Source organism: Trichocoleus sp. FACHB-6 (assembly GCF_014695815.1).
Classification (GTDB): Bacteria; Cyanobacteriota; Cyanobacteriia; order Cyanobacteriales; family FACHB-T130; genus Funiculus; species Funiculus sociatus.
Genome location: NZ_JACJOY010000047.1, coordinates 1 through 52,229, shown reverse-complemented (window position 1 = coordinate 52,229; position 52,229 = coordinate 1). Strand labels below are relative to the sequence as shown.

The 52,229-nt window shown below is 45.1% G+C and carries 51 protein-coding genes and 1 pseudogene; 27 read left to right on the top strand and 25 right to left on the bottom strand.

The genetic code is table 11. The features are described from left to right. A pseudogene (locus H6F66_RS29270) lies at positions 1 to 74 on the bottom strand (IS1 family transposase); the annotation flags it as partial. 138 nt (positions 75 to 212) lie between these two features. Between H6F66_RS29270 and H6F66_RS08805 the strand changes: the two are divergent. Continuing rightward, positions 213 to 1,958, top strand: coding sequence for a hypothetical protein (locus tag H6F66_RS08805; RefSeq protein WP_190420302.1), 1,746 nt, complete (start codon positions 213 to 215; stop codon positions 1,956 to 1,958). Next, positions 1,958 to 2,083, top strand: coding sequence for a hypothetical protein (locus H6F66_RS28845; protein ID WP_277873853.1), 126 nt, complete (start codon positions 1,958 to 1,960; stop codon positions 2,081 to 2,083). Before H6F66_RS08805 ends, H6F66_RS28845 begins: the two co-directional genes overlap by 1 nt. Positions 2,084 to 2,240: 157 nt before the next feature. On the opposite strand, the gene H6F66_RS08800 is transcribed toward H6F66_RS28845, so the two are convergent. The 3 genes from H6F66_RS08800 to H6F66_RS08790 form a co-directional block, all read right to left on the bottom strand. Then, positions 2,241 to 3,098 (bottom strand): tetratricopeptide repeat protein, encoded by an 858-nt coding sequence (locus tag H6F66_RS08800; RefSeq protein ID WP_190420300.1) that lies wholly within the window; start codon positions 3,096 to 3,098, stop codon positions 2,241 to 2,243. A 191-nt stretch (positions 3,099 to 3,289) separates the two neighbouring features. Beyond that, positions 3,290 to 5,263, bottom strand: coding sequence for an acetate--CoA ligase (gene acs, locus H6F66_RS08795; protein ID WP_190420298.1), 1,974 nt, complete (start codon positions 5,261 to 5,263; stop codon positions 3,290 to 3,292). Between the two features lie 131 nt (positions 5,264 to 5,394). Beyond that, positions 5,395 to 7,068 carry an alpha/beta hydrolase gene (locus H6F66_RS08790; protein WP_190420296.1) on the bottom strand — a complete coding sequence of 558 codons (1,674 nt, stop codon included), beginning with the start codon at positions 7,066 to 7,068 and terminating at the stop codon, positions 5,395 to 5,397. Here H6F66_RS08790 and H6F66_RS08785 point away from each other — a divergent pair. Beyond that, positions 7,055 to 7,201 (top strand): hypothetical protein, encoded by a 147-nt coding sequence (locus H6F66_RS08785; protein WP_190420294.1) that lies wholly within the window; start codon positions 7,055 to 7,057, stop codon positions 7,199 to 7,201. The genes H6F66_RS08790 and H6F66_RS08785 overlap by 14 nt on opposite strands. 197 nt (positions 7,202 to 7,398) lie before the next feature. On the opposite strand, the gene H6F66_RS08780 is transcribed toward H6F66_RS08785, so the two are convergent. Continuing rightward, positions 7,399 to 8,889 carry a pentapeptide repeat-containing protein gene (locus H6F66_RS08780; RefSeq protein WP_242019083.1) on the bottom strand — a complete coding sequence of 497 codons (1,491 nt, stop codon included), beginning with the start codon at positions 8,887 to 8,889 and terminating at the stop codon, positions 7,399 to 7,401. 75 nt (positions 8,890 to 8,964) lie between these two features. Between H6F66_RS08780 and H6F66_RS08775 the strand changes: the two genes are divergently transcribed. Beyond that, complete coding sequence (locus tag H6F66_RS08775; protein WP_190420292.1) at positions 8,965 to 9,150, top strand: hypothetical protein; 186 nt, start codon at positions 8,965 to 8,967, stop codon at positions 9,148 to 9,150. Positions 9,151 to 9,328: 178 nt separating this feature from the next. On the opposite strand, the gene H6F66_RS08770 is transcribed toward H6F66_RS08775, so the two are convergent. Both H6F66_RS08770 and H6F66_RS08765 read right to left on the bottom strand, forming a co-directional pair. Next, positions 9,329 to 9,490 (bottom strand): hypothetical protein, encoded by a 162-nt coding sequence (locus tag H6F66_RS08770; protein ID WP_190420290.1) that lies wholly within the window; start codon positions 9,488 to 9,490, stop codon positions 9,329 to 9,331. Then, the gene (locus H6F66_RS08765) at positions 9,468 to 10,223 is read right to left on the bottom strand and encodes a Uma2 family endonuclease (protein WP_190420316.1); all 756 of its coding nucleotides are present in this window, start codon (positions 10,221 to 10,223) and stop codon (positions 9,468 to 9,470) included. Before H6F66_RS08765 ends, H6F66_RS08770 begins: the two co-directional genes overlap by 23 nt. Positions 10,224 to 10,347: 124 nt before the next feature. Between H6F66_RS08765 and H6F66_RS08760 the strand changes: the two genes are divergently transcribed. Next, positions 10,348 to 11,637 carry an FGGY-family carbohydrate kinase gene (locus H6F66_RS08760; protein ID WP_190420288.1) on the top strand — a complete coding sequence of 430 codons (1,290 nt, stop codon included), beginning with the start codon at positions 10,348 to 10,350 and terminating at the stop codon, positions 11,635 to 11,637. A gap of 142 nt (positions 11,638 to 11,779) precedes the next feature. On the opposite strand, the gene pcrA is transcribed toward H6F66_RS08760, so the two are convergent. After that, on the bottom strand, positions 11,780 to 14,101 hold the full coding sequence (gene pcrA, locus H6F66_RS08755) for a DNA helicase PcrA (RefSeq protein ID WP_190420286.1): 2,322 nt from the start codon (positions 14,099 to 14,101) through the stop codon (positions 11,780 to 11,782). Between the two features lie 241 nt (positions 14,102 to 14,342). Between pcrA and H6F66_RS08750 the strand changes: the two genes are divergently transcribed. Continuing rightward, the gene (locus H6F66_RS08750; protein WP_190420314.1) at positions 14,343 to 15,071 is read left to right on the top strand and encodes a winged helix-turn-helix domain-containing protein; all 729 of its coding nucleotides are present in this window, start codon (positions 14,343 to 14,345) and stop codon (positions 15,069 to 15,071) included. A gap of 84 nt (positions 15,072 to 15,155) precedes the next feature. On the opposite strand, the gene H6F66_RS08745 is transcribed toward H6F66_RS08750, so the two are convergent. Then, entirely contained in the window at positions 15,156 to 15,995 is an 840-nt protein-coding gene (locus H6F66_RS08745; RefSeq protein WP_190420284.1) for a fatty acid desaturase, read from the bottom strand. Between the two features lie 188 nt (positions 15,996 to 16,183). Here H6F66_RS08745 and H6F66_RS08740 point away from each other — a divergent pair, with 188 nt between their 5' ends. From H6F66_RS08740 to msrA, 3 genes are all read left to right on the top strand, one after another. Next, on the top strand, positions 16,184 to 17,410 hold the full coding sequence (locus H6F66_RS08740; protein WP_190420282.1) for a TetR/AcrR family transcriptional regulator: 1,227 nt from the start codon (positions 16,184 to 16,186) through the stop codon (positions 17,408 to 17,410). Between the two features lie 176 nt (positions 17,411 to 17,586). After that, positions 17,587 to 19,332 carry a pseudouridine synthase gene (locus H6F66_RS08735; RefSeq protein ID WP_190420280.1) on the top strand — a complete coding sequence of 582 codons (1,746 nt, stop codon included), beginning with the start codon at positions 17,587 to 17,589 and terminating at the stop codon, positions 19,330 to 19,332. A gap of 436 nt (positions 19,333 to 19,768) precedes the next feature. Then, positions 19,769 to 20,248, top strand: a complete 480-nt coding sequence (msrA, locus tag H6F66_RS08730; RefSeq protein WP_190420278.1) for a peptide-methionine (S)-S-oxide reductase MsrA — start codon at positions 19,769 to 19,771, stop codon at positions 20,246 to 20,248. Positions 20,249 to 20,469: 221 nt separating this feature from the next. On the opposite strand, the gene H6F66_RS08725 is transcribed toward msrA, so the two are convergent. After that, positions 20,470 to 21,492 carry a spore photoproduct lyase family protein gene (locus H6F66_RS08725; RefSeq protein WP_190420312.1) on the bottom strand — a complete coding sequence of 341 codons (1,023 nt, stop codon included), beginning with the start codon at positions 21,490 to 21,492 and terminating at the stop codon, positions 20,470 to 20,472. Positions 21,493 to 21,725: 233 nt separating this feature from the next. Between H6F66_RS08725 and H6F66_RS08720 the strand changes: the two genes are divergently transcribed. The 3 genes from H6F66_RS08720 to H6F66_RS08710 all read left to right on the top strand — a co-directional run bounded on the left by H6F66_RS08720 (position 21,726) and on the right by H6F66_RS08710 (position 24,008). Beyond that, on the top strand, positions 21,726 to 21,881 hold the full coding sequence (locus H6F66_RS08720) for a hypothetical protein (protein WP_190420276.1): 156 nt from the start codon (positions 21,726 to 21,728) through the stop codon (positions 21,879 to 21,881). 34 nt (positions 21,882 to 21,915) lie between these two features. Continuing rightward, entirely contained in the window at positions 21,916 to 22,968 is a 1,053-nt protein-coding gene (locus H6F66_RS08715; RefSeq protein ID WP_190420274.1) for a J domain-containing protein, read from the top strand. A 299-nt stretch (positions 22,969 to 23,267) separates the two neighbouring features. After that, positions 23,268 to 24,008 (top strand): SIMPL domain-containing protein, encoded by a 741-nt coding sequence (locus tag H6F66_RS08710; RefSeq protein ID WP_190420272.1) that lies wholly within the window; start codon positions 23,268 to 23,270, stop codon positions 24,006 to 24,008. A gap of 68 nt (positions 24,009 to 24,076) precedes the next feature. Here H6F66_RS08710 and H6F66_RS08705 read toward each other — a convergent pair whose 3' ends face one another. The 4 genes from H6F66_RS08705 to H6F66_RS08690 form a co-directional block, all read right to left on the bottom strand. Continuing rightward, positions 24,077 to 24,460: a YkvA family protein gene (locus tag H6F66_RS08705; protein WP_190420270.1), complete on the bottom strand. Its 384-nt coding sequence runs from the start codon at positions 24,458 to 24,460 to the stop codon at positions 24,077 to 24,079. Positions 24,461 to 24,602: 142 nt separating this feature from the next. After that, positions 24,603 to 25,862 (bottom strand): methionine adenosyltransferase, encoded by a 1,260-nt coding sequence (gene metK, locus H6F66_RS08700; protein ID WP_190420268.1) that lies wholly within the window; start codon positions 25,860 to 25,862, stop codon positions 24,603 to 24,605. 239 nt (positions 25,863 to 26,101) lie between these two features. Next, on the bottom strand, positions 26,102 to 26,311 hold the full coding sequence (locus H6F66_RS08695) for a hypothetical protein (RefSeq protein ID WP_190420266.1): 210 nt from the start codon (positions 26,309 to 26,311) through the stop codon (positions 26,102 to 26,104). After that, complete coding sequence (locus H6F66_RS08690) at positions 26,271 to 26,441, bottom strand: hypothetical protein (protein WP_190420264.1); 171 nt, start codon at positions 26,439 to 26,441, stop codon at positions 26,271 to 26,273. Before H6F66_RS08690 ends, H6F66_RS08695 begins: the two co-directional genes overlap by 41 nt. A gap of 539 nt (positions 26,442 to 26,980) precedes the next feature. On the opposite strand from H6F66_RS08690, the gene H6F66_RS08685 reads away from it, so the two are divergent. Then, positions 26,981 to 27,685, top strand: a complete 705-nt coding sequence (locus tag H6F66_RS08685) for a Uma2 family endonuclease (protein WP_190420310.1) — start codon at positions 26,981 to 26,983, stop codon at positions 27,683 to 27,685. Between the two features lie 53 nt (positions 27,686 to 27,738). Here H6F66_RS08685 and H6F66_RS08680 read toward each other — a convergent pair whose 3' ends face one another. The 6 genes from H6F66_RS08680 to psbB form a co-directional block, all read right to left on the bottom strand. Then, complete coding sequence (locus H6F66_RS08680) at positions 27,739 to 28,482, bottom strand: HAD family hydrolase (protein WP_190420262.1); 744 nt, start codon at positions 28,480 to 28,482, stop codon at positions 27,739 to 27,741. 126 nt (positions 28,483 to 28,608) lie between these two features. Continuing rightward, complete coding sequence (locus H6F66_RS08675; protein ID WP_190420260.1) at positions 28,609 to 29,769, bottom strand: S1 RNA-binding domain-containing protein; 1,161 nt, start codon at positions 29,767 to 29,769, stop codon at positions 28,609 to 28,611. 416 nt (positions 29,770 to 30,185) lie between these two features. After that, positions 30,186 to 31,019 carry a S1 RNA-binding domain-containing protein gene (locus H6F66_RS08670; RefSeq protein ID WP_199295052.1) on the bottom strand — a complete coding sequence of 278 codons (834 nt, stop codon included), beginning with the start codon at positions 31,017 to 31,019 and terminating at the stop codon, positions 30,186 to 30,188. A gap of 94 nt (positions 31,020 to 31,113) precedes the next feature. Then, complete coding sequence (nrdR, locus tag H6F66_RS08665) at positions 31,114 to 31,677, bottom strand: transcriptional regulator NrdR (protein ID WP_190420258.1); 564 nt, start codon at positions 31,675 to 31,677, stop codon at positions 31,114 to 31,116. Between the two features lie 205 nt (positions 31,678 to 31,882). Then, complete coding sequence (locus tag H6F66_RS08660; protein ID WP_190420256.1) at positions 31,883 to 31,978, bottom strand: photosystem II reaction center protein T; 96 nt, start codon at positions 31,976 to 31,978, stop codon at positions 31,883 to 31,885. A gap of 115 nt (positions 31,979 to 32,093) precedes the next feature. Further along, positions 32,094 to 33,623 carry a photosystem II chlorophyll-binding protein CP47 gene (gene psbB, locus H6F66_RS08655; RefSeq protein ID WP_190420254.1) on the bottom strand — a complete coding sequence of 510 codons (1,530 nt, stop codon included), beginning with the start codon at positions 33,621 to 33,623 and terminating at the stop codon, positions 32,094 to 32,096. Positions 33,624 to 33,676: 53 nt separating this feature from the next. On the opposite strand from psbB, the gene H6F66_RS08650 reads away from it, so the two are divergent. Then, positions 33,677 to 33,931, top strand: coding sequence for a hypothetical protein (locus H6F66_RS08650; RefSeq protein ID WP_190420252.1), 255 nt, complete (start codon positions 33,677 to 33,679; stop codon positions 33,929 to 33,931). Positions 33,932 to 34,054: 123 nt separating this feature from the next. Here H6F66_RS08650 and H6F66_RS08645 read toward each other — a convergent pair whose 3' ends face one another. Both H6F66_RS08645 and H6F66_RS08640 read right to left on the bottom strand, forming a co-directional pair. Beyond that, positions 34,055 to 34,360 carry a hypothetical protein gene (locus H6F66_RS08645; protein WP_190420250.1) on the bottom strand — a complete coding sequence of 102 codons (306 nt, stop codon included), beginning with the start codon at positions 34,358 to 34,360 and terminating at the stop codon, positions 34,055 to 34,057. 447 nt (positions 34,361 to 34,807) lie between these two features. Then, on the bottom strand, positions 34,808 to 35,695 hold the full coding sequence (locus H6F66_RS08640) for a hypothetical protein (RefSeq protein WP_190420248.1): 888 nt from the start codon (positions 35,693 to 35,695) through the stop codon (positions 34,808 to 34,810). 276 nt (positions 35,696 to 35,971) lie between these two features. Here H6F66_RS08640 and mnmG point away from each other — a divergent pair, with 276 nt between their 5' ends. The 6 genes from mnmG to H6F66_RS08610 all read left to right on the top strand — a co-directional run bounded on the left by mnmG (position 35,972) and on the right by H6F66_RS08610 (position 42,917). Continuing rightward, positions 35,972 to 37,888 (top strand): tRNA uridine-5-carboxymethylaminomethyl(34) synthesis enzyme MnmG, encoded by a 1,917-nt coding sequence (gene mnmG / locus H6F66_RS08635; RefSeq protein ID WP_190420246.1) that lies wholly within the window; start codon positions 35,972 to 35,974, stop codon positions 37,886 to 37,888. A 330-nt stretch (positions 37,889 to 38,218) separates the two neighbouring features. Continuing rightward, positions 38,219 to 39,526 carry a hypothetical protein gene (locus tag H6F66_RS08630; protein WP_190420244.1) on the top strand — a complete coding sequence of 436 codons (1,308 nt, stop codon included), beginning with the start codon at positions 38,219 to 38,221 and terminating at the stop codon, positions 39,524 to 39,526. A gap of 118 nt (positions 39,527 to 39,644) precedes the next feature. Beyond that, on the top strand, positions 39,645 to 40,226 hold the full coding sequence (locus tag H6F66_RS08625; RefSeq protein WP_190420306.1) for a TIGR04376 family protein: 582 nt from the start codon (positions 39,645 to 39,647) through the stop codon (positions 40,224 to 40,226). Positions 40,227 to 40,273: 47 nt separating this feature from the next. Continuing rightward, positions 40,274 to 41,029: a prolipoprotein diacylglyceryl transferase family protein gene (locus tag H6F66_RS08620; protein ID WP_190420242.1), complete on the top strand. Its 756-nt coding sequence runs from the start codon at positions 40,274 to 40,276 to the stop codon at positions 41,027 to 41,029. A 73-nt stretch (positions 41,030 to 41,102) separates the two neighbouring features. Next, complete coding sequence (locus tag H6F66_RS08615) at positions 41,103 to 42,521, top strand: radical SAM protein (protein WP_190420240.1); 1,419 nt, start codon at positions 41,103 to 41,105, stop codon at positions 42,519 to 42,521. A 78-nt stretch (positions 42,522 to 42,599) separates the two neighbouring features. After that, a complete protein-coding gene (locus H6F66_RS08610; RefSeq protein ID WP_190420238.1) occupies positions 42,600 to 42,917 on the top strand; it encodes a hypothetical protein in 318 nt (105 codons plus the stop codon). Positions 42,918 to 42,945: 28 nt separating this feature from the next. On the opposite strand, the gene H6F66_RS08605 is transcribed toward H6F66_RS08610, so the two are convergent. The 3 genes from H6F66_RS08605 to H6F66_RS08595 all read right to left on the bottom strand — a co-directional run bounded on the left by H6F66_RS08605 (position 42,946) and on the right by H6F66_RS08595 (position 44,336). Then, on the bottom strand, positions 42,946 to 43,278 hold the full coding sequence (locus tag H6F66_RS08605; RefSeq protein WP_190420236.1) for a hypothetical protein: 333 nt from the start codon (positions 43,276 to 43,278) through the stop codon (positions 42,946 to 42,948). 246 nt (positions 43,279 to 43,524) lie between these two features. After that, entirely contained in the window at positions 43,525 to 43,983 is a 459-nt protein-coding gene (locus H6F66_RS08600; protein ID WP_190420234.1) for a hypothetical protein, read from the bottom strand. Next, the gene (locus tag H6F66_RS08595) at positions 43,980 to 44,336 is read right to left on the bottom strand and encodes a hypothetical protein (RefSeq protein WP_190420232.1); all 357 of its coding nucleotides are present in this window, start codon (positions 44,334 to 44,336) and stop codon (positions 43,980 to 43,982) included. The genes H6F66_RS08600 and H6F66_RS08595 overlap by 4 nt, the downstream gene beginning before the upstream one ends. A 431-nt stretch (positions 44,337 to 44,767) precedes the next feature. Between H6F66_RS08595 and H6F66_RS08590 the strand changes: the two genes are divergently transcribed. The 7 genes from H6F66_RS08590 to H6F66_RS08560 form a co-directional block, all read left to right on the top strand. Next, positions 44,768 to 47,665 carry a zinc-dependent metalloprotease gene (locus H6F66_RS08590; protein WP_199295051.1) on the top strand — a complete coding sequence of 966 codons (2,898 nt, stop codon included), beginning with the start codon at positions 44,768 to 44,770 and terminating at the stop codon, positions 47,663 to 47,665. A gap of 355 nt (positions 47,666 to 48,020) precedes the next feature. Further along, complete coding sequence (locus tag H6F66_RS08585; protein WP_190420230.1) at positions 48,021 to 48,833, top strand: hypothetical protein; 813 nt, start codon at positions 48,021 to 48,023, stop codon at positions 48,831 to 48,833. Between the two features lie 395 nt (positions 48,834 to 49,228). Then, a complete protein-coding gene (locus H6F66_RS08580) occupies positions 49,229 to 50,197 on the top strand; it encodes an ATP-binding protein (RefSeq protein WP_190420228.1) in 969 nt (322 codons plus the stop codon). Positions 50,198 to 50,480: 283 nt separating this feature from the next. Beyond that, positions 50,481 to 50,945, top strand: a complete 465-nt coding sequence (locus H6F66_RS08575; RefSeq protein WP_190420226.1) for a DUF29 domain-containing protein — start codon at positions 50,481 to 50,483, stop codon at positions 50,943 to 50,945. A 168-nt stretch (positions 50,946 to 51,113) separates the two neighbouring features. Next, a complete protein-coding gene (locus tag H6F66_RS08570; RefSeq protein ID WP_190420225.1) occupies positions 51,114 to 51,662 on the top strand; it encodes a transposase in 549 nt (182 codons plus the stop codon). A gap of 164 nt (positions 51,663 to 51,826) precedes the next feature. Beyond that, on the top strand, positions 51,827 to 52,021 hold the full coding sequence (locus H6F66_RS08565; RefSeq protein ID WP_190420223.1) for a hypothetical protein: 195 nt from the start codon (positions 51,827 to 51,829) through the stop codon (positions 52,019 to 52,021). Between the two features lie 53 nt (positions 52,022 to 52,074). Next, positions 52,075 to 52,229, top strand: a 155-nt coding sequence (locus tag H6F66_RS08560) for an IS1 family transposase (RefSeq protein ID WP_190420221.1), incomplete at its 3' end; no start/stop codon positions are given.

Below are 52,229 nucleotides of genomic sequence, written 5' to 3'. Positions count from 1 at the left end.
CAGATGTAATTTTGCTTACCCCTTCTCTTGCCGTTCTTACGGATGTGAGTGGATTGACAGTCTGGGCATTGCATCAAAACCAACCCTAATTCATCCCTCCATTATGCAACGCCCTTGTGTCGATCCCTGGTGGTGGAAAAGATGGAGAGCCGCTTGTTATCACCTATGGCGAGATGAACACCTTGGCGGACTATTACGGAAATCTCGACACGATGAAAACCGCCGATCCCAAAGTCCGTTGGACACTCATTCAAAGTGTTCGTCAAGAAACCTTCTTCCGGTTAAAGGATATTTATAACCAGTTAAAAGGCAGCCTCACAGACACAGAAAAGACAGATAAAAATGTGCAGGATGCTGAGACGATGATGGAAAACAACGAACGTGTAAATCCAAAAGTGAAGGACAAATTAAACTACAAATTTAAGGACGCAATTTTGCAAGATTACATCAGTGGTGTGCCTGGACAGATCAATTTGCTGACGGTTACTGGTTCAGGTGCTAAAGGCAATACAAATGAATATGGCGCAACCTTGGCACGAAATGCTTGTCACTTTGTACCTGAAAGTTGGCACGCTTGGGCAGGCTATCACCAACAAGCAAGGGAAGCTGCTAAAAAAGCGTGGGACTTCCAGCAAAGCGCTGAAACAGCCAAAGAAGCAGCTGCGACAATCTATGGAGTGTTGTCAAGTAGTGGTGAGGAGCAAACAGATTCTCAAGCGGAATATCACAAGAACATAGAAGAGGCAGAAAAAGCTGAACAAGCTGCTAAAGAAGCTGCGAATGAAGCACTGCTCAACAATGGTTTTGGGGATCACTATCTGCAAGATTCTTATGCTGCGGGTCACATGATCAACAAAACACAAATTATGCAATGGTTTGTTCAATGGCTTGACACTCAGTCGTGGACAATGGATTTTGCTTCAGCCGAAACATGGCATAAAATTCAACAAATTGCTTATAAACAGCCAGGTTTAGCAGCTTCAATCTACGATAAGAGCCAAGTGCAGGGAGCTGATGCGACTCAAACAACGAATCGAGCGAAAAACCCTCAAGCAGTCGAGGATATTAAAAAAGACGATTGGAAAGTTAGATTTGATGCTCTAGGCTTGCAGGTTCCAGCATCGCTTCAAACTCCCGGTAGCCCTGAAAGAACATTGATGGAATGGTGGCAAACACACGCTATGTCGAATACAGCGGCACTTGAACAAACTCAGGCAAGCCTGCTTAGCAATAGTCCTCTTAAAGACGCAACTAACCTAAACAGTGCGCTTACAAACTTAGTGAACGATAGGATTGTAAGGTTTGACAAAAAGACATTTGGGGCAGATAAATATATACTTCCCACCGAGTATATGCCGAAGGATCAAGAGAAGTTCAAGTCTGCACTGGCAGCAAGTAAGGGCGATGCAACTACGCCTGGCGATGATACACAATATCAACGTATGGCTGCCGCAGTCACCTATCAAGACTATCTTGAATTCCTGAACAATGCTTACCTCCAGAAATCAACAAACGCTCTGCATAATGTATTCTGTGAAAATGGTATAAAAGTTTACGATGGAGCGAGTAATCAGTTATTTAGGGTTTATGGTGATGATGCAATGTTTAACAAGGACAGTGCCATTGGAGTGAAACACTCAGGTGAGACGGCAAATATGTCACGGGATGCGATTCGCAACATCATTAAGCTTGGAAATGATGGCGGTATAACAACTCAGAATATCCTTACCCGTCTTCCTAATTCCGTGCAACCAGATGGAGCGTCCGCGCCTGTTGACATTGCAACTTGGCATCATCCTACAAGGCAAGACCAACTGAAGGCTTATTGTGAAAAAACTGTGTTTCCTTCAATGGGCATTGCAGACAAATTTGTTGCCCTGAAGGGTAGCGCGTCGAGTGGTATGTCAAACTTCATTAGCAAAGACAAAGAAAAAGTACATGGTTCGGAGGCTTTCTGATGAAATCCTGCGTTGTCTGCGGTGGAGGCGATCGCGCAAATCGAAAGTTAGCTGTAAGCGATCGCCTCCTATCGATTACGCTTCTTCTCGGAGTTTATCCAACACGCCCCGATCCTCTAACGTAGAGGTGTCGCCGGAGACTTCTTGACCGGAAGCGAGATTCCGCAATAACCGCCGCATAATCTTACCGGAGTGAGTTGTGAGTAAGGAATCAGTGAAGCGAATTTCACCGGGACGGGCGATCGCGCTCCTTAAATTCTAATTCAGCGTTGCGCTACTCTACTATCCACTCATCCGCTGCAAAAGCGAATCGACTTGGTTAACTTCGTAAGGCTGACGCTGTTGTGTATATAGTTTTTTGGCTTTTTCTAGGGAAGCGATCGCATCTTCCCGCTTACCTTGTTGCCACAGCGCTTGTCCCAGATTTTTTAGCGCATCAGCATAGTCAGGATTAATCGAAAGCGCCTGCTGATACTCTGCAATGGCTTCTTCCCATCGACCTTGGGTTGCTCTGACAACTCCAATAGCCTTATGAGCCACAGCATGACGAGGATTGAGGCGAATCGCTTGCTGATATATAATTACGGCTGCTTCTGATTTGCCTTGACGATAAAGTTCATTCCCTGACTGGTAATACTGACTAGCGTCATTTGGGTGCATTTCTATGAGTTTGCTAAAGACTACCTCTGCCTCAGACAATTTGTTGGCACTGTAGAGGTTACTCCATTGCTGCATTAGCTGCCGCACTTCTTCTGCCCGTTTTCGTGCTTGTTCCTCTCGCTGTCTTTGTCTCGCCTCTTCTCTCGCCTTTTGTTCCTGCCGCAATCTCTCACAATCTTGCTGTTCTAGATCCGTGCGCGGTCTGTATCGGCGCTCTCGCTCTCCCCCTCCTCCTATCTTTATAACTAGCTTGATGTCGTCACCAGTTCGGCAGGGTCTTGGAGGACGGTGATCAATAGTCCCGTCCTTGAAGACAGGAGGGTGAGGGTTAGAGAAAACTGATTGATCTATTGTTGTATCGCCTGGTAATATCGGTTCAGCCAACACTATAGGGGATATGCCGATTCCCGCAAGGATGCCTAGACTGATGCAGGTAAGCGGTTGAATAAATGCTGGCTTCAAGTGGCTTTTTAGCTTCATAAAAATCTATGCCAAAATAGTCCACCTTAAAGATAGTTTAATTGTAAAGTAGGCAATGTCTACCAACACTTTTTTTAACGCAAAGGTACGCAGTAAGGGCGGGTTTAAAATCCGCCCTTACCCCAAAGGTTCGCCAAGGAAATTCTCGGCAAAACTCTGCGTTTACCTTGACGTACCTTTGCGTTAAAAAATTACCCTTCTTCTCGGAGTTTATCCAACACGCCACGATCCTCTAGAGTAGAGGTGTCGCCGGAGACTTCTTGACCAGAAGCAAGATTCCGCAACAGTCGCCGCATAATCTTACCGGAGCGAGTTTTGGGTAAGGAGTCGGTGAAGCGAATTTCGCCGGGACGCGCGATCGCGCCGATCTCCGCGACAACGTGTTTTTTGAGTTCTTTACTCAGTTCCTCACTGGGGCTATACGTACCCTCTAAAGTAACAAAGGCTACTACTTCTTCCCCTTTGAGTTCATCCGGCTTACCCACTACCGCAGCTTCCGCAACGGCAGGGTGAGAAACTAAAGCGGATTCCACTTCCATTGTACCTAAGCGGTGTCCGGACACATTTAGCACATCGTCCACCCGTCCCATCACCCAGAAGTAACCATCCTCATCGCGTCTGGCACCATCTCCAGCAAAGTAGACGTACTGCCCATCTTTCGGGGGAATGTGTTCCCAGTAGGTGCGACGGAAGCGATCGGGGTCGCCGTAGACGGTTCGCATCATCCCAGGCCAAGGATGCTTAATTACTAGATAGCCGCCTTCGTTGTTGGGAACTGTGTTGCCTTCCAAATCCACGACATCAGCAAGGATTCCTGGGAAGGGAAGAGTCGCAGAACCAGGTTTGGTGGGAATTGCCCCAGGTAGGGGCGTAATCATAATGCCAGCAGTCTCAGTTTGCCACCAGGTATCGACAATCGGACACTTTTCACCACCAATAACGCGGTGATACCACATCCACGCTTCCGGGTTAATGGGTTCGCCTACCGTTCCCAGCAATCGCAGCGAAGAGAGATTTCTGGCGTTGGGTAAGTCTTCACCCATCTTGATGAAAGCGCGAATTGCAGTTGGTGCGGTATAAAAAACGTTGACACCGTGCTTTTCAATCACATCCCAAAAACAACCGGGATTTGAGGCACGCGGCGCACCTTCGTACATTACGGTGGTGGCACCGTTGGACAAGGGGCCATACACAATGTAGCTGTGTCCGGTAATCCAGCCTACGTCAGCGGTACACCAATAGACATCGGTATCTTGAAGGTCAAAGATCCACTTGGTGGTCATGTGGGTGTAGAGGTTATAACCAGCAGTGGTATGCACAACGCCTTTTGGTTTGCCGGTGCTGCCGCTGGTGTAGAGGATGAACAGCAAATCTTCGCTATCCATCGGTTCGGCGGGGCAATCGGCTGAAACAGTGGGCTGCATCTGATGCCACCAATGGTCTCGTCCTCCCACCTGCATATAAATTTCTTGTCCGGTGCGCTTGACAACTAGGACGTTTTGCACACTGGGGACAGCGCCATCGGCTAAAGCTTTATCAACTTGTTCCTTGAGGGGAACGATTGCATCTTTGCGCCAACCGCCGTCAGCGGTAATCACCACCTTGGCTTGTCCGTCGATTAAGCGATCGCGCAAAGCTTCGGCACTAAAACCGCCAAAAACGACGCTGTGGGCTGCACCAATTCTGGCACAAGCTAACATCGCGATCGCGGCTTCCGGAATCATCGGCATATAAATCCCGACGCGATCGCCTTTTTCTACCCCTAACTGTTTCAAAGCATTGGCAAATTGACAAACTTCCCGGTGCAACTGGGCATAAGTTAAAGTGCGCGAGTCCCCCGGTTCCCCTTCCCAAATCAAAGCGGCTTTGTTCTTGCGCCAAGTAGTTAAATGCCTATCCAAGCAGTTGTAGGAAATATTTGTTTTTCCCCCAACAAACCACTTAGCAAAAGGTGGTTGCCAATCTAACACAGTGTCCCATTTCTGGAACCAGTGCAACTCTTGATCTGCTAATTCTGCCCAAAACTTCTGCGGATCGGCTTTAGCGCGATCGCAAAGTTGCTGATACTCCTCTAAGCTCTTTATATGGGCTTTTTGTGAAAATTCAGCAGGCGGATTGAATAGGCGTTTTTCTTGCAGGATTGATTCTATCGTTGGCTGAGACATAGTTTTCGCAATTACTTCTCCAAACCATTCTGAACGCAGATTCGCCAGAAATAATTTTGAGTTTCATTAAGAAAAGCGAATCGTCTTCAGCCTAAGATAAGCGGATGGCAAAGGTGTTATCGGTGTCTTATTTACAGCCGCGCCCCAGTTACCTGTCCAAACGGCATTGGCTTACCATCTTCGGGAACATCATCAATTTCAATGCGGAAAGTGCCCTGGAAGCCACTTCCGCCGATCTCGAACTCCCAGCCACCGTCCTTTTTCTCCATCGGTTTGTCATCCGCCGAAAATCGCTCATCGGTGTGCAAGTATAGCGTCCCGTAAGGCTTCTCTTGGGTTGGCAGCAAGGCGCGGATATAGTATTGCTGGCGGAAAATCACGTTGTCTGAGAAACCGATACCAAACAGGTCGCGTTCGCCAACGTAAAAGTCTAACCGCATTACCATGTCTTTAGTGGTGATGCTCCTGTCCTTGATAATCGGTGTAGTGTCGAGGTAGCCTTCCCAGATTAGCTTGTTGTTATCTGCCCAAGGAAAGCCGAGTTTTTGATTTTCTTCCCGAAAGTCAATATTTTTGTCTTGAGGGTCAACCTCGCTAAAGGGGCCATAGCAGTTTTCCGCTTCTTTACTCTGATGGAAAAGGTCGAAGTCCACGCGACGCGGCTTGATGGAAACGCCCAGAAAAAATTCACTTTTCCCGAAGAAATCTTTACCACGGGTGACTTTCCCCTTCACAAAGCGCAAACGCGATCGCACATTTCCAAAAAAGAAGCGGGTTGCCACTTCAAACGCTTCTCGTGAAGTGATTAGCGAGTCGTCACCTCCGTGGCACTTGTGGACAAAGGTGCGTGGTGCGCCCGGAATTTGTGCCGCAGTTTGTTTGACTAAACCATCGCTGCGATTGTAGTTTGACCCATACTCACCCGCCGATGGGAATAAGCGGTTTAGTTTAGATGCGATCGCGCTGTCGTAGGTGCGGTAGTTCGTACCAACCACCGTTAGCAGTCGTTCTAGGGGAAAATATCTATGAAAATTAACGAAAGCCTCATTTTTTGCCCGGTTTTTTTGAAACTCAGGATTAAAATGCTCTATCTCTTCTTCCGCACTAATGTTGATCCAATTTTTGATAATTTGGAAAGAGATGCCTTGGTGCGGCGTGCCGAGAGTAACGACTTTGTTGATGTATTCTTCCGCTGATGAATCAGATTTCTTTATCCTGGGATAGGTGCGTTGAATTGCCTCGCGCACAATGAGTCCACCCATAGAATGGGCGATTATATTTACCTTTGTTTTGATGCTTTCTTTTTGCGCTGTAAGTTCCCGAATAAAGTCAATTAATCGAACCAAGGCTTCACCATATATGTTGAATTTCCGGTCATCTAAGTCGTAGTAACGGAAAACCCAAAGGGTATGTAAAGGGTCATTCATAGTTTCCAGCAGGTGTAGCGCCATGCCTGGATCGATAATGACTTTGTTGCCGGAAAAGTAGCCCAAATCTTTTAAACGCATGAATTTTTCCACGATATCCTTATCGGTGGAACGCTTAAGTTTCTCAGGCATCAACGGTTCATAGGAATAGGGTTTGCCATAGTACCCGACGACATTTGTAGCGTCTTGGTAGTTCCAGTTTGATTTTATGAACCGCAGAATTAGTCCTTCGTAGATGTAATTCTCACCTTGTTTTTGAGGGTAGACAGTACCGACGTTAAATCTCTGGTAGGTGTCTTTTTTCTCATCCGAAACATCGAGTCCGCCAAAACCTCGAATCAAAATTAGCGGTAGGGGACGGCGTGTGGGTTCAGACATTGTTACCTCTGCTGTGCATCGCAATTTATATAAAGCACTGTTATATACCAATTGGCGTATCAGCACTCCGGAATTGTTTGCAGATGTTAATAACAGCGATCGCTACTTCGGTAACAATTTTAATAATCCGTAATGAGTAATCAAAAGGAAAAAGTGAATAATTGTTTAAAAGAGCCTTTTGCTGCCTGCCTTTTTCTAGCGAAGCCATGCGCGTTAACGCTATAGCATATGACGAGTTATATAGCAGGCTTCGGTGCTCTCGAAAATTGAAATCGAGGCGATAAGCTAAGAGCTTTCGTTTCGCTACACACTTCTTTTTCACCAGCTATTTCAAGATATCGGCATTACCCATTCTTGAGTTGTACCATCAGGCATAGTTGCCCCTTGAAGCTGTGTTCTCAACATATCTGACGGGTGCAGTTTTGCTCCTTTTAAGTTCGCTCCACTAAAGGAAGCATCACACAAGTTGGCTCCACACAAATCGGCTTGGGCTAAGTTAGCTCCCCGAAGACAAGCATCACACAAATTTGTTTTGCGGAGATCAGCTTGAGTTAAGTTTGCGCCCTCAAGGGATGCTTGATAGAAGTTTGCTCCACGCAGATCCGCAGCAATTAAGTCGGCTGCATCTAATTTAGCACTATGCAGTCTTGCTCCTCTGAGGTTAACTCTACTCAGATTTGCATATTTCAAGTTAACTCCTTCTAAGCATAGATCGCTTAAATCTGCGTCCGCTAAGTTAGCCCCCGTAAAATCCCTTTCTCCAGCTTCATATCGCTTCACAAGTTCTTCAGCGTCTATAGCTGTAACTCGATTTTTTTTTAAAGAAGGGTTATCAGTTTCTAGATTTATATCAGATGTACCATTCGGGTTATTTTCCCGACTAATTACTTGCGGTTCTATCAATTCCAGCGATTGATGTTCTATTACTTCTTGACTTAATTCGGGGGGATTTTCAGTTTCCTGATTTATAGGTAAATTTTCAGTTTCCAGGTTTATATCGGATTCCCCATCCGAGGTATTTACCTGATTAATTAATCGCGTTTCTATCAACTCTGGCGATTGATGTTCTATTGCTTGTTGACTTAATTCGGGGGGATTTTCAGTTTCCGCATTTATATCGGATGCGCCATTCTGAATACTTTTTCCATTAATTAGTTGCGTTTCTATCAACTCCACTGGCAGATTTTTACTACCTGTAACTAGACTATTTTCTAGTGAAGAGTTGGAATCCGGATTAATTACTGGCGTTTGTGGGGAAGGGGGTAGTTGATTGAGGCGCTGATGCAGCTTGGCGATTCTTTGGGATAGTTGCGCGTTAGCGTTGCTTAAAGAAGTTATCGCATCCCGCAAACTTTCCTGCTGCTGTACCTGATTCTGCTCGTTAAACTGCTGGGTTAGAGTTGCCAATTGCTCTTTCATCGGTGCAATGGATTGCTCTAAGAAATCGAGCTGCGGTTGTAGATTCTGCATTGCCAAAACTAAATGCTCTATACCTTCAGTTTGCTGCGGATTTGGGGCATTTTGATTCAGGTTTTGCATTGCAATTTTTAATTCTTCAACCTGCTTCTCTATAAAGTCTTTTACTTTTGAAACTCTGGCGAGACTTTGGCGAGTCAGCCGATCTAACCGATAACGGTTATATATATTCAGTCCCATTAATGGAATCAGCGGTATAGCAGCCCAGATAATTTCATCAAAAATTAAGGCTACGAATGAGACGATTACAAAAAATACCAACAATCCCAATTCGACATTCTCTAGTAGATTGCGTTTGTGCCTTTTATGGCTAGGAGCCGATAAGAAGAAGTCCCTGATATTCATGTTCAGCTTAGTTAAGGGTATCTATCGGAAAGCAGCGCCAATGATGCTAAAGAACGAAAACGCGATTTGTATAATATGAAATTCTACCTCAATATGGATGGCGACACCTCTGACACACGGACTGTATTAATTAATTCAAATGGTACTATTCAATTCGAGACACGTTATCACTTTGAAGCGTCGCCGTCCGATTTCGCTGCCAGCTTAGGGCAAATTTACCAGAATTACGGCGGGAAGTACAAGCGATCGCATCCTCCATAACATTAGCCAAAACTTGCTAGACGCGATCGCTTTGCACAGTATTTCCGCTTGTTTAACCGATGAACAGCTCAGGAGCAACATGAAAGAAATCTCCTAGAACCTCAGCCTGTCTTCGGCTAATACTTCGTTTGCCATTGATAACTTCTGAAGTAACATCTGAAAATTCAAAATATACTTACTAAATCGAATTCTTTGAGCTACGCGCTTCCATTAAATGTTTGAGAGCCGTTTGAGGAGTTGAGGCGTTAAGTAGATAAGGTGGATGCGATCGCTCAGTCGTACTCGCAAACGTGAAGATGCGATCGCGCTCCACAACATTAACCAAGATCGTCCAAGTCAATATTTAACTCGCGCAGTTTCGCCGCCAGTCGTTCAGCACGCTCCTCTGCTAACCTAGCTCGTTCTTGGGCGGCCGCGGCTTCAGCTTGAGCGGTGGCGGCTTCTTGTTGGGCGGCCGCATTTTCCTCTTCGGGAGTGGGAATCATCTCTCCCGACTGTGTAAACCACCGTAACCAAATCCGGTTAACACCTTTATAAGTACCCTGCCACAAGCCAAAACTTAGCCCCAGTTCTGGAACTGGATACAGTCCCTCGTCATGTGGTGTCATAGGTTCGTAATGACCGCCAACCAAGTGAAACGGTTGCAACTCATTCGTGTAGCGACTGAAAATAATGTAATAAGGAACACGCAGAATTTGCTCGTAAACTTGCCATTTAGTCGGCGGTTTCCCTGGCTGTTGCACAGTCCGACCTAAATCTTCATCTTCTGTACTGGGGGACAATAACTCTACTATTACAAATGGGCTAACCAGTTCTTGCCATAATACATAACTCATTCGCAGGTCAAAACCTTCGTAGAGTCGGGAAACTCCTACAACGGCAAACCAATCTGGGCGTTTGTACCAGTTGGTGTGGTTAAGATTGTAGTAAATGTGTAAGTCAGTAGCAGTTAATATCTCGTCAAAGTCATAGTTAGATGGCTTGAAGGTATCATCTAAAATATCTGGCTGATAACCGTGATACTGATCTGGCAAACGCTCTTCCTCTGGATCTTCGCTTGGTAGATCGTACATCGTCGGCAATGTTTGCCGAGGCGAAAGGGGTGGATCTATTTGAGGGATTTGACGAGTGGTGTTAGTCACGACCAATATTTAATGCGTATATAGTACAGGATATCAAGCAGGATGAGAGCGGGTTATGAATCTCTACCTCGGCTTAGACTTCGGCACTTCTGGCGCACGGGCTATAGTAATTGACGCGGATGGTAATATCCATGCTGAGGCGCAATATCTTTTTGAAGCGGCGGCTGATTTAGCTGCAAGTTGGGAGAAGGCTTTATTTTCCCTGATTTCGCAAATTTCTGTGCAGGTACGAAGGGAAATAAAAGCGATCGCGCTCAACGGAACTTCTTCTACTGTAATCTTATGCGATCGCGCTGGCAATCCTGTTGTTGAACCTATCCTCTACAACGATGCGCGGGGGGTGGAAATGATGGAGAAGTTGAAGAAAATTGCCCCCCCAAATCACACAGTATTAAGCGCTACTTCCAGCCTGGCGAAACTTCTCTGGTATCTAAAAGCGCTCCCACCTGACCAAAGGGAAAACAGAAAAACTTATTTCTTGCATCAGGCGGATTGGTTGGCATTTTTGTTACATGGGAAACTAGGAATTAGCGATTATCACAATGCCTTGAAATTGGGTTACGATGTCGGAAACTTGTGTTATCCTGAATGGTTGGAAAATCTGCAATTACCAGTTTATCTTCCCAAAGTTCTTGCTCCTGATACACCTGTTGCTGAAATAAAACCTGAGATTGCTACTAACTTTGAATTCCCGAAAGATTGTGCGGTGTGTGCTGGCACAACGGATAGTATTGCGGCGTTTCTCGCCAGTGGTGCTAAGTCTCCTGGCGAAGCTAGTACCTCGCTAGGTTCTACTCTGGTGCTGAAGTTGTTGAGTCACACTCGTGTTGATGATGCGCGATACGGAATTTACAGTCATCGACTAGGAGATTTGTGGTTGGTTGGCGGTGCGTCTAATACTGGTGGTGCGGTGCTGCGAAAATTTTTTACTGATGCGGAGTTAGAAAGTCTTAGCTGTCAGATTGATGCGGAGAAAGAAAGTTTACTTGATTATTATCCGTTATTAAAAGAAGGCGATCGCTTCCCTATTAATGACCCCCATTTACCACCAAAACTAGAACCGCGTCCAGATAATCCAGTAGAATTTCTGCATGGTTTGTTGGAAAGCATTGCCCGAATTGAAGCACGGGGTTATCAATTATTACAACAGTTAGGTAGCACACAGTTGAGTGGAGTTTATACCGCTGGGGGTGGTGCGAAAAATTCTGTTTGGACTGCAATTCGTGCGCGTTATCTTCAGGTACCGATTGTTACACCGATTCATTCTGAAGCTGCTTATGGTAGTGCGCTTTTAGCTAGGGGTATAAATATGAACCGCCCAGGCGCGGAGGGCGCGGAGGAATGAACCGCGTTAGCGGATGTATATTTATAGCGTTTCTCGGTTGGGTGGAATATATTGCAGTTGTTTTGTTTTCGCAACGTTGGTAAAGACATGGCAATGCCATGTCCCTACAAATGTATTGCACCCAACCCTTGAATTGCTATAGCTACTCGACTCTTTGCAGTTTGGCAATTTTGGGATCGATGATTTTTTGCCCGACGCTTGGGAATTTGATTGCTACAGAGATTTTGTTTCCTTGTCCGAAAATGTGGGTGATGTTACCAACGCCAAAGGCTGAGTGAAGAACGCGATCGCCTACTTTCCAATTATGATTACCATTGGTTGTCGGCGTTTGGGATTTTGCCGGTGCGGTTGTGCGATTAACTTTTGTTATTCCACTTAGTAATTCTTTGGGCAACTCTTTGAGAAATTGCGAACTAACAGCAGGTTCGCGGGAACCCCATAGCCGACGTTCGCTGGCATGGGTGAGATACAATCTTTCTTGAGCGCGGGTGATGCCGACATAACACAAACGTCGTTCTTCTTCTAGTTGCGCTGGGTCGTTTAAGGTGCGCGTATGGGGTAGTAATCCCTGTTCCATTCCTACTAAAAAAACTACTGGGAATTCTAGCCCTTTGGCAGAGTGCAATGTCATCATAGAAAGGCGCGATTCTCCTTCTTTCAAATCATCTAAGTCAGAAGATAAGGAAGCATTTTGGAGGAAACTTTCTAATTTTGTGTCTTCATTTTCTTGTTCAAATTGTTGCACCGCGTTGAAAAGTTCTTGGACGTTTTCTAATCGGTTTTGCGCTTCATCGGTGCCTTGGGTTTTCAAATCCTGAATATAACCAGAATCTTCCATTATTCCCTGAACAATTTCAGATGCTGGTAGGATTTCTAGTTGGTTCTGCCAGTGGCAAATCATTTCGACAAAACGTGCGATCGCTTTGGCAGCACGTCCAGCTAATGTGTTAACTGAAGTCTCATCCTTGAGGATTTCCCACATCGACACGCCTAACTCTTGGGAAACGCCTGAGATCGCATCTAATGTAGCTTTGCCTATCCCCCGTCGTGGTGTATTAATCACTCGCTGCAAACTAACTGTATCCGCAGGGTTGACAATTAGCCGCAAATATGCAACTGCATCTTTAATTTCTTTCCGGTCGTAGAACTTCAAACCACCGACTATTGTATAAGGTACACCGCCGCGCACCAAGCATTCTTCAAAAGCGCGAGATTGAGCGTTGGTGCGATAAAGTATGGCAAAGCTACCCCAATTTAATTCGGGATTTTGGTGTTCTAGATGGCGAATTTGAGTAACGACAAATTCGGCTTCGGCAATTTCATTGTCGCCTTTGTAACAAAAAATAAGTTCGCCAGCGCCACGTGTTGCTTTCAACACTTTGTCAATGCGCTGAGTATTATTTTCAATCAGTTGATTAGCCGCTTGCAGAATATTTTCTCTGGAACGATAGTTTTCTTCCAGTTTTACCATTGTCCGGGTGTCGTCATCTGGCAAGCCGTCGCCAAAGTTATCCTGAAATTCCAGCAGAATTGTGAAATCTGCCATGCGGAAACTATAAATGGATTGATCCGCATCGCCAACTACAAAAACCGAGCGATCGCGCCAACTCCATTCGCTTTTTTCTGTCTTTCCATCTGTCACTAACAACCGAATCAAATCGTACTGAATTCGGTTAGTATCTTGATATTCATCTACTAGAATATGATGAAACTTGCGGTGCCAGTAACCCAATACTTGCTCGTTTTGCTCAAACAATTTGACTGGAACCATAATCAAATCGTCAAAATCTAGGGCGTTATTTTCTGCAAGTTTATCTTGGTAGAGACTATAAACTTGAGCAATCGTCCGCCCGCGAAAATTCGGTTGTTCAGCGGCAAACTCTTGAGGGGAAAACCCCTGATTTTTGGCGTTGCTGATGGTATAGCGCACCGAACGCGGTTCAAACTTTTTCTCATCCAAGTTTAGTTGTTTGGTGACAATCTCTTTTACCAAACTTTGAGAATCGGAATCGTCAAAAATAGAAAAGTTTCGCGTCCACTTGCGTCCTTTCTCATCCTGATATTTCTCAATATCAAAGCGGAGAATTCGGGAAAAAAGACTGTGAAAGGTACCAATCCACAAATCTTTGATGTAAAGTTTGTAAACACGCGATCGCAACCGGGTTTGTTCATCCGCAGGTAACGCTGACAACGGCTTACCGTATTGCTTCTCCGCTAACTGCGCGGCGAACAGCTTTTCCATCCGTTCCTTCATTTCCCGTGCGGCTTTATTGGTAAAAGTCACCGCCAGGATATTTTCCGGATCTACCCCGTGCTGCAAAATTAGATTAGCAATTCGATAAGTTAGCGCTCGTGTTTTGCCGCTCCCTGCGCCAGCAACGACAAGCAAGGGGCCTTCGTAATGTTCGACGGCGAGGCGTTGACTGGGGTTGAGGTGGCTAAGGAAGTTAGTAGTGGTAGTCATAGTTAGACTGGAGGGATGCGATCGCAAGTGCGCCTTTTCAGCAGACGGGTAGAGTCGCTATTGGCAAGGCTACACTATCGTATCTAAACTCGGTTAAGAACGATTTACTTTTCTAGTTTGTCGGGGTGCAATAGGCTATACACACCAAAATAGCAACGTTATCGGCACTAAACTTGTAGCAGTAGAGGAGGGAAGTGTAATGGTCGAAGATTTTAATCAGCCTAGACCCCATGATTCAGGCATAGCTCCCAAAAAGATTCTTGTGGTTGATGACGATCCTGCTATTCGGAATTTAGTTTATCGCTTTTTAGGTCAGCAAAATTATTTAATGGAATCCGCTGGAGACGGTAAGACTGCTTTGGCAAGGTTTGAACAATTCCAACCTGATTTGGTAATTCTAGATGTAATTTTGCCTGACATTATCGGCTATGAGGTTTGTCAGCAAATGAAAAAAAGCCGCACGGGTACTCTTGTCATGCTGCTGACCGGACTGGCGGATGTAGAACACCAAGTTACAGGATTAGAGTGGGCTGATGCCTATGTTACCAAGCCTTTCCATCTGCGACTACTAGAAAAACAAGTGCAGGCTCTTTTGCGTTTCCTCCAGCCTCCAGTCCATCCTGAGGAACGGAAGCGTTTCGTGTTTGAGAAATTGGTGATTGACCCGGTGAGCCGTGAGGTAACGTTTGACAATCAAATTGTATCGTTAACCGCCTTGGAATTTGATCTGCTGCATTTTTTAGCGAAGCATTCCAAGCAGGCGTTGAGTCGCAAGGATCTGATTAGAGACGTTTGGGGTCATGAATTTGTCGCAGATGAACGGGTTGTTGACGTTCACATCGGTCAAATTCGCCGGAAGCTGGAACCAAATATTAGTAAGCCGATATTTATTCATACCGTCCGGGGTTTTGGCTACAAGTTTGAGCCGCCTAGCCCCACTCAGAATAAAAATGTTCAATTAATGGGATAGTTAAGCAGGCGCGATCGCTTCTCACTGATATTGTGGTGACAGAGAGTGCGATCGCTCAAGAGAAAAACTTCTTAGCTTTTCAGATTATCCTTCTGGTGGCATCACTACTCGTTGTGCCAAACCCAGCTTTTTCAGGATTGTAATCGCCCACCAAGTCATGTCGATTTCCCACCACTGCCATCCTGCCTTCGCCACATTCGGATAAGCATGGTGATTATTGTGCCATCCTTCGCCGTAGGTAAGCAATGCTGCCCACCAAAGATTACGGGAATTGTCCTCAGAGGTGAATGTGCGGTAGCCTGTCATGTGGGTTGCCGAATTAATCAACCAAGTGCTGTGCCACAGTAAAACTGCTCGCACAAATATGCCATAAATTACAAACGACCAACCGCCAAGCAGGTAAAGTAAAAGTCCCAACGGCAGCTGAAGCAGCAAAAAGTTCTTGTTCAGCCAACGGTAAAAGGGATCGCGATCTAAATCTGGAGCTAAGCGCTTGTAAGATTCATAGTCGAAAGTTTCTCCTTGGGGATAAAACAACCACAGCATATGACTCCACCAAAATCCTCGTCGCGCAGAGTAAGGATCTTTGTCCACATCCTCTGTGTGTAGGTGGTGCATCCGGTGTCCAGCCACCCAAAAGATCGGCCCGCCTTGGAGTGCTAACGATCCGATGAAAGTAATTGCATACTCCAGAGGTTTTGGCACCTGCAAGCTGCGGTGCGTTAGCAATCGGTGATAACCCAAACAAATGCCAATGCTACCGAACAGCCAGTGTAAAAAAATCGCTACGGCCAGCGCCGACCAGGAAAAGAACCAAGGTGCTAATAATGCAAGTGCATGAAATGCACCGAAGAACGCCACATTTATCCAAGACAGGGTGCCATATTCACCCCTGTTGGGGGCCGTTTCCGTATTAGAAATCATGAAAATCCTCAAAGGTGACTAAAATCCATCAGCACCATTGAGTACAGCGCTGATTTCTGATTTGCTCTCTTCACTGGCTGTACACTTGCCGGGTCAGCAAGTTACAGTAGAAAGAAGAGATGCAAGTGCTACTTACATTACTTTAACAACTTTTTGCAGTTTGTGCAAGTAACGCTTGCATTGTATTTATGTCAACTCCGCGAAATCCCACCCGGCAACGTTTAATCGATGCCGCATTAAAGCTATTTGCCGCCCAAGGCGTGACGGAAACGACTACCAAACAGATTGCAGAATTAGCAGATGTCAATGAAGTAACCCTGTTTCGTCACTTTGGCAATAAACACGGGCTGCTGTTAGCCGTAATTCAGGAAGCTGCGGTATTTGCCCAGTTAGGTCAAACGCTGGTGCAGCAGGCGGATCAAGCCAGTAGCCTAGAACAAGCGCTCAAAGAGTATGCCGATGCTTGCTTGCAGGCGCTAGAACGAGTGCCAGAAATGGTGCGTTCGGTCGTGGGTGAAGCCGGACAGTACCCAGCCGAGAACCGCGAGGCATTGGGACGCGGCTTTACCCAAGCTAATCGCTATGTGGCGGAATACCTCAAAGCCGTTATTGATGGCGGGCAATTGCAGGCGCACCTGCCCGCCGAAAAACTTGCCAGTTTGCTCAATGGTATGTTGTTAGGATATGCCGTGATTGAGTTCACCAGCGAATTTCACGACCTTTGGCAAGACAGGGAGGATTTTTTAGAAAATCTTGTGACTCTGTTTCTTCAAGGTGCAGTTTCGCCGAACCCGGTCACTCTTTCTCATGCAATTCAACTGGCATCTTTAGCAACTAATAAGATTGCAGATTTGCCTGCCCGACTGGTTCATAGCATTCTGCAAAAGGCTAAAAAGCAGGGTTTGCAGGAGTATGCTTTAGTTTACGTACTGTTCGGTGCCGGATTGACTCCAGCAGAGATTACTCAGTTAGAGCGATCGCATTATATTAGCGATCGCGATCAACAGTTTTTACAAATTACTAAAGGGTTGATTCGCCAAGTTCCCGTCAATCAGTGGATTATGGGGAAGCGCTATGGAACATATCAGAAAAATCCGCTAACACAATGGTTGAGAAGTCGCAAAGATACAGACTCTGCCTTGTTTATCAATGCCGCCCAACAGCCTTTAACTGAAGCCGAAGTTCGCCAACTGTGGCAGGAATTAACAACTGACTTGATTGCACCAGAAGGGCGATCGCCTACTATTGAGCAAGTTCAGCAAACCTGGTGCGTCGAAATGTTAATGCGGGGAATGAATTTAGAAGATATGCAAATTCTAACAGGTTGGGAAAATCGTCAGCTTGAGCCTTATATCCAAAAAGCTAAAGAGAAAGCAGCTTTAGAACAAGCAATTCGCTTAGATCAAAAAAGTTAATTAGCAATAGGCGGTTGAAACCGTAACTACACAAACGAAACCTGCCTACGCAGGTTACAAAACCTTTGATTTTGGGTTAGCCAAGGCAGGCGGACTTGGAATGCAATAGCCTCAGAATGGAATTATCAGGGCTTGGTTCAATTCATATTGGATAAATTTCCATCCGATTACTATTTATGGTGGTTCTGCACACGCTTTCAGATTTCATCGATGGCAACTATGCGATCGCTAACTCATCTCCTAGTTATTGGTATGAAGGGCATTGTCCTCATGGCGAGTTGCTGAGGCTACCGCGCACCCCGATGTCGGAAGCGATCGCTAGAAGTTTAATGCAACACCTTGCCAGGGATGAGAGTTATTCCCGTGAAGGCAAAATGTACGGCATATTACTAATTGAACTACCAAATGGCGAACAACGCATACTCAAAGCATTCTCCGGACTGCTGAATGGTTGCAGTGCAGTTAAAGGCTGGGTACCGCCGATTCCCGGACGAGACGAGTGTGCATTAGCCGAAGCCCGCACATTGGCTCAATTAGACGCTATGAAGCAGGAACTGATTACCCTCAAGCAACTCAAAGAACGGCAAGAGTACGAAACCCTGTATCGCCAGCAGGAGCAGCAGTTGCAAATCTTAAGTGATCGCCATCGAGATTGCAAACACCAACGACAGGAAAAACGTCAGATACTCTGCCAAACGCTGACAGGAGTTGCCCTTACTGTTGCTCTTGAACAACTCGATGAAGAAAGCCGTCGGGAGGGGATTGAGAGGCGAATACTCAAACGCCAGCAAAGTCAAGCATTGCAGCCGCTGAAGCAGTTAATTGAAACAGCCGATGCGCGTCTAAGGGAACTGAAACAACAGCGTAAACAACTGTCCCGCCAACTCCAGGCGCAGATGCACGCTGCTTACAGCCTGACTAATTTTTCTGGGCAATCTTTATCGTTGCAGCAATTGATGCCAGGAGGCTCTATGCCCACCGGGACAGGAGACTGTTGCGCCCCCAAGCTACTGCATTATGCGGCAACGCATGGGCTGAAACCGCTGGCAATGGCGGAGTTTTGGTGGGGATCGTCTCAAGACAAAATCCAGGGAGAGTTCTACGGAGCTTGTTTAGAACGCTGTCAGCCATTGATGGGGTTTCTGCTGTCAGGATTGCCTCAGATGCCCACATATAATGCGGCTATACAAACTAACCCCGCCGGCGCGGACGGGCAAATATCCAAGCCTGGGTCGGCAGATTTAGTCTGTGTAGCTGCACCCTTGAGGTTATCAGCGATTGAGACAACGCTGACGCGATCGCTACCCATTATTTATGAAGACGAATGGCTGATTGCGGTGAACAAACCCCCAGATTTACTATCGGTACCGGGGCGTTATAGCGATCGCCAAGACAGCGTTTTAGCCCGGTTGCGTAATCTGTTACCTGATGGCATGGAGATTACTGCCGCGCATCGGTTGGATCAAGAAACCTCTGGTATTCTCCTACTAGCACGCAATCGCCAAACCCATCGCCAACTAAGTTGTCAGTTTCAGCTGCGACAGGTTCACAAGGTTTATGAAGCTGTACTTTCCGGTTTAGTTACGGCTGACTCTGGCGCGATCGCACTACCCTTGTGGGGAGATCCCAATCGTCGTCCCTATCAGAAAGTCGATGAACAAGGGAAACCCAGCTTGACTCATTTCCGGGTGATGGCGAGGCAAGGATACACCAGGGTGGAGTTTATACCACTAACAGGACGCACCCATCAGATCCGAGTTCATGCTGCTGATGCCAAAGGACTTGGGATGCCTATTTTGGGCGATCGCCTCTATGGATGCCGTGCAGAGGCGAATCGGCTACATCTGCACGCCAAGGAACTTCGCTTTGAGCATCCCCAGTTAAGAGAAACTTTCCACCTACAGACAAAAACGCCATTTTGACGATGGAGCCTTTGAGAAAAGAGCCTTACCAGGAGAAAACATTTCGATTAATCCACGATGACGGAGCCTCTCTACCAGCTTTTATCATCGATTTTAAAGCTTTTATGCAGGGCAACGGTCATTCTACAGAATCAATATAGCAATCCTAAATGATTCGTGAAACCCTGTAGGGACACGGCACTGTCCCTACACCAGGGCGAATACTCGTTCACAACTTAAATAGGATTGCTATAGTAGTTTTATCAAACGAAATTGATAGAAAATTTAGTGCTAACTAGATGGCTCTAGTGATTTGTAGGCAAAAATGTTAAATCTCGATCCAAAGACTCAACCAACATTAGATGTTTAGTTTAATTATTTCTACCTGATTAATATTTCCATGCCTGCGGTAAAGTTAATCAGGCTACAACTATTTTGAACTAGAGAAAAAAGCAGTATGGAAAAAGCCACGTTTGCAGCAGGTTGTTTTTGGAAAGTAGAAGACGCTTTTCGCGCCGTTAAAGGTGTTTCCTCTACATCTGTGGGATATACAGGGGGACATTGGGCTAACCCTTGCTATTTAGACGTGTGTGCCAGGGTTACGGGTCATGCTGAAGCCGTGCAGATTGAATATAACCCAATGCAAGTTAGTTATGAGGAACTGTTGGAGGTATTCTGGAATTGTCATGATCCCACCCAGCTCAACCGACAAGGGCCAGACCGAGGTGAGCAGTACCGTTCTGTGATTTTCTTCCATAGGCCAGAGCAAGAGAAAGCTGCCACAGCTTCTAAGGAAAAGTTACAACAATCGGGCAGCTATGACAAGCAGATTGTGACGCTTCTTCAACCAGCTGGCGAGTTCTACCTAGCAGAGGAATATCATCAGCAATATTTGTCGAAAAAACGGCGAAATTTGAAAGGTTCAGAAGCCTCTTAGCTGGAAAATCAGAATAGTTAATCCCTGTTTTGACGAACTATGTAGTAAATAGCGATACTTTTCGCTTCCTAGCTATCCTCAATAGAGGCTTCACCTCTATTGCAATCCTAATTTATTTATGAACTCTCTTTTTTCTCTTACTCTGAGTCCTCTTTTACCTCAGAGGTTCGTTTAAAAAAGTAGCCTTCACAAATCAAAGAGGATTGCTATACCTTAGCCGCTTATGTCCAGTAGAGAATCTTGGCAACAGGAAAACGCTCAGCAATCTGGCTTTCAAAAAAGCGGCGGAGTTTCTTCATCGTGTCAGCGTCATAAACGTACTTAATCCCACCAAATTTATTACGCTTGACACTGCGGTTTTCTTCATTCATATCCAGCTTGTTATGAGGATACCACTGCATCAGCACCTCCTTCGATCCGGGAGTGAATCGGTGAGAAATTAGCTCAAACGTCAAGTCGCAGTCGAAATCTAAAGCAGCGCTGATATCATCAAACAAGCGAGTGTAGTGCAACTCCCAATCTTCAATTGGCATAATTGGTGCAATCACCAAACCAACCGGATAACCTCCACCTCCTTGAGATTGAGGCAAAGCTAATCGTCGCAATGCTTGCAGCCGGGAACTAACAGATGCGGTACCGCCCTCAAATTTACCGGAAATCAAAGCTGCATTCACGCTGATTCGACAACGAGTGCGACCGTTATGAGGCAAAGAAAGTAACTCAGAAACACCGTCAAACTTGGATACCCAACGTAACTGAGCATTTTCACGATTACCAAAGTAGCGAATGCACTCAGCTAAACTACCTGTAAGATGTTCAATGCCAAGCGGGTCGGTGTAGCAACTTACCTCAAACGTTGTCACCTCAGAAGGACGTTCGTAGCTAACTAAGTTATCTAAAATCTGCGGCAGGTTGGCAAATACTCGAATTACGGGTGGCCCGCTAAGGCTACCTGCTAGATAACAATATTGGCAATGGGCAGGACAACCCTCAGCAATGTGGAACTGCCAATCGGCAGAAGGTGGGATGGGACTGAGTTTGAAGCTGCTTGGAGGTGCGGTTACAACTGCCAGGGTGCGCTTAGAAATGTCGTAAGTTTCGCGCTCATTTTCCCCCCGCAGTCCGGTGAGGCGGTTGCGAGGAAGTTCTTCCACAGGTAGATTGAGCGATCGTACTCGTGATAAAATTTGCTGTCCCCAAGGTTCATCTAGAGCAGCAGGGGTGAATATAACTCGCTCTGGCATCCACAAACGCGCCTTGTGAGTGCTTGGCTCGGATAAAATAACGTCATTGGAAATCGTGGAATTAGCGATCGCAGTTGGTAAGGACAAAACCGATTCTCCACATTCAATCTATCCTTATTGTCGCTCAGTACAAACGGAACCAACAATCATACACACAGCGGATTCCACGCCATTATAGGTAGAGGTTTCCCGATGGATAAGTGCTTGTCACAAGCTACTGACGCTGATTGAAATTGGCAAGCGTACAAGCTCGCTACGAACCCATTGCAGAAGCGTTAGCCAATCAAGCTAAATCTGCTGTCACCCAAGAATCACAATCATCGATTTTGTCAGCTTTTCTTAGCTTCAAAATTTCTCTGTCACCTTTTCCGACAGGTATAGGCAGTTAAAATCTACAAAGTTGTGACTACTCCCTAGAGTCTAATGCCACGGAAAAAACAAGCACCGCAAACCCCCAATCCTTCATCAACCGCTATATTGGCGCTCTCGGAACTCCACTTTCGCACTGAGGCTTTGGAGAAAGAGCATCAATGGCTCTTGAAGCAAATTAAGCGAAAACGAACCGAACTGAACAATTTTGTTGAACAGATGCGCTCAGTGGCTACTGAAATTTTTCATCGCGGTACTCCTGCATTCAAGAAGCTAACCTCTATTGAGCAAGAAATTCATGCCCTGTTCGATGAAATCCTCAGCACCAGAAAGTTCGGGGTGCAAACTCGGCAAGATATCCTGAAAGTTTATCTCAATCTCCAGATGGCGGGGATAATTAGCTCAAAATCTCTCGAATCTGAAGATGATGCTGAATTAGACGAACTATTTGAACCCCACGATTGCGAAGATAACTCCCGCGACGATACAGATAGCTACCATCAACATCAGACCCCTGTTCCACAGGAACCCGCCAGAACTGAGGACTCTAGAAAAATTCGGCAAACCTTTTTGAAATTAGCAGAAATCTTTCACCCAGATAAGGTCGCTGACAGTGAAACTCAGATGCGCCACACGGAAATTATGAAAGAAGTTAACAGAGCCTACCAAGATGGGGATTTGGCGAGACTGCTAGAGATTGAGCAGCAATATAACGCGGGAGAGAGTCTTGATAATTTAAGTGAAGATGATTTGAGCCGAAAATGCCAAAGTCTGGAACAACATAACTTAATTTTAAAAAATCAATATGAAAACCTCAAAATGGAATTGAGATTGGTGAAAAGTACCCCAGAAGGAACGCTTGTTTCTGAATATCGGCAAGCGACACGAGCAGGAATTGACCCCTTAGCACAGATGCTGGCTCAGGTAGAGCAAGAAATGCAAATTATCGAAGAAATTCGGGATTTTGTCAAAAACTTTCGGGATAAAAAAATTACCATTAAAGACTTTCTGCGGGGGCCAGCTTGTTTAGTTAGTATGAGTCAAAGTATCCAAGAAAAAATTTTAGAGGAGATGTTCGGCATACCAATGACAAACATCCAATTCTAGTAAAAATGTCCGACGACTAAAGTCACTGGTAAACAAACAAAGCCTGTTAACGCAGACTAATATAAAATTGTTGCGTTAGCAGGCTTGGTTGTTCTAGCATCGAGGCTTATATTTGCACTTAACAGGATACTCTCGTTCCGACATAGGTATGGCTACTGTTACCGATATCGTAACCGCTAGAAGGGGATGAACCGAAGCTTTCAATCCCAGCACTATTAAGTTTCCAAAAATGTAACCTAAACTACTACTCTCCGATTCAATGCCAGATTAGGAACACGCTATCAATTGTGTTCTTAATTATGAAACTTTCTCTCTCCTCTAGTGCCTGGAATCGGTTAAAAATTGTCTTTTTAACTTTGGGTGTAGTTAGTCTAAGTGCGTGTCAAGGTGTTCCGACTGCGGATAAATTACCGAGAACCCTCACCGTCTCTGGAAAAGGAGATGTTAACATCCCCGCAACCATGACGAAAGTAAGTCTTGGCGTTCAGGTTCAGGGTAAAACTACCCAGGAGGTGCAACAGCAGGTAGCTGAAAAATCATCTGCGGTGGTGGCGTTGCTGAAGTCGCGCAAGGAAGTGGAAAAGCTGGAAACAACTGGTATCAGCCTCAACCCAGTTTATAGTTATAAAAATGGTCAGCAGAAGATAGAGGGATATTCGGGAACTAATAACGTTAGCTTTCGGATTGAAACTCAGAAAGCTGGGACGTTGTTAGATGACGCTGTTAAGGTGGGTGCAACCCAAATTAATGGTATAAGTTTAGTAGCTTCAGAAAGCGCGATCGCTCAAGCACAACAAGAAGCCATCAAGGAAGCTGCTGAAGATGCCAGAAAGCAAGCTGATGCCCTTCTCGCTGCCTTAAATCTCAACCAACGAGAAATTGTGAGCATTCAAATTAATGATGCAAATCCGCCTCTGCCATTGCAACGAGCGATCGCAACTGAGAATGCACAAGCAAGTCCTGCTAAACTAGCAGATACCCCAATTGTAGGTGGTGAACAGGAAGTACAAGCAGCCGTCACTCTGCAAATTCGTTACTAAGCTTTAGCTAAAAAAAACATCTTAGCCCCTTCCCGTTGACCAATCGGGGGTTGAGGGTGGGATTCTTCTTACCTTTTCAGGGTGCGTGCTACCCAAAGCGCGATCGCAATCCCCAGCAAAAACCAGATTGCCACAATAATAACAGCAACGCTCCAATTTGTGGGTTTATCGGATGCGATCGCATCTGCTGCTTTTTCCCGACACTCAGCCATCACCGTCGGCGGAATCATTTTCAGTACCAGCCAAATTCCCACTGGCACGATAATAATATCGTCAAGATATCCGATAATTGGGATAAAATCAGGAATCAAATCTATCGGGCTAAAGGCATAAGCAACAACGAAACCAGCCAACAACCTCGCATACCAAGGCACTCTTGTGTCCTTACAAGCTAAATAGATAGCGTAGGTTTCTTTTTTCAGTTTCTTTAGCTGTTGCTGCCATCCCTGCATTTGAGTAACTATAAATAGAGAAATTAAATAGTAATAAGGTAAAAAGTAAATTTGAATAACAAATCTACCTTTTACCTTTTCTCAACTTGATAGATTTTAGATTTTGAAGGGTTCCTCAAAATCTAAAATCCCAAATTTCCAACTATACAGAAGCCGAAAGCGGCTGACTGACTGCTTCCTTCAATAGTGCAGCCTTATCGGTGCGCTCCCAAGGTAAGTCTAAATCAGTGCGTCCAAAGTGACCGTAAGCAGCAACATCTTGGAAGAAACGACCGCCGCGTTCACCAGGAAGGTGACACAAACTGAATTTTTGGATAATTCCCGCTGGACGCAGTTCAAAATGCTGTTTCACCAATTCCAGCAACACGTCATCGTCCACCTTCCCAGTGCCGAAGGTTTCCACCATAATGCTCACGGGTCGAGCGACCCCGATAGCATAACTCAGCTGGACTTCACATTTTTCAGCTAACCCTGCCGCCACAATATTTTTAGCTGCATAGCGACAAGCATAAGCTGCACTACGGTCTACTTTTGTGGGATCTTTGCCAGAGAAAGCACCGCCGCCGTGACGGGAGTAGCCGCCGTAGGTGTCAACAATGATTTTACGACCAGTCAGACCAGAGTCTCCCTGGGGGCCACCGATGACAAATTTGCCAGTAGGATTGACCAAAAAGCGAGTTTCCTCGTCTGGCTGGATTTCCATATCGGCAAAAACGGGTAGCACCACCGTATTCCAAAGGTCTTCTTTGATTTTGGCTTGGACGGCATCTTGTTCTGTGATGTCGCCAATGGTGGCGGTGTGCTGGGTGGAAACCAGGATAGTATCAATGCCTACAGGTTTGCCATCTTCGTAGATGACAGTGACTTGAGTTTTGCCATCGGGACGCAGGTAAGGCAACTGTCCGGTTTTTCGCACCGCAGCAAGGCGGCGAGAAATACGGTGAGAAAGACTGATGGGCAATGGCATCAGTTCTGGTGTTTCGTTGCAGGCGAAGCCAAACATTAAGCCTTGGTCACCAGCACCAATGGCATCTAATTGGTCATCACTTGCTTCTTCGCGGGTTTCTTGGGCGGTAGTAACGCCTTGGGCAATGTCTGGAGATTGTTCATCCAGAGCTACTAAAACTGCACAACTGTTGGCAGAGAAGCCGTTATCGGCATCGGTGTAGCCAATGTCGGCAATTTTTTTCCGGGCAATATCAACGTAATTGACTTGCGCTTTGCTGGTGATTTCACCAGTAATTAGCACTAAGCCAGTGTTGACGACGACTTCAGCGGCGACGCGACTCTTGGGGTCTTGAGCGAGTAGCGCATCTAAAATGGTGTCGGAAATCTGATCGCAGATTTTATCAGGATGGCCTTCGGTGACAGATTCAGAGGTAAACAGGTAGCGACGAGACAACGGCAATTCCTCCCTGGGATAGTGGCTGTTGCTGACGAAGTTGGCGAGATAAGTTCAGCTATTTTAACCTGCGATCATAACCTGATTTAGACGCGATCGCTCTAAGGGTGACTATTACTGTTGGAAGATTTGCCTCAATTATGATTTTTTCACAATTGGCAATTTAGCTGGATGTAAGGCCCAGCTTCAGATGGGCTAAGGGCGCGAGTGCCTTCTCTCTCCCAAATATAAAAAAAATCTTAGCTTTGTGAATTTTTGATGAAGACTGGAGTAGTAGATTTTTTTACTTCAACAATGCCTACAGTTTTCCCGTCAACGGTTGTCACGCCCAATTTCAGCAGTGGGAGATGTTCTTCCCCAATCCAAAAGCAAACCAAGGTAGTTAGCTGTTGCTGGAACTCATCTTTATCAAACAACTGTGGACTGCAATTGATTGATTTTTTGGTCATTAGTGCCAGCGTTGTCTGATAGGGCGACTTTCAGGTTGCCATCACTAGAATTCATTAAAGCAGCGATCGCGCTGGCGACTTCTTGTGAATTATATTGCCCTACTCTGGATGCGATCACAATATCGCTCATCTGAATGAAAACTCTTGACACTGCACAGCTTACACAAAATACTCTTAGGCTCAAGCAGCAAAGTTGCCGGGTTACTAAAATGTTGCCAATATTTGGTTTTCTAAAAAGGGTATTTATCTAATTTGGTGATCTTCCAAATTCCTGAAAGCTGGGAAATAAATTCTCTCCATTTTTTAAAATATGCCGCCAGTAATATCGATGGTGTTTCCATTTGGAGTGACAATCATCCTAGAGCCATCTAAGGCTGAGATTATAGATTGAGCTTGTACTGTATTCAACATTGCTAATAATAAAAAACCTGTTAGTAACAAGGTAATTATCACAGTTACTTGAATGTAGCTGCACTATATTACATTTTCCCACGTTTTTAGCACGACATAGAAACTTATTAATTCTGTAAATATTCAGTATCTTTGTTGGGCTTCGGCGAACGCGATCGCGTACTTTTTTCTGGAAGCCCCCGAAAAAAATATACTATTACGGTAATCGTTTACGCTTTGGTAAATTAAAATAAATTAATCATGCCTCACGGTGCGACCATGACAGCTATATTACCCAAAACCCAATCCGCAGAAATATTCTACCCTAGTTCAGACGGTGAACCATTGGCAGAAACCTACGATCATCTGTACGCAATATTAACCACGTTGGAAGTTTTGAAACAATATCTAGCTCTTCGTCAAGCGACTGTGCTAGCAGACCAGTTTCTTTACTATTCGCAAGGCTTTCCTAAACTACGAGTAGCTCCCGATGTGATGGTGATTTTCGATGTGGCACCAGGGGGACGAGATAACTATAAAATATGGGAAGAAGGTCAAGTTCCAGTTGTAATTTTCGAGATAACTTCCCCCGGAACAAGACAACAAGATGAAAGTTTGAAAAAAACTTTATACGAGCAGTTGGAAGTCAAAGAATACTGGCAATTTGACCCCAGAGGCGAATGGATAGAAGAAAAGTTGCGCGGCTATCGTTTGCGAGGCGAAATTTATGAGCCAATTACAGATAATCGCAGTGAACCCTTACAATTGCGTTTAGCAGTAGAAGGGAAAATTATCGGTTTTTATCGAGAAGATACTGGGGAAAAGTTGTTGATTCCCGATGAGCTAGCGCAGGCATTACAGCAGGAAACTCAAAGACGACAGGAGGCGGAGGAACGCGCTGAACAAGCGCAGCAACAGCTTGCTGAAATGGAAAACCTACTTGCTCGTTATCGCGATCGCTTCGGGGAATTGTCTGATAACTAATCCAATTATGGCTAATTGCTCATAGCGGTTCTTCCCAACTAGCCATGATTGGATTAGCTATTACCTACAATTTGAATTTCATCAAGTTGCGAAATTGCTACATCTGCTGTTTCTAGATGCGCCGCCTCTGGTTTTCCCCAACAAATACCAATACAACCCGCAGCACCCGCTTCTCGCGCCATCTGGATATCACCCGCAGAATCTCCCACCATCAAAGTCGCACCCGGTTCTACTCCCAGTCTCTGGCAAGCTTGCAAAAATAACGCTGGATCTGGTTTACTGTAATCTTCATCGCCTCCCATCTCTAGCTGGATGTAATCGCTGAGCTGATGTCGCTTGACAAATGCTTTAACTCGTGACGTGGTGGCAGCTGAGAGAATGCCTAACTTTAAGCCAGCTAAGAAGAGAAATTGCAACACTTCCAGCGAACCGACAAACAAAGGGGAAGGCGCAGCATCTTTGAGAAATTGGTCGGATTCTTCAAACGCGCGACGAGCGATCGCTCTTGACTCCAACCACCCCCGTCCAGTTTCAGCAATATACGCGGCGGCGGCTATTTCATTTTCCAGGGAACTGCCAACAGCCATTAACCCAGTAGGATCGAGTTTATCCCCATTGATGCCAAATGCCATCAACAAGGGATCTCCAATACCGGGAATTTGGGCATCAATGATACGCGATCGCTTTTGTCCAAGGTTTCTTAAAAATGACTCGGAATCTTCCAGGGTGCCGTCTTTGTCAAAAATCACAGCCTGGATATTCTCAAATGTGACATCCTTACAGCGAATTGTTACCATTTGCCCCTCCAAATTCACAAAAAACTCCCATAAAAAAAGAGGGAATTTCCCTCTTTGGTCATTGGTCATTAGTCAGGCGTCATTAGTCAGTTGTAACAAGCAACAAACTGTTGACTACTAACAAAATTAATCTTCTTGTGTAGCTGGTTGCAGCTCATCTTCAGGAACAGCGTCCTCAATAGCAGCAGGAGCGTCGTCCTCAATAGCAGCAGGAGCGTCGTCCTCAATAGCAGCAGGAACTTCGGCATCCTCCATAGCAGAAGGAACGTCGTCCTCAATAGCAGCAGGAACTTCGGCGTCCTCCATAGCAGAAGGAACGTCATCGTCGTCGATAGCAGCAGGAACGTCATCGTCCCCAGGAGCAGCCACGGCAGTTGCACCTTGTTGCTTAGCTCGCATCTGCTCTCGATACTTAGCTGCCATTTCTTCAGCCATATCATAGACGCGATCGCGGTTCTTGATCATGTCCCCAGGCTCTGGCTCTAGCTGCTTGGTGGACAGCGAAATGCGTCCTCGTTCAGCATCCAAGTCAATGATCATCACTTTCACTTCATCATTGACATTGAAGACACTGTGTGGAGTGTCGATGTGGTCGTGGGAAATCTCCGAAATGTGCAACAGACCGCTGACACCGCCAATATCGATGAATGCACCGTAAGGCTTGATGCCTCGGACTGCACCGATAACAACTTCGCCAACTTCCAAGCGGTTCATCTTACGCTCAACCAGCGCCCGTCGATGCGATAACACCAGACGGTTGCGGTCTTCGTCTACCTCTAAAAATTTAAGCGGTAGTTCTTCTCCTACCAAATCTTCTTTAGGTTTGCGAGTGCTGATGTGAGAACCAGGGATAAAACCGCGCAAGCCTTCAATCCGCACCAGCGCACCACCTCTATTTGTCGCAAAGACAAGCGATCGCACTGTAGCGTCTTCTGTCTGCAACTGCCTTACCCGCTCCCATGCACGCATATACTCAATGCGTCGGATGGAAAGAGTTAGCTGTCCATCTTCATTCTCGTCAGTCAGAATAAAGAATTCCCGCGTCTCGTTCGACTGCAACACCTCTTCGGGAGCGTCAACACGGTTGATTGACATTTCCTGAATCGGAATATAAGCAGCTGTTTTAGCGCCAATGTCAATCAGAGCGCCCCTTGGCTCCAAACTGAACACGGTTCCGGCGACAATATCACCGGGATTAAAGTGATAGTCATATTTATCGAGTAGGGCCGCAAAATCTTCGTGAGAAAAGCCAATATCTGCTGTAGCGGTTGTTTTCTGATTGACCATGCGAATGTTTCCTGGTAGTTATCTCCGTATTAACTGTGCCTCCTGCGGATGTACGCGCACGGAAAGCCTCGTGCTGTTTACACCTACATTGCTCTCTCGCTAACCTTATTGTATGAGATTTTTAGATACGAGTGAGTGTCCAGACAGACCATTATAACCCAAAATGGACTCCCTCTAACGTTTTTATTGATTAGTTATCAGCCGAATGACTAATAACCTTGAATCTGTTCCCGTTCGGTTGAGACAGGAAACCCAACACACATGACTAATAGACTTCTTGCATTCATGGTTCTTGAAATAAATTTTAAGCTTAAAGCTTAAACCTGTTTTAACAGGTTAAAACATTTAGCCAGGAATCATGACGATGACTTTAGCTACGAAGCCCCGAACTAAAGTTCAGGGCTTTTGCAATAAGTCTAATAACTAATTTGGTACTTTGCCGCCATTTCCTCAGCCTTTTCATAGACTTTCTGAGGATTTTTCAGCATATTACCTGGTTCGGGTTCCAGTGCTTTTGTTGAAAGTGAGACGCGAACTTTCTCAACATCCATCGAAATTATCATTGCCTTTATTTCATCATCGACCTTGAAAATACTTTCAGGTTTGTGAAAGTCAGCGTGGGAAATTTCAGTAGTGCGTAGTAGGGCGTTGACTACTCCAATATTGACAAATGCACCATAAGACTTAAGTGCAAGTACTCTACCAGCAACGACTTGACCAACTTCTAGATGCTTTATCCCGTCTGGGTACAGCGTCAGTCTGTGGGAGAGAAACAAGCAATCGCGGTCTTCATCTACCTCAACGAACTTCAAAGGAAGTTCTTCTCCCACTAACTCTTCTAATGGTTTATGCCTATCCAAATAGGAACCGGGAATGAAACCACGCAACCCCTCAATCCTAACTATTACGCCAGCACGATTAGTATTATAAACTTTAGCGTACACCGTGACGTTTTCGGCTTGCATTTGACGCACCCGCTCCCAAGCCAGCTTTTTCTCTAGTTGTCGAAGGGAGAGGGAAAGCATCAAATTCCCCTCTATATCGTAGTCATTTACAACCAAGAATTCGCGGGTTTCATTTAGCTGCAAGACTTCTTCTGGAGAGCCAATCTCATTAATTGACATCTCCCGAATTGGGAGAAAAATAGCTGTTGGAGCGCCAATGTCAATCAAAGCGCCTCCCGGCTCCAAACTGATAACTTTACCAATTACGATGTCGCCCGGACTCAAGCTAGATAAATTTGAGTTCAAAAATGTTCGGCTGTAACTACCGCATATCTAATTCATACCATAGCACTTTTGTCAATAGTCAGTCACGAAGTATTCAAAAGCTATTAGGCAATTACTAATGACCAATCACCAAAGAAGCTTGGTTTTCGGTTTCATCAAACTCAAGTAATGAAAGTTGATTATTTTCGGCAGTATTTGTGACTTCGGCGGCTTCTGACTGGCGACTGCTGTAACTTTCGAGGTGATTCAAAGTATCTACAAAATCGCGGATACCTTGAAATTTCCGATAGACAGATGCAAAGCGGACATAGGCGACTTCGCTGAGAGTTTGCAGACGCTGGAGAACCAATTCACCAATTTCTTGACTGGTGACTTCTCTGATGATGCGCTGTTGTAATTCAGCTTCAATCTCATCGACCAAAACTTCTAGCTGTCCTTGAGGAATACCCGTTTTTTCGCAAGCGCGAACAATTCCCCGCACTAACTTGGAACGGTCAAAAGAGTCCCGTTGACCTCCCCGCTTAATGACGGTAATCGGAACAAATTCAATGCGTTCGTAAGTGGTGAAACGATGATTGCACTTCAAACACTCGCGCCGTCGCCGGATACTTTGTCCAGCTTCTGTGGAACGGGACTCAAGGACGCGGCTATCGGTGTGCTGACATAAAGGACATTGCATTTTTAAGAGTCCTCGCTTGCTGGGTAGATGAGCGTGAGGAAGCAATAAACTTGAATTTGAAAGAGTTAAAATACCTAAAATGGGAGAAACTGAGCCGTTGTTTGTCTTCAACTGTCGTGAAATACGACAGTTGGGACAATTGCGGCTCAGTGGATCTCCCAAATTATATTAAGTTGTGATGATCGCACTCATCAAACGCGATCGCTTACTTTTGAATCCGAGGCGGTTCGCGAAATGCGATCGCAAAGAATAGCGTACCCAATGCCAGGGCTAAAACCAAGATATAAGCAGCAGCTTCCATGTCACAATTTCCTGATTATCAGCTTTACTACCAGTCTACCAATTAAGTCAAAAGTAAAAAGGAAAAAGGCAAAAATAAAAAGAATCTTTATTTTTGCCTTTTTCCTTTTACCTTACTAGACTGCTTCCTTCTTGCGGGTACTCTTGTCACCCACTTTCTGGAACAGACCCCACTCGACCTGCTCTTCCAAATCTGCCTCGACCCCGGCAAACACGTCGCGGAACAGAGTCCGAGAACCATGCCACAAGTGACCGAAGAAGAACAACAGAGCAAATACAGCGTGTCCGAAGGTGAACCAGCCACGAGGACTGGTGCGGAACACACCGTCAGAATTCAGGGTTTCGCGGTCAAATTCAAACGGCTCACCCAATTGAGCTTTCCGAGCAAACTGCTTGACTTTGGCTGGGTCATCAAAAGTTTTCCCTGCCAAAGCGCCACCGTAGAAGGTAGCAGTTACACCAACTTGCTCAAAGCTATTTTTCGATTCTGCCCGACGGAACGGAATATCGGCGCGAAGCACACCGTCTTTATCGGTCAAAATTACTGGGAATGTTTCAAAGAAGTTGGGCAAACGACGTACTGTCAATTCCCGACCTTCTGAATCTTTGAATAGCGGATGACCTAGCCAAGTTTGAGCAATGCCATCTCCCTTATTCATTTGACCTGTGCGGAACAAGCCACCCTTAGCGGGGCTGTTACCCACATAGTCGTAGAAAGCCAGCTTCTCAGGAATTTCTGACCAAGCTTCAGTAGCATTCTTCCCTTCAGCCACAGATTCTTGAACCCGACGGTCAATTTCCTGCTGGAAATAACCGCTGTCCCACTGATAGCGAGTGGGGCCAAATAGTTCAATTGGAGTAGTGGCACTGCCGTACCACATCGTACCCGCCACCACGAAGGCGGCAAAAAATACCGCGGCAATACTGCTCGAAAGTACGGTTTCAATGTTCCCCATCCGCAGCGCTTTGTAAAGTCGCTCTGGTGGTCGAACACTTAGGTGGAACAAACCAGCGATGATGCCAACAACACCCGCCGCGATATGGTGCGCGACCACACCGCCTGCGTTGAACGGGTTAAACCCAGCAGGCCCCCATTCCGGTGCCACAGGTTGGACGCTGCCAGTTAAACCGTAGGGGTCAGAAACCCACATACCAGGGCCAAATAGCCCCGAAAGGTGGAATGCACCGAAGCCAAAGCAGAGAAGACCAGACAAGAACAGGTGAATGCCAAACATTTTTGGCAAGTCGAGAGCTGGTTCGCCAGTGCGGGGATCTCTAAAGAGTTCCAAATCCCAGTAAACCCAGTGCCAGCAGGCAGCTAGGAACAGCAGACCGGAAAGAACGATATGAGCGGCAGCAACGCCTTCAAATGACCAGAAACCAGGGTTGTTTGCTGGGCCACCAGTGATGCTCCAACCACCCCAGGATTGGGTTACACCCAAGCGGGCCATGAAGGGCATCACAAACATACCCTGCCGCCACATGGGGTTAAGTATGGGGTCGCTGGGGTCAAAAATTGCTAGTTCGTACAAAGCCATCGAACCAGCCCAGCCTGCCACGAGGGCAGTGTGCATTAGGTGTACTGCAATCAACCGTCCTGGATCATTCAGAACAACTGTATGTACTCGGTACCAGGGTAGTCCCATTGACTACGCTCCTCCTAAGATAGATTAAGTGTCTACGACGCTTCTTTTTTAATGTGCTGGATTTCGCCTTTTTTTGCCACAACCCTTGCAAAGAAACTCTTCAGCAAGATGTTGGGACAGCAGCGCCAGCTTTTGCTGAAAATGAAAGTTTATCTGGGCTACTCTTGGCGCTCTCGAAGAGCGATGTCGCTTTCCAAAAGAACCTGAGAGTTTTGCGTAATTTATGTTTTACCTCGGCAGATATGATTCAACAGTTTGTATCCTCACATCAGGTTCACGCCATCCCTAGCCCGGAAGACCGAGGTTAATTACCATTTAAAGAAGTGTAACTATTGTTAGAATCCAATGCAAGCAGGTTGGCAGTTAGAATCTCGCTGTTTATTGTACTTTTTCGGGTGCGGTGCTTCTCCCTGAACGCCTTTGCAACTAAATTACTGCGGAATCAATGCTGTGTTCAATCGCTCAATGGCATCCTCGGCGCTGATGAGGCGTTTTAACACAACTTGACCAATATTCTTAGTAGCTGAGTCAGACGAGGCATCATCTAGGGGTCTGACTTCGACCATGAGAACAGCTTCTTCCACCCGGTACAGCCATAGTTTTTCCCCTTGCTCGAAGATGCAAAGGTTCGTTTGCTGAATTTCGGGTTTTCGTCGCCAGGAATTTTCGTTCCACAAACCGCCGAACTCCCACACCCTACCTACAGTCCATCCATCAGAAAGGAAAAAATACTTCACAAATTTTCTTTTTTCTTTATATAGGCCTTCTCTTGAAAGAAACTTGTTATTTATCGTTATTTATACCATTCCGCTTTATTTTGGTGTCTGGCATGATATAACTTATAGCTTTGACGAGGTGAAAGCTAAGCATTGAAGCGATCGCCTTGAACCCCATCTAGAGATTGAAATTACCATGAAATACCACTTTTGGCACCTAGCAGCGATCGCGATCACCGTGCTAACCCGAAAATGCGATAAGTTTTAGTTATAGTTTATTGCCTGTCGCTATAGTGGAACTGAGGGTTTTAAGATAGCGATCGCTTTTCAGCTTGGCTTCGGTTGGGGAAAGCATACAACACTTAACTTAGACCATTTTCTTTAAAAGAATTGTCTAGCAAGTTGGCGTTGAGCGACTAGGCAATATATTGAAGGGAGCAGCCACTCACTCGCAGTGTTTCCATTCAATTAAATTCCAGATATTTTAGAAGCTCGCCAACTGAACACCTCAACCAATAGAGGAGTAATTCCAGGTACAATATCAATTACGTATGCCTTGTTTTCAGGGTAATCGAATGGACGAACCTTAATAACATATTTATCACCAATAGCCTCAAATTCAAGTTTGCCTCGAAAATCGCTCTTGTGTCGAAAGTTGAATGGGGCGCGGCAAATAAGCAGTTTCAAGGGGCTTTCTATTAAAAAATTTCTTAGTACAGGAAATTCTTCTGGGGAAACGTGAGTAATTAAAATATCTACTCCCCAAAGTTGATTAAGTCTTTTCTCGTATTCGGATTCAGCCATTTCGTAAGGTGAAATTTCAACAACTCCCTTGAAGGGATGAACAGTGTTAGGCACGCCGCCTATGCCACCTATACGAATACCGTCTTTTTCAAAAACGTCATTATCAATTTGGTGAAGCCGGGGCGAATTGATTGTCAAATTTCCGCTGAGAGACGGGTAATCCATATTGCCAGGAATAAAGTATAGGTGGCTATTCTCAAGTGATGCCTCTAAGTTGGCAAAAAGTTTTTTGTATCGTTGCCAAGCTATATTTTTCGCTTTTTGAAAACGATTTCCTGTTAATAGAAACATATTTTTTAATGGTTCAATAAACAGAGAATTATGAGTATCACGAAAATCGCTGTCTACCAAGTTGTTCATTCCTTCAAATATTAAATTACCGTACAACTGGTAAAAAATAGAGCCTTCTAAATTTTCGCCTGGTTCTGGAAAAATATTTAATAAGTCGCCAGCCACCAAAAAATTGATATCAGGATAAGCAGCGATGACAGCACTGATAAAATCTGGAAATCCGGGGTGTTCTAAAATGTTAGAAGCTAAAACAAACTTCATTTTACTGCTCCAGTGAGGGTTAAATTTGTCTGTTAAAACTTACAGGAGATAGACTATCCAAAGGTCATGGCGAACAGTTCATTTTTAAACGCAATTTGCAAAAATAGTATGGTTAACTTGCTGATAACCCGATATCGTAAATCATCGAGTCGTGCCAGAAAACTTCTACATTCAGACCTGTTTGGGAATGGGTTGCTGGAATGCCATGCGATCAAGACTATAACTTCGCTAGGATTGAATATATTGAATATAAGTAATTACTGCTTAGGTTGAGGAATGGCCATCAATTCGACCGTTGAATTTCAAGATGCTTTTGATGTAATTGTTGTTGGTGCCGGACACGCCGGATGCGAAGCGGCCCTCGCTACCGCACGCCTCGGCTGTCGGACGCTGCTGCTGACACTCAACCTAGACAAAATTGCTTGGCAACCTTGTAACCCAGCGGTGGGAGGGCCAGCTAAGTCACAGCTAACTCATGAAGTCGATGCGCTGGGCGGGGAAATTGGCAAAATGGCAGACCGCACTTACTTACAAAAGCGGGTGCTGAACAACTCCAGAGGCCCTGCGGTTTGGGCATTGCGGGCGCAGACCGATAAGCGGGAATATGCGGCGGTGATGAAGGGGATTGTCGAGAACCAGGAAAACTTGACAATTCGCGAAAGTATGGTCACAGATTTGGTGCTTGGTGCCAATGATGAAGTTATTGGTGTCGAGACTTACTTTGGCGTTGGGTTCCAGTGTAAGGCGGTGGTGCTGACGACTGGCACGTTTTTGGGCGGTAAAATTTGGGTTGGTAATAAGTCGATGTCAGCGGGACGGGCGGGGGAATTTGCCGCCGTTGGGTTGACGGAAACGTTGAATAAATTGGGTTTTGAAACTGGGCGACTGAAGACGGGAACCCCGGCACGAGTTGATAAGCGATCGCTAGATTATACTAATCTGGAACCCCAGCCTGGTGATGAGGAGGTGCGGTGGTTCAGCTTTGACCCGTCAGTTTGGGTGGAACGGGAGCAAATGCCTTGTTATCTTACCCGGACGACACCTGAAACTCATCGGATAATTCGGGAAAATCTGCACTTGTCGCCAGTATATGGCGGCTGGGTGGATGCCAAGGGGCCACGTTATTGTCCGAGTATTGAAGATAAGATTGTCCGCTTTGCCGATAAGGAAAGCCACCAGATTTTTATTGAACCGGAAGGGCGAGATATCCCAGAACTGTATATCCAAGGGTTTTCTACGGGGTTGCCGGAAAATTTGCAGTTACAAATGTTGCGAAGTCTCCCCGGTTTGGAAAATTGCGTGATGCTGCGTCCAGCCTATGCTGTGGAGTATGATTATTTACCCGCAACTCAGTGTTATCCCACACTAATGACAAAGAAGATTGAGGGGTTGTTCTCGGCTGGGCAAATCAACGGAACAACAGGTTATGAAGAAGCTGCTGCTCAGGGAATTGTGGCGGGAATTAATGCGGCGCGGTATGTCCAGCATCAGGAGATGATAGTTTTCCCCCGCGAACAAAGTTACATCGGTACGCTGGTTGATGACTTGTGTACCAAAGATTTACGGGAACCTTACCGGGTACTAACTTCGCGCTCTGAGTATAGATTATTACTGCGGTCGGATAATGCGGATCAGCGCCTCACGCCATTGGGAAGGGAAATTGGCTTAATTGATGATCGTCGATTCTCCTTGTTCCAAGACAAGCAAGCGAATATTGTGGCGGAGAAGGAACGGTTACACTCAACGCGGGTGAAGGAAAATGAGGAGATTGGGATCGCGATCGCATCCAACGCCGGACAAACCATCAAAGGCTCAATTACCTTAGCTGAGTTGCTGCGCCGTCCAGGTTTCCACTACGTTGACTTAGATCGCTACGGACTCGGAAACCCCAGTCTAGACCAACCGGAAAGAGAAGGCGCAGAAATTGATATCAAATACTCTGGGTATCTCCAGCGTCAGCAGTACCAAATTGACCAAGTAAGCCGTCACGCTAACCGCCAGTTGCCGCCGGATCTAGATTATGCGGCAATTGAAACTCTCTCGAAAGAGTCTCGCGAAAAGCTATCGCAGGTGAAACCCCTAACTATTGGTCAAGCGGCGCGAATTGGCGGCGTAAACCCCGCTGATATCAACGCTTTGCTGATATATCTGGAACTGCGTTCAAGACAAATGAGTTTGGCCAGGGGCCAGTAGTTCCTTGAAATGTACCCTTTGGGGTCGCCCGTTGCGGTAGGAATTCTTGGTACAGGAATTTGTTCTACCGAGAATTCCTACCCAACCTGGGAACGTTTCCATAACTAATGACTAATGACTTAATTCGCCAATTTCTAGTCACCCAATCAAAAATTGGTATAAACTTTCTAAGTTAGCCTTGGGCGAAACTGGTGAGTCAGGGAACATCTACAACTGACTGCCTTAGGGTAGGATCTCCCAATTAAAGAAATTTTTCACCAACGTAAGCGCTATTAATTGCTTTAAGGCTTATCGTTAATTCAGTCTAGGCACGAAAGTGAGCAGCAATCCATGTCTCAGGATGTCAGCAATAACCAGAGGGAATCAGAGGCATTAGCCAATTCCAGTTCTATCAAACCCTGGTCGGTTGAAGCCTATGCCGATCATTTAATGGACGATTTGTTTGCAGACATCGACCGGGTGCTGGAGGGCGGAAGCGTATCGCCTCCAGAACAGCCGTCTACAGAATACGTCTCGTTACAGCCTGTAAAAGTTCCGCAAGCAACTCTGCCCCCAACGTGGGTACCACCTCACGATCTCCTACCACCACGGCAACAAGACAATACACCGCGTAGTATTGTGCAAATGCCTGTCGCGATTGATGTCAGGGTAGAGGATGTTGAAGCCGAAGAGAGCGAAAAGAGTGGTAAGAGTCAATCTTTTGATAAATTGCTGTTCGGATTTGCCTTGGCATCGGTCTTAGTGACTGTGCTGCTATGGGCGGCTTCTCAGGATAGACTCAAGTGGCTATTTTCGCGTGAAATACCGGCTGCACAAGTAACACAAGAGGCTCAGCCTAAGGTAGATGAGCAATTTGTTAACTATATGGAGCGATCGCTCGAATCAATCGAGCGCAAGGCAGAAGCTAACAAACAAAATGCGACAAGGGCTAACGTGCCACCGACAAGTAATCTGCCGTCGGTTTCTGGTGCCCCTGGCAATGGATCTGGAGGAGCTAACCGATCCTCAGTTATGGAAAGAGTCTATATACCCATCTATCCATCGCCCTCTAGCCAGCTGGGTACATCAGGGACAGGCTTAGGGTTACAAAGTATTGCGCCCTTAGCACGTCCCCAGCTCGCTCCGGCACTGCCAATGCGTCCAATCCGTCCGGTGCCGCAAATCCTTCCTGTACCATCAGTCCGTCCGGCACTGCCAGCCCGTCCTAAACCTCAAGCCCGTCTGGTGCCGCCAGTCAGTCTGACATCGCCAATGCGTTTGACACCGCCGCCAATGCGTTTGGCAGCGCCAGCCAAGTCTGCACCACCGATGCGTCCTGCGCCTGCCCCTAAACCTCCAGTGGCTGCCACAATACCTCAACCTCAACTTCCGCCACCACCGCCGCCCTCAGCATTACCTGAACTCTCAGCCGCCACCGCACCTGCACCAGTGGCAGAGGCTATACACACGCTTGTAGGAGTTCTGGAATTGGGCAATCGCTCGGCTGCCCTATTTAGTATCAATGGCGTTACCAAGCGTCTCCAAGTGGGGGAAAATATTGGCTCTAGTGGCTGGACTTTGGTATCCGTAGACAATCAGGAAGCCATTATCCGACGCAATGGAGAAGTTCGCTCAATTTATGTAGGGCAGAAGTTTTGAATTAGTATATTGCTAATGGCTAATAGCTAATTGCAAAAGAAAAAGTGCATAATTCTTTTTTGCATGAGAGCCTGTTACAGGATTGTCTTTTTAACTGAGAAGCGTGGGAGTTTTTGCAGTGGGTCTATTTGACGATTTCAACCGATTTCTGGAAACCCGATTAGAAGAATTTTTGCGAAATAATCCCCATCTAGAGTTACAGGCGCTAGAGGAACAGCTGCGGGAACAGGAAGAAGATGCCCTACGGCTGATCGCAGACCTGAATCTGCAAGAACAGAAATTACAGGATGAAATTCTCTCAACTGCACAAGAAGTTCAGCGCTGGCATATTCGGATTGAAAAGGCAAAAGCGGCTAACAGGCTTGATTTAGCCGAGCCTGCTCAAGAGCGAGAAGCCGCTTTGCTACGTCAAGGAAATCAGCTTTGGGGACAGATGCAAGGGCTGAAACAGCGCAAAGAGCAAGCGAAGCAGCTACAGCGTCAGATCCAGCAGCGCCGACAGGAAGTTCACACTAAAGCAGTCCAAGCTGAGGCGGCGCGTGCGAATACTCAAGCTCAGCAGCGCTCAGCAACGACTGGCTGGAGTCAAAGTTACAAGGGCAATATCAAAAGCGGGCCGGACTTATTAGATGATAAATTTAAGCGTTGGGAAACGGACGATGAGCTAGATCAGCTAAAGCGAAATATTGGAAATAGGTAATGGGGGATGGGGAATGGCTTGTAACAATTAGCCATTAGCCAAAAATTATGACTTTTCCGGTTTATTTGTGGCTGGGGTCGGTGAGGATTCATCCTCATATTTTGTTTGAGTCTTTGGCTTATGCGATCGCTTTCCGTTTATTAATCAAAAATTCTCGGAAAGATTCTATCGCACCCACGCAACGCAGTTCGGTAATTGTCGGTGGCTTGGTGGGGGCGCTAGTTGGTGCGAAGCTGCTGGTTTTGCTACAGCATATTGATTTACTTTTTTCAAATTGGCAACAATTATTTTTACTTTTACTTCAGGGCAAAACTGTTGTAGGAGCGCTTTTGGGCGGACTGATTGGTGTGGAAATAACAAAAAAAATTATCGGTGTAAATCGCTCAACAGGGGATGTTTTTGTTTATCCGTTGATTGTGGGAACAGCGGTAGGACGAATTGGTTGTTTTTTGACGGGATTAAGCGATCGCACGTATGGCATTGCCACTAATTTACCTTGGGGGGTCGATTTTGGCGATCGCATTCTTCGACATCCCACTCAAATTTATGAAATTATATTTTTGTTAATTTTAATTATATTTTTAAAAATCCGCAGCCGCTACCATCGGCAAGAAGGCGATTTATTTAAGTTCTATATGGTGGCATATCTAAGTTTTCGCCTGCTAATTGATTTCCTTAAGCCAGATTTTCATCCCATCTTCGGGCTAAGTGCCATTCAGATTGCTTGTTTGCTGGGACTGTTATATTATCACCGTAGTATTCCCCAAATGTTTAATTTTAATCGTCCTGCGAATACTTGGTAGGTTAAACATTTTCTTCCAAGTTCTCTCCCCATCCACTCTAAGAACCAGAAAAAAACTCTTTAAATTATATTATATGCCTACTCGAAACTACCTTTTCTATGCCTTGACTAACAGCGTTTGCTCTAAATGTCTCGTCAAAGTCGAAGCAAAGATTATCTTTCGAGACGATTGCGTTTACTTGGTTAAACACTGTCCAACTCACGGACATCAAGAAGTTTTAATCGCCGATGATATTGAATATTACAAACAATCCCTGGAATTTATCAAGCCTGGGGATATGCCGCTCGAATTTAATACTCCAATAAAATATGGTTGCCCTTATGACTGCGGACTTTGCCCAGATCACGAACAGCATAGTTGTTTGACTTTAGTAGAAGTGACGGACAGATGCAATCTTTCCTGTCCAATTTGTTATGCCGATTCAGGTACAGAAGAGGTTTTTCAAAATTCTAATCAATATCGTCGCCACCGCAGTTTAGAGCAAATTGAAATGATGTTAGATGCGGTAGTGGCGAATGAGGGGGAACCTCAAATTGTACAAATTAGCGGAGGTGAACCAACGATTCATCCAGAGTTTTTTAAAATTCTGGATATTGCCAAAAGCAAGCCAATTCGACACTTAATGATTAATACCAATGGTGTCAGAATTGCTAAAGACCGAAATTTTTGCGATCGCTTAAGCCAATATATGCCTGGAATTGAAGTTTATCTGCAATTTGATAGCTTTGAGGCTGCGGCGTTAGAGGAGTTGCGCGGGGCAGATTTGCGAGAAGTTCGCCAGAATGCGATCGCTCACCTCAATGAGTTTAACATCTCAACAACACTGGTCGTTACCCTTAAAAAAGGGCTAAATGACGGCGAAATTGGCAAAATTATTGAATACGCCTTGCAGCAGAAATGCGTCCGGGGTGTTACCTTTCAACCAATCCAAGCAGCAGGACGTTTGGAGGGGTTTGAGCATGAACGAGATCGCTACACTCTTACAGAAGTCCGCCGTTCAATTTTACAGCAGAGTCCCTATTTTAAACCAGAAGATATTCTCCCAGTTCCTTGTCATCCAGACTGTTTAGCGATGGCTTATGCGCTAAAAGTTAAGGGCAAAGTCATACCCTTAACTGGGCTTTTTGAGCCAAATACCTTTGTGAAAATGATGCCTAATTCTGTTCTTTACGAGCAGAATGATGAGCTAAAGCGTAATATTTTTGATTTATTTTCCACTAGCCATTCACCCGCATCTTCGGCAACATCTTTAAAACAATTGCTGTGTTGTTTACCGATGTTACCTGTTCCAGAAAGTATTACCTACGAAAATATATTTCGGGTAATGATTGTACAATTTCTCGACTCTTTTAACTTCGATGTCCGTTCTGTGAAGCGTTCCTGCATTCACATTGTGCATCCTGATGGTAGGATTATTCCATTTGATACTTTTAATATGTTTTACCGCGAGGGTAGCGCTGGGCATCACTTAGTTAATAACCGTTTAGCCTGAATGTATGAAGTACCTAACTCTAGAAGCGATTATTAACATTTTTGAAACAGGAACAAACAATATTTAAAAAAAAAACAAATGCGACCAAGAAATGAAGGTTTACAGATAGTTTTAGGTTTCTTACTGCTATTGGTAATACATATTACAGTAATTGCTATAGTGGCATTAATTGCATACATAGCGGGAAGATTTGGCGATCTATATTTTTTTCAACCAATTGCGTTTATTTCAGTCTTTTACATTGGCTTATTTCAAATTTTGTATGTAATTCCACTTGTTTTTTGGCTGAAACGGCAACAACGATGGGGATTGATGAAAGGGGTGATTATCAGTGCAGTTATCACCGCTTTATTGAATGGTGGCTGCTTTTTATTGTTGTACTCAGGAACGCTGTAAATTTTAAAATTATACTAATCAGAAGTTATCACTTTGTTGACTGGCGGCTGCTTTTGATAGCATCTCTTGCTGTCTTCTCAATTTTGAAAGAAACTGATTGACGCGATCGCGTGGTTGGATTTGGCTGAGATTGGCTATTGACTGGAGATACCACTGGCGGTGTTTCGTTTTTAATTGCAGTCAGTGTAGCGTCCTCTGTCTGCTGGAACGGAAGGAGACCGCGTTTGTCCAAGTTGGATGCGATCGCTAAAAATGCCCCACCCAAAATATACACGGGTAACGGCAGCGTAAACTGTTTTGCCCATTGGTACATTTCTGCCAAGCCAAACAGCACCACAAAACTAACCAGCCACACTCTCATGCTTGTAACCCAACGCCGTATCGAAATTTCTATCTCTATTTAAACTGATATTTTGCATCATTCAAGGACAATGGGGAGCTTCAAACTCCTAATCTTCCTTACCAGGCTCAATGAACCGCCAAAATGATGTCTTCCCTGCGGTTCCCTCCATAGGCAATGGTTATCATTTTTTTAGAAAATGATAATTAAAACACTAAAAATGAATTATAACCGCTGAAACCTTGACAGACTGTGAGTTGCGTGAGTTTAATTAGCCTGCGATCGCAAAGCATCTCTTTCGGAAACTTGCTTTCTCCGTTTTAACCTAATTCCCATCATACTTAGCAACCCGACGCAACTTAAAGCTAAAGTGCCTGATGGTTCAGGAGCTTTGACTTCGGCATAATTTAGCTGGTTTCCTATTAACTTTAAACGGGTTTTGTTAGCGAAATTACGCGAATAAGTACCCTGAACAAAACCACTAAAAAGTTTTTCTCCTTCTAAACTATTATCCAGAACTTTATCCTCTAAATCAAAGCTGACGTATTGGCTTTTTTGGATACTAAAAAACTCATATGATAGATTTCTTAAACCAGCCAATAGGCTAAAAGAATCTAAGAGGACAGGCTGCTTACGGTTCGTGATATTGAACGAGGAAAAAGATATTTTTCCATCAGCACGTGCAACCTCACTGGGAGAATTATCAGTTGAGGTTAATAAAATCAAAGAGGCGTCAAAAATTCCTCAACAATTCCCGCCTGACTTTTAGCATTACCTCTGTAGATTTTACCTGTTCCGGAAGATTTGCTTAGATATGTATTAAATGAGAAAAGTGGCTCGTCCGAAAAAATTGCTTCAGCATCAGCAAAAGCATCTACTGAACCATGTTTTGCATTTGTCAGACTATCAGTATCAACTGAAGTCTTAGCAACGTCAGGATTTTGGCTGTAGTTATTAATGAATAACGTCCCCCTAGAAAAGGCAAGAGTAGCAGCTAAACTAGGCGAGGCGGCGACGCTTAAACCAGTTATTAATGGTGTAAAGAACAGCAATAATTGTTTGACAATATTGCTGTTCAATAGCATAATTCTCTCGTTCAATTTCAGATATTGAGGTAGTACAAGCAGCCTAAGCTTGCACGCGTAGCCTTGAAAAACAGCGGTATAAGCAAAAGACTGTCATCGGTTCAGATGAACAGTTTCAAGAGCAGATGTAAGTTTTATTATCAAAATTAAATTGTGTCAAGGTAAAATAACTGTTGCAGAAATTGCTAATGCAATATAGCCATCCTATTTGAGTTGTGAGATGTCTGGGGTTCAGATCCCCGACTTCTTTAAGAAGTCGGGGATCTCGCCTTCACGAATCATTTAGGATTGCTATATAGCTAGTAACACCAGAGGGAAATATTTAAGTAATCATACTAATGCCAGAATAATATATTTAATGTAAAGCTAAAGTAAGTATGCGGAAAAAGAGTTTGAAGATTGTGTAAATTAATAGCCGTAATTAGATGACCGAGAAAATGAGAAGATTGCCAATATTTATATTTGCTCTACAAGGATTATTGTTTGCTGAGCCACAGCTAGCCGCGCAGCCGTTACCTATGGAGGTTTCGTTAGGCGATCGCGTCCCCAAGACTCAGCCTTCTGACTTGATTACCAATTCCTACGTATGGGTAATCAAGGATAGCCAAGAACAGCCAGAACAGCAACCCTACTTATGGATAGTTAAAGATACCAACAAGCAGTTGCGACTTCTTAAAGATATTAACAAGCCAGAGACTCGTCAGACAGGCTCAAAACCCAAAGACCCCAAAAAGCCAGCTTCATCGGGGTTCGATGAAATCGTAAAAGATACCGAGAAGTTAGAGGGGATGTTCACCCTTTACCGCAACAAGGAAAAAGGAAAAGTTTATCTAGAAATAAAGCCGGAACAGCTAAATAAAAACTTCCTTGGAACTGTGACGATGGAATCCGGTATTGGTGAACGAGGGATTTACAGCGGACTACCGCTGAATGATTTTTTATTCTACTTTCGTCACGTAAACAATAATTTACAGTTTGTTATTCGCAATGTGAATTTTCGCACCACTCCCGGCGATCCGCAAGAGCGATCGCTAGATCGAGCATTTAGCGATTCCGTCCTCTACTCCCTAGACATCAAAAGCACCCACCCGCAACGCAAAACTCTACTCATCGATCTGAGTGACTTACTACTTGCAGATTTGCCTGGATTGACCCCAATTTTAAAGGAATTTTTGGGCAGTCCCTACCGACTCGACAGCAGCAAGTCGTCTTTTGACACCGTGAAAGCCTTCCCCCTAAATATAGAAGTTTCCTCAATTTACGGCTTCTCGTCTGCAAATGGCCAGGATCTACCGCCCAATTTAGACACCCTACCTGATAGCCGTGCGCTCAGCATCAAAGTACATTACAGTTTGTCCCAGCTACCAGAAAATAACGGCTATATTCCCCGTTTAGCTGACGACAGAATTGGCTACTTTATCACAGCTTACAAAGACTTTTCTAACGACAACTTTAGAGAACCTTTTGTTCGTTATATTCATCGCTGGCATCTGGAAAAGCAAGACCCAAAAGCACCCCTGTCCCCACCCAAGAAACCGATTGTTTTCTGGATTGAGAATACTGTGCCGTTGGAATACCGCGATGCTGTCCGCGAAGGCATTCTGATGTGGAACAAAGCTTTTGAGAAAGCAGGATTTAAGGATGCGATTGAAGTACGGCAGATGCCTGATAATGCCACCTGGAGTCCGGGTGATGTGCGTTACAACACGATTCGCTGGATCAATTCTTTGGATGGATTTTCTGCCAGAGGCCCATCGCGGGTTAACCCCCTGACTGGGGAAATCTTAGACGCAGATATTATTGTGGATGCTAATATGTTGCGCTCTATTAAGCAAAGATATCGCAATTTAATAGAACCTACGCAGTCGCAGGAGATGGGGTTACTGGGACAAGGAAATTTATGTAACCTCACGTCCTCGCCTGTACAGGGAGAGGGGAGTAATTTGGGCAGGCGAGACGCAAGTCGCAATTCCAAATTCTTGCAACTTCTGCAAGACCAGGATATCTGCTATGGGATGGAATCTACAATGCAGACAGCGATGGGAGCGATCGCATTATCCCTTTTCCACAATGTCTCCCCCACAGGCAACGAGATGAAAGAGTACGTGAATCAATATTTGCGTCACCTCATCGCCCACGAAGTCGGACACACTATAGGGTTGCGGCACAACTTCCACGGTAGCACTTTAAATGGGCCGGAGGAATTAAACAATACAGAAATTACCCGCACTAGAGGAATGGTTAGTTCCGTGATGGACTACGTTCCGGTAAACCTTGCCCCCCAAGGCACCAAGCAAGGCGACTATTACCCGGCTAATATTGGCCCTTACGATGAATGGGCAATTGAGTATGGTTATAAACCCAGCGGGGCAATAAGTTCTATAGCCGAGAGACGGTTTCTAGACCAAATTGCCGGACAATCGTCGAAACCGGAATATGCTTATGCTACCGATGAAGATATCTTGGATCTCGATCCGGGTGCAAATCTTTGGGATTTAAGCGGCAACGTGCTACTTTACTCGCAGTGGCAGATGGACAACGCTCGTGCCATGTGGGAGCGTTTGAATAAGCGTTCTCCGTCCAGTGGTGACTATACAGAGATGCGGGTGTTGTTCAACACCGTACTTAATTACTATTTCAGCAACGCGAATCTGCTGGCGCAATACGTCGGCGGTCAGTCGTTCAGTCGCGATCGCGCCGGGACTCCGAACGGACGTTTGCCGTTTACACCCGTGCCGTTAGAAAAACAACGTCAGGCATTGACAAATCTAGGAAAATATGTTTTTGCAGCAGACGCTTTCAATTTTTCGCCGCAACTGCTGAATCAGTTAGCGCCGTCGCGCTGGAGACACTGGGGAAATCCGATCCCGATTTTGCGACTGGATTATCCAATTCATGAAAATTTGCTGTCGCAGCAAAGTCGAGTGTTGCAAAGTCTTTTAGGTAGCGATCGCCTAAATCGTCTGCGCGACATTGAACTCAAATCGAAGCCCGGAGAAGCGCTGACATTACCGGAACTGTTTGAAACTCTGCAAAATAGTATTTGGACAGAGGTACAAGATGGTAAACCAGAGAATATTTCCAGCCTGCGCCGTTCCTTGCAGCGCGAACATTTGGAGATTTTGCTAGAAATGGTGTTGCGGACTTCTGCTGTGCCAGAAGATGCTCGTACCCTAGCATGGTATGAACTGCGACAACTGAGAAAATCGCTAGATGCTTCACTGAGGAAGCAAGACAAACTCGATACCTATACGAAAGCCCATTTAGCAGAAACACGCGATCGCATCGACAAAGCCTTAACCGCGCGATTGGAATCGAAGTAAGTCAGATAAGACGCGATCGCATCAGCTGGGGCGTTTAAAGTCTGCAAGCAATCGGTCTTCAGGAGGGGTTTGCCATATCAAATCCGTCTAATTGGTCACAATCAAAGAACCCCACCCCCAACAGAGCAAGGTCACCGGGGAGCCGGAACCGCAGAGCTTTCTTGGAGTTCTTTTATTATGGGTATCATTTGATATCAGGGGGCTTTGCTCACCTTTTTAACCGCAAGGGCAGAAGCTTTCTCACTCATCTAGTGTTAAAACCAATAATATTGCCCGAATCCTCAAGGACGGGTGTGAAGTTAAGTTTAAGCTACTCAATGACGGATTTCGCAAGCTCTTTAGGAGAAGTTAGGAGATGACCCATCACGTCAATCAGCTTGGCGAAACTATCCCCCAAACGCTTAATGGATATGACCCTAACGTGTTTCCAGCATTTCATGAAACGCTGCAAACTCACTTTCCAGGGGCAGTCCCCATGAGCAAGTACATGAGAAAGACTTTCCAAAGCTTGAGTTCCTACGGTTTTTGTGACGAAAACACGATGGGAATGATAGCAATTTGTCGGGATGAAGTCGCCGAACCCCTATTCATTGAAGTAATTCGATACTGGGGGAAAACTTTTAATTGTTGCAGCTTAGCCGGGTTCGTCATGATGGGGAAAACTGGGTTAGCCGCTGCGACTGACCATACCCCTATCGTTGATGGTATACGTCGTTTTACCTTCTATGCCATGCCCCATATCGCTATTTCTAGACATGGCGAGATTGGTAAAGTTTATCGAGATGGCGTTCAAAAAGTTTCCCACGCCTGCGGAGCATTAGAAACAGTCGTCAAAGAATTGGCATCTGGTCATCTGAAACTAGAAATGGATATGCAGGATATTGAACAAACAATTATCCGGCAGAAAATTCTTTCATCCCTTACCTATGGCGACAAACCCGATTTGATAGAAGTTACAAAATTGGCGTCTCAAATTATTTCGGATGATGTCGAAACCCTCTTAAACACTCTGGATCGCTCTGTGTTTAACTACGCCGTCATGACCGGAATTCAAATTCATGGCCCTCTAGGTACGCACTGGATTTATCCACAAGATTTTTATGTCGTCGGCTCTGACCTTCCTGGGGGGAAGGAAAAGATAGAAGCATTTCAGCAGGCGCAAAATTAAAAAGGACAATGTAATCGCTATAACAGAAAGTAATCTGTCACACCGCAAAGCCGTCAGTTTCTTCGGCAAGATGAAGCAAGAAAAGCGCTTCACGAGCGATGTTTGGGGTGTAAATTTAAACACAAGCGAGCCATGAAACAAGTGCAAAAGAACAACTTCTCTAAGGCTATACACTGACTCGATCGGGCGCATCAGTCGGCTGATACTCCGAGACCAGTCAAGGAAGTGGTGCAACCTTTGAGTGTGTAAAATCCGGGATTGTAAGCTTTATCTGAAGGAATCAGGAGCCAAAATACACAAGTTTACCGACTCCTAAGTTCTGTAAGAATAGATATCTGCCTTATACTACAAATGCAATAAAATTGTAGTGGTACGCCATTCTCTCAGATACTACAATGTTTGATCCCACAAAGCTTGATGTCATCCTTACAATCCAAGACAAGGATCTATTGCTGTTTCCATCTGCCGAGGATGAGCGGCATGAATACAAAAGTAGTACCACCAAAGATTCAGAACTTGCGGATAAGATTGCGCGAACAGCTTCAGGATTTTGGAATAATGGGGGTGGGTTGTTTGTTGCAGGAGTAAACGATAAAGGGCAACCTGATGGCGGACTATCTCTCCATGTAGGACGACAGTCGCGACGAGATTGGATCGACCAAGCAATTTCACGAGTTTCACCTAGAGGTTTTTATGTGGTACACAGCGTTGAAGATAGCGGAGCTAGTTTGAATATTGCAGCCGGAAACGCTATCTTCCTGATTGGCTTTGGTGAAAGTGAAATCGGTCCTCACATGGCTCATGATAATCGTTACTATATCCGGTCTGGAGCACATACAATTCCAGTTAGTCACTTTATCGTTGAAGCCATTCATGCTCGACGGGGATTGAGGGTACCATTGCTTCGTCATATTGTCCGACGTAAACCTGGAAATAGCGAAGTTATTCAGCTAGGTATTGTTACTTCCGGTACAGTACCTGCAATTAATGCTTCTATCGAACTTGACCCATTGCCAACCTGGCTTCAAGCTCGCTCAGGAGAGAAGTTTCCCCTCCAAGTTTCTATTATTTCAGAGCAATTTCCTTTCTTTTTTGATATCCATATTATAACTATGGGTGAGGAATATCGACCCTCCTTCTCTGTGAATCTAACCTATTTTGATATTGCGTATAGGGAGCATGAACATATCTTTGAAGTTGATATTGATCGCCAGATGGGACCAAACCTGAAAAGTGAGAAAGGGACTGAACGGATTGAGAAGGAAATCGGGGAAATTAAGAAAGTGATTAATAAAGAGCTTGGCGATATCAAGAAAGAAATTAGCAAAGTTGCAGAAAATATCAAGAATAAACGGGGAGGTTGAACCGTTTAATTAAGACTATTCTACTCAACACCCTTTCAACCAATCAGAAGTGTAACGAGAAATATCACGGATTGAGCGATCGCGCAACCCGTGCAAGGTTATTCCCTATTGTCTATTGAGTTGTAATTTGGTTGTGTATTGATTTAAAACCAGCTTTCCCAAATCCGCTAAATTAGAGATAGGTTTGTAACCCCAAGCGGGTTTAGTCAAAATAAACATACACGGGTTGCGAAATTTACAGTTGCGACACTTTAAAAGTACGACTTTACTAAACTATTTTTGTATGACATCATCCTTTCCGACAGCTGCCAACAATCTCTCCACCCTATATGAACAGGACTATTATCTCTGGTTGGAAACAACCGCTAGACTCTTGCAAGAAGGACAACTCTCGGTGCTTGATGTCGCTAACTTGCTAGAAGAAATTGAAGATATGGGAAGGAGTGAGAAACGCGCAGTTTACAGCAACCTCAAAATTTTATTGATACATCTTCTCAAGTACAGCTATCAATCGGAGAAACGCTCCTCCAGTTGGCTAGCAAGCATCGTTGAGCATCGCCAGAGACTCAAAAAAGCATTTAAAGAAAGCCCAAGTTTGCAACCGTACTTTACGGAGATATTTAACGAGTGCTATCAGGATGCGAGGGAATTAGCATCTGCTGAAACGGGGCTAGAAATTGAGAGGTTTCCGGTTGAAACTCCCTTTACTCCCGAAGAAACCCTTGATTCTGACTACTTACCGGATTAGAGCGATCGCATTCTTTCGCTCACTTGTGTAGGGATGCGATCGCGCAGTAGGGACATGGCAATGCCATGTCCCTACAATGCCATGTCCCTACAATCGCATCAAATGCTACTTTCGTATCCAATGAGGGAACTCTAAAGATATAACCCGAACACCAGAAGACAATATCGCGTGAAATACGATCCCAATAAACACCACCGTCGTTCTATTCGCCTCAAAGGATACGACTATTCCCAGGTAGGAGTCTATTTCATCACCATTTGCACCCATCAGCGACAATGCTTGTTTGGTGCAATCGCTAATAGCAAAATGGAATTAAATCCTTACGGTCAAATTGCGGCAGAATGTTGGGATGGGATTCCACAACATTTTTCACGAATTCAGTTAGATGCCTGCGTGGTAATGCCGAATCATCTGCATGGCATTTTGGTGATAACCGATGCGGGTAGGGACATGGCATTGCCATGTCCCTACGAACGGCAATTTGGCAAACCAATCTCAGGTTCATTATCAACTGCGATCGGGTCATTCAAATCGGTTGTTACCAAACGCATCAATCTTGTTCGAGGTGCGCCAGGAACTCCAGTCTGGCAACCTAATTTCTACGAACATATCATCCGCAGTGAACCGTCATTACAGCGCATTCGTGAATATATTCACACCAATCCTCAATCCTGGGAAGTAGACCAACTTCATCCCAATAATCCTTCAAAATGGTAAGAGCGATCGCATTCTTTCCCTAACCTGGGTTTATCTGCGATCGTAAATGAGATGGCACTCTTTTTGGTTGGAGATACGGTAATCACTGCACTCCCAGCTACCCCACTGCTAAAAAATTTGGTCAAGATAGAAGTATATTTACATTTCTCTTAAGGATGAACGCTATGTTTCCGTTTTGGGGTAGTACCTGCTGGGGATCTGAACCTGTTTCCAGTAAAGCCTATCAGGAACGCAAACTTCGATTCCTGAAATTGATGCGAAATGATCTAGAGGCGAGATTGGCAGGACTCAATGCTGCGATTGAAACTATTGAGCGTCAGATCAGTCGGGAAGATTCAATAATTGGTAGTCCTGCATAGTAATGACAATTGGTTATAATTTTAACTATTCAATAAAACTTAATTTTTAGCTTATGCAATGCCCCAAGTGCGACTCTCAATACGTTGTAAAAAATGGTCATACTCACACGGGCCAACAAAATTTTAAATGTCGAAATTGTGGCCGACAATTTGTAATGAATCCCAAGCATCAACCTATTTCTAAATCAACCCGCGAGTTGATAGATCG

Bases quoted from the DNA above. Each gene is read 5' to 3' on its own strand.
- H6F66_RS08805 (WP_190420302.1), top strand. From the start codon at position 213: ATGAAAACCGCCGATCCCAAAGTCCGTTGGACACTCATTCAAAGTGTT.
- H6F66_RS28845 (WP_277873853.1), top strand. From the start codon at position 1,958: ATGAAATCCTGCGTTGTCTGCGGTGGAGGCGATCGCGCAAATCGAAAG.
- H6F66_RS08800 (WP_190420300.1), bottom strand. From the start codon at position 3,098: ATGAAGCTAAAAAGCCACTTGAAGCCAGCATTTATTCAACCGCTTACC.
- acs (WP_190420298.1), bottom strand. From the start codon at position 5,263: ATGTCTCAGCCAACGATAGAATCAATCCTGCAAGAAAAACGCCTATTC.
- H6F66_RS08790 (WP_190420296.1), bottom strand. From the start codon at position 7,068: ATGTCTGAACCCACACGCCGTCCCCTACCGCTAATTTTGATTCGAGGT.
- H6F66_RS08780 (WP_242019083.1), bottom strand. From the start codon at position 8,889: ATGAATATCAGGGACTTCTTCTTATCGGCTCCTAGCCATAAAAGGCAC.
- H6F66_RS08775 (WP_190420292.1), top strand. From the start codon at position 8,965: ATGAAATTCTACCTCAATATGGATGGCGACACCTCTGACACACGGACT.
- H6F66_RS08765 (WP_190420316.1), bottom strand. From the start codon at position 10,223: ATGTACGATCTACCAAGCGAAGATCCAGAGGAAGAGCGTTTGCCAGAT.
- H6F66_RS08760 (WP_190420288.1), top strand. From the start codon at position 10,348: ATGAATCTCTACCTCGGCTTAGACTTCGGCACTTCTGGCGCACGGGCT.
- pcrA (WP_190420286.1), bottom strand. From the start codon at position 14,101: ATGACTACCACTACTAACTTCCTTAGCCACCTCAACCCCAGTCAACGC.
- H6F66_RS08745 (WP_190420284.1), bottom strand. From the start codon at position 15,995: ATGATTTCTAATACGGAAACGGCCCCCAACAGGGGTGAATATGGCACC.
- H6F66_RS08740 (WP_190420282.1), top strand. From the start codon at position 16,184: ATGTCAACTCCGCGAAATCCCACCCGGCAACGTTTAATCGATGCCGCA.
- H6F66_RS08735 (WP_190420280.1), top strand. From the start codon at position 17,587: ATGGTGGTTCTGCACACGCTTTCAGATTTCATCGATGGCAACTATGCG.
- msrA (WP_190420278.1), top strand. From the start codon at position 19,769: ATGGAAAAAGCCACGTTTGCAGCAGGTTGTTTTTGGAAAGTAGAAGAC.
- H6F66_RS08725 (WP_190420312.1), bottom strand. From the start codon at position 21,492: ATGCCAGAGCGAGTTATATTCACCCCTGCTGCTCTAGATGAACCTTGG.
- H6F66_RS08715 (WP_190420274.1), top strand. From the start codon at position 21,916: ATGCCACGGAAAAAACAAGCACCGCAAACCCCCAATCCTTCATCAACC.
- H6F66_RS08710 (WP_190420272.1), top strand. From the start codon at position 23,268: ATGAAACTTTCTCTCTCCTCTAGTGCCTGGAATCGGTTAAAAATTGTC.
- H6F66_RS08705 (WP_190420270.1), bottom strand. From the start codon at position 24,460: ATGCAGGGATGGCAGCAACAGCTAAAGAAACTGAAAAAAGAAACCTAC.
- H6F66_RS08695 (WP_190420266.1), bottom strand. From the start codon at position 26,311: ATGACCAAAAAATCAATCAATTGCAGTCCACAGTTGTTTGATAAAGAT.
- H6F66_RS08690 (WP_190420264.1), bottom strand. From the start codon at position 26,441: ATGAGCGATATTGTGATCGCATCCAGAGTAGGGCAATATAATTCACAA.
- H6F66_RS08685 (WP_190420310.1), top strand. From the start codon at position 26,981: ATGACAGCTATATTACCCAAAACCCAATCCGCAGAAATATTCTACCCT.
- H6F66_RS08680 (WP_190420262.1), bottom strand. From the start codon at position 28,482: ATGGTAACAATTCGCTGTAAGGATGTCACATTTGAGAATATCCAGGCT.
- H6F66_RS08675 (WP_190420260.1), bottom strand. From the start codon at position 29,769: ATGGTCAATCAGAAAACAACCGCTACAGCAGATATTGGCTTTTCTCAC.
- nrdR (WP_190420258.1), bottom strand. From the start codon at position 31,677: ATGCAATGTCCTTTATGTCAGCACACCGATAGCCGCGTCCTTGAGTCC.
- H6F66_RS08660 (WP_190420256.1), bottom strand. From the start codon at position 31,978: ATGGAAGCTGCTGCTTATATCTTGGTTTTAGCCCTGGCATTGGGTACG.
- psbB (WP_190420254.1), bottom strand. From the start codon at position 33,623: ATGGGACTACCCTGGTACCGAGTACATACAGTTGTTCTGAATGATCCA.
- H6F66_RS08640 (WP_190420248.1), bottom strand. From the start codon at position 35,695: ATGAAGTTTGTTTTAGCTTCTAACATTTTAGAACACCCCGGATTTCCA.
- mnmG (WP_190420246.1), top strand. From the start codon at position 35,972: ATGGCCATCAATTCGACCGTTGAATTTCAAGATGCTTTTGATGTAATT.
- H6F66_RS08630 (WP_190420244.1), top strand. From the start codon at position 38,219: ATGTCTCAGGATGTCAGCAATAACCAGAGGGAATCAGAGGCATTAGCC.
- H6F66_RS08620 (WP_190420242.1), top strand. From the start codon at position 40,274: ATGACTTTTCCGGTTTATTTGTGGCTGGGGTCGGTGAGGATTCATCCT.
- H6F66_RS08615 (WP_190420240.1), top strand. From the start codon at position 41,103: ATGCCTACTCGAAACTACCTTTTCTATGCCTTGACTAACAGCGTTTGC.
- H6F66_RS08610 (WP_190420238.1), top strand. From the start codon at position 42,600: ATGCGACCAAGAAATGAAGGTTTACAGATAGTTTTAGGTTTCTTACTG.
- H6F66_RS08605 (WP_190420236.1), bottom strand. From the start codon at position 43,278: ATGAGAGTGTGGCTGGTTAGTTTTGTGGTGCTGTTTGGCTTGGCAGAA.
- H6F66_RS08590 (WP_199295051.1), top strand. From the start codon at position 44,768: ATGACCGAGAAAATGAGAAGATTGCCAATATTTATATTTGCTCTACAA.
- H6F66_RS08585 (WP_190420230.1), top strand. From the start codon at position 48,021: ATGACCCATCACGTCAATCAGCTTGGCGAAACTATCCCCCAAACGCTT.
- H6F66_RS08580 (WP_190420228.1), top strand. From the start codon at position 49,229: ATGTTTGATCCCACAAAGCTTGATGTCATCCTTACAATCCAAGACAAG.
- H6F66_RS08575 (WP_190420226.1), top strand. From the start codon at position 50,481: ATGACATCATCCTTTCCGACAGCTGCCAACAATCTCTCCACCCTATAT.
- H6F66_RS08565 (WP_190420223.1), top strand. From the start codon at position 51,827: ATGTTTCCGTTTTGGGGTAGTACCTGCTGGGGATCTGAACCTGTTTCC.